50 protein-coding genes, 3 tRNA genes and 1 pseudogene (2 of these 54 cut by a window edge) are annotated in these 57,671 nt (G+C 38.1%); 19 read left to right on the forward strand and 35 right to left on the reverse strand.

The genetic code is table 11. The annotated features are described in order from the left end of the window. Both FHR28_RS13025 and FHR28_RS13030 read right to left on the reverse strand, forming a co-directional pair. Window positions 1–707, reverse strand: partial view of an RND transporter gene (locus tag FHR28_RS13025; protein ID WP_166782823.1) — the 5' portion only. The gene continues 22 nt to the left of window position 1, outside the view; only the first 707 of its 729 coding nucleotides appear in the window; it begins with the start codon at window positions 705–707; the stop codon falls past the left edge of the window. A gap of 248 nt (window positions 708–955) precedes the next feature. After that, entirely contained in the window at window positions 956–2,653 is a 1,698-nt protein-coding gene (locus FHR28_RS13030; RefSeq protein WP_166782824.1) for an NAD-dependent malic enzyme, read from the reverse strand. A 324-nt stretch (window positions 2,654–2,977) separates the two neighbouring features. On the opposite strand from FHR28_RS13030, the gene FHR28_RS13035 reads away from it, so the two are divergent. Next, window positions 2,978–3,574 carry a hypothetical protein gene (locus FHR28_RS13035; RefSeq protein WP_154129786.1) on the forward strand — a complete coding sequence of 199 codons (597 nt, stop codon included), beginning with the start codon at window positions 2,978–2,980 and terminating at the stop codon, window positions 3,572–3,574. A 5-nt stretch (window positions 3,575–3,579) separates the two neighbouring features. Here the strand turns inward: FHR28_RS13035 and FHR28_RS13040 are convergent, their stop codons facing one another. Together FHR28_RS13040 and FHR28_RS13045 are read right to left on the reverse strand one after the other, a co-directional pair. After that, complete coding sequence (locus tag FHR28_RS13040; RefSeq protein WP_004723447.1) at window positions 3,580–3,849, reverse strand: DUF2798 domain-containing protein; 270 nt, start codon at window positions 3,847–3,849, stop codon at window positions 3,580–3,582. Between the two features lie 58 nt (window positions 3,850–3,907). Next, window positions 3,908–4,327 carry a hypothetical protein gene (locus FHR28_RS13045; RefSeq protein WP_166782825.1) on the reverse strand — a complete coding sequence of 140 codons (420 nt, stop codon included), beginning with the start codon at window positions 4,325–4,327 and terminating at the stop codon, window positions 3,908–3,910. A 194-nt stretch (window positions 4,328–4,521) separates the two neighbouring features. Here FHR28_RS13045 and argS point away from each other — a divergent pair, with 194 nt between their 5' ends. From argS to FHR28_RS13080, 7 genes and pseudogenes are all read left to right on the forward strand, one after another. Then, entirely contained in the window at window positions 4,522–6,312 is a 1,791-nt protein-coding gene (gene argS / locus FHR28_RS13050; protein WP_004823680.1) for an arginine--tRNA ligase, read from the forward strand. 145 nt (window positions 6,313–6,457) lie between these two features. After that, window positions 6,458–7,051, forward strand: coding sequence for an SPOR domain-containing protein (locus FHR28_RS13055; RefSeq protein ID WP_004723450.1), 594 nt, complete (start codon window positions 6,458–6,460; stop codon window positions 7,049–7,051). Window positions 7,052–7,496: 445 nt separating this feature from the next. Then, window positions 7,497–8,216, forward strand: coding sequence for a two-component system response regulator CreB (gene creB / locus FHR28_RS13060; RefSeq protein ID WP_166782826.1), 720 nt, complete (start codon window positions 7,497–7,499; stop codon window positions 8,214–8,216). A gap of 3 nt (window positions 8,217–8,219) precedes the next feature. Further along, complete coding sequence (creC, locus tag FHR28_RS13065) at window positions 8,220–9,683, forward strand: two-component system sensor histidine kinase CreC (protein WP_105714217.1); 1,464 nt, start codon at window positions 8,220–8,222, stop codon at window positions 9,681–9,683. A 113-nt stretch (window positions 9,684–9,796) separates the two neighbouring features. Continuing rightward, the gene (creD, locus tag FHR28_RS13070; protein ID WP_151956328.1) at window positions 9,797–11,209 is read left to right on the forward strand and encodes a cell envelope integrity protein CreD; all 1,413 of its coding nucleotides are present in this window, start codon (window positions 9,797–9,799) and stop codon (window positions 11,207–11,209) included. 69 nt (window positions 11,210–11,278) lie between these two features. Further along, window positions 11,279–11,503 (forward strand): annotated as a pseudogene (locus FHR28_RS13075) (hypothetical protein). 59 nt (window positions 11,504–11,562) lie between these two features. Continuing rightward, window positions 11,563–11,919 carry a RidA family protein gene (locus FHR28_RS13080; RefSeq protein ID WP_056518324.1) on the forward strand — a complete coding sequence of 119 codons (357 nt, stop codon included), beginning with the start codon at window positions 11,563–11,565 and terminating at the stop codon, window positions 11,917–11,919. 58 nt (window positions 11,920–11,977) lie between these two features. On the opposite strand, the gene FHR28_RS13085 is transcribed toward FHR28_RS13080, so the two are convergent. The 4 genes from FHR28_RS13085 to FHR28_RS13100 form a co-directional block, all read right to left on the reverse strand. Then, complete coding sequence (locus FHR28_RS13085) at window positions 11,978–12,502, reverse strand: DUF2726 domain-containing protein (protein ID WP_166782827.1); 525 nt, start codon at window positions 12,500–12,502, stop codon at window positions 11,978–11,980. 431 nt (window positions 12,503–12,933) lie between these two features. Next, a complete protein-coding gene (locus FHR28_RS13090; RefSeq protein WP_166782828.1) occupies window positions 12,934–15,339 on the reverse strand; it encodes a YgiQ family radical SAM protein in 2,406 nt (801 codons plus the stop codon). Between the two features lie 266 nt (window positions 15,340–15,605). Continuing rightward, window positions 15,606–16,826, reverse strand: a complete 1,221-nt coding sequence (locus tag FHR28_RS13095; protein WP_166782829.1) for an MFS transporter — start codon at window positions 16,824–16,826, stop codon at window positions 15,606–15,608. 235 nt (window positions 16,827–17,061) lie between these two features. Continuing rightward, complete coding sequence (locus FHR28_RS13100) at window positions 17,062–17,715, reverse strand: response regulator (protein ID WP_004823671.1); 654 nt, start codon at window positions 17,713–17,715, stop codon at window positions 17,062–17,064. Window positions 17,716–18,093: 378 nt separating this feature from the next. On the opposite strand from FHR28_RS13100, the gene msuE reads away from it, so the two are divergent. From msuE to ampC, 3 genes are all read left to right on the forward strand, one after another. Continuing rightward, the gene (msuE, locus tag FHR28_RS13105; protein WP_004723461.1) at window positions 18,094–18,831 is read left to right on the forward strand and encodes an FMN reductase; all 738 of its coding nucleotides are present in this window, start codon (window positions 18,094–18,096) and stop codon (window positions 18,829–18,831) included. A 46-nt stretch (window positions 18,832–18,877) separates the two neighbouring features. Then, on the forward strand, window positions 18,878–19,996 hold the full coding sequence (gene sfnG, locus FHR28_RS13110) for a dimethylsulfone monooxygenase SfnG (protein ID WP_004723462.1): 1,119 nt from the start codon (window positions 18,878–18,880) through the stop codon (window positions 19,994–19,996). A gap of 348 nt (window positions 19,997–20,344) precedes the next feature. Continuing rightward, the gene (gene ampC, locus FHR28_RS13115; RefSeq protein ID WP_374759611.1) at window positions 20,345–21,469 is read left to right on the forward strand and encodes a class C beta-lactamase; all 1,125 of its coding nucleotides are present in this window, start codon (window positions 20,345–20,347) and stop codon (window positions 21,467–21,469) included. Window positions 21,470–21,686: 217 nt separating this feature from the next. Here ampC and FHR28_RS13120 read toward each other — a convergent pair whose 3' ends face one another. Together FHR28_RS13120 and acs are read right to left on the reverse strand one after the other, a co-directional pair. Beyond that, the gene (locus FHR28_RS13120; RefSeq protein ID WP_166782831.1) at window positions 21,687–22,871 is read right to left on the reverse strand and encodes an acyl-CoA dehydrogenase family protein; all 1,185 of its coding nucleotides are present in this window, start codon (window positions 22,869–22,871) and stop codon (window positions 21,687–21,689) included. Between the two features lie 168 nt (window positions 22,872–23,039). Next, on the reverse strand, window positions 23,040–24,983 hold the full coding sequence (acs, locus tag FHR28_RS13125) for an acetate--CoA ligase (RefSeq protein WP_166782832.1): 1,944 nt from the start codon (window positions 24,981–24,983) through the stop codon (window positions 23,040–23,042). 293 nt (window positions 24,984–25,276) lie between these two features. Here acs and FHR28_RS13130 point away from each other — a divergent pair, with 293 nt between their 5' ends. Beyond that, a complete protein-coding gene (locus FHR28_RS13130; RefSeq protein WP_166782833.1) occupies window positions 25,277–25,858 on the forward strand; it encodes a DUF805 domain-containing protein in 582 nt (193 codons plus the stop codon). Window positions 25,859–26,004: 146 nt separating this feature from the next. Further along, window positions 26,005–26,988 carry a mechanosensitive ion channel family protein gene (locus FHR28_RS13135; protein WP_373868811.1) on the forward strand — a complete coding sequence of 328 codons (984 nt, stop codon included), beginning with the start codon at window positions 26,005–26,007 and terminating at the stop codon, window positions 26,986–26,988. On the opposite strand, the gene FHR28_RS13140 is transcribed toward FHR28_RS13135, so the two are convergent. From FHR28_RS13140 to prfB, 5 genes are all read right to left on the reverse strand, one after another. Next, on the reverse strand, window positions 26,971–27,684 hold the full coding sequence (locus tag FHR28_RS13140) for a 16S rRNA (uracil(1498)-N(3))-methyltransferase (protein ID WP_105714209.1): 714 nt from the start codon (window positions 27,682–27,684) through the stop codon (window positions 26,971–26,973). The two genes, FHR28_RS13135 and FHR28_RS13140, sit on opposite strands and share 18 nt — an antisense overlap. A 60-nt stretch (window positions 27,685–27,744) precedes the next feature. Continuing rightward, window positions 27,745–29,025 (reverse strand): 3-deoxy-D-manno-octulosonic acid transferase, encoded by a 1,281-nt coding sequence (locus tag FHR28_RS13145; RefSeq protein ID WP_166782834.1) that lies wholly within the window; start codon window positions 29,023–29,025, stop codon window positions 27,745–27,747. A 349-nt stretch (window positions 29,026–29,374) separates the two neighbouring features. Beyond that, window positions 29,375–30,433: an alkene reductase gene (locus FHR28_RS13150; RefSeq protein ID WP_166782835.1), complete on the reverse strand. Its 1,059-nt coding sequence runs from the start codon at window positions 30,431–30,433 to the stop codon at window positions 29,375–29,377. A gap of 38 nt (window positions 30,434–30,471) precedes the next feature. Next, on the reverse strand, window positions 30,472–30,771 hold the full coding sequence (locus tag FHR28_RS13155; RefSeq protein ID WP_016539735.1) for an ArsR/SmtB family transcription factor: 300 nt from the start codon (window positions 30,769–30,771) through the stop codon (window positions 30,472–30,474). Between the two features lie 140 nt (window positions 30,772–30,911). Next, a protein-coding gene (gene prfB, locus FHR28_RS13160; RefSeq protein ID WP_096735380.1) for a peptide chain release factor 2 occupies window positions 30,912–32,007 on the reverse strand; the annotation gives its coding sequence in 2 pieces (ribosomal slippage) (window positions 30,912–31,934 and window positions 31,936–32,007; 1,095 coding nt in all). A gap of 485 nt (window positions 32,008–32,492) precedes the next feature. On the opposite strand from prfB, the gene FHR28_RS13165 reads away from it, so the two are divergent. Then, window positions 32,493–33,260, forward strand: a complete 768-nt coding sequence (locus tag FHR28_RS13165; RefSeq protein WP_004723476.1) for a putative porin — start codon at window positions 32,493–32,495, stop codon at window positions 33,258–33,260. Between the two features lie 146 nt (window positions 33,261–33,406). Here FHR28_RS13165 and FHR28_RS13170 read toward each other — a convergent pair whose 3' ends face one another. The 4 genes from FHR28_RS13170 to FHR28_RS13185 form a co-directional block, all read right to left on the reverse strand. Then, the gene (locus tag FHR28_RS13170; RefSeq protein WP_166783560.1) at window positions 33,407–34,327 is read right to left on the reverse strand and encodes a restriction endonuclease; all 921 of its coding nucleotides are present in this window, start codon (window positions 34,325–34,327) and stop codon (window positions 33,407–33,409) included. 224 nt (window positions 34,328–34,551) lie between these two features. After that, window positions 34,552–36,120 carry a glutamine-hydrolyzing GMP synthase gene (gene guaA / locus FHR28_RS13175; RefSeq protein ID WP_004823655.1) on the reverse strand — a complete coding sequence of 523 codons (1,569 nt, stop codon included), beginning with the start codon at window positions 36,118–36,120 and terminating at the stop codon, window positions 34,552–34,554. 120 nt (window positions 36,121–36,240) lie between these two features. Beyond that, window positions 36,241–36,867 carry a hypothetical protein gene (locus FHR28_RS13180; protein ID WP_166782836.1) on the reverse strand — a complete coding sequence of 209 codons (627 nt, stop codon included), beginning with the start codon at window positions 36,865–36,867 and terminating at the stop codon, window positions 36,241–36,243. A gap of 124 nt (window positions 36,868–36,991) precedes the next feature. Beyond that, window positions 36,992–37,408: a DoxX family protein gene (locus FHR28_RS13185; protein WP_056518302.1), complete on the reverse strand. Its 417-nt coding sequence runs from the start codon at window positions 37,406–37,408 to the stop codon at window positions 36,992–36,994. A gap of 196 nt (window positions 37,409–37,604) precedes the next feature. Here FHR28_RS13185 and FHR28_RS13190 point away from each other — a divergent pair, with 196 nt between their 5' ends. Further along, complete coding sequence (locus FHR28_RS13190) at window positions 37,605–38,255, forward strand: DedA family protein (protein WP_166782837.1); 651 nt, start codon at window positions 37,605–37,607, stop codon at window positions 38,253–38,255. A gap of 66 nt (window positions 38,256–38,321) precedes the next feature. On the opposite strand, the gene FHR28_RS13195 is transcribed toward FHR28_RS13190, so the two are convergent. The 4 genes from FHR28_RS13195 to FHR28_RS13210 form a co-directional block, all read right to left on the reverse strand. Beyond that, entirely contained in the window at window positions 38,322–38,735 is a 414-nt protein-coding gene (locus tag FHR28_RS13195) for a hypothetical protein (RefSeq protein ID WP_004723482.1), read from the reverse strand. Between the two features lie 13 nt (window positions 38,736–38,748). Next, the gene (locus tag FHR28_RS13200; protein ID WP_004723483.1) at window positions 38,749–39,585 is read right to left on the reverse strand and encodes a ParA family protein; all 837 of its coding nucleotides are present in this window, start codon (window positions 39,583–39,585) and stop codon (window positions 38,749–38,751) included. Window positions 39,586–39,670: 85 nt separating this feature from the next. Further along, on the reverse strand, window positions 39,671–40,063 hold the full coding sequence (locus FHR28_RS13205; protein WP_004723485.1) for a SirB2 family protein: 393 nt from the start codon (window positions 40,061–40,063) through the stop codon (window positions 39,671–39,673). A 17-nt stretch (window positions 40,064–40,080) separates the two neighbouring features. After that, window positions 40,081–40,389 carry a BolA family protein gene (locus FHR28_RS13210; protein ID WP_004723487.1) on the reverse strand — a complete coding sequence of 103 codons (309 nt, stop codon included), beginning with the start codon at window positions 40,387–40,389 and terminating at the stop codon, window positions 40,081–40,083. A gap of 217 nt (window positions 40,390–40,606) precedes the next feature. Here FHR28_RS13210 and FHR28_RS13215 point away from each other — a divergent pair. From FHR28_RS13215 to FHR28_RS13225, 3 genes are all read left to right on the forward strand, one after another. Next, window positions 40,607–40,679, forward strand: a tRNA-Gly gene (locus FHR28_RS13215). A 46-nt stretch (window positions 40,680–40,725) separates the two neighbouring features. Continuing rightward, window positions 40,726–40,801: transfer RNA gene (locus tag FHR28_RS13220), tRNA-Gly, on the forward strand. A 45-nt stretch (window positions 40,802–40,846) separates the two neighbouring features. Further along, a tRNA-Gly gene (locus tag FHR28_RS13225) sits at window positions 40,847–40,922 on the forward strand. A gap of 183 nt (window positions 40,923–41,105) precedes the next feature. On the opposite strand, the gene FHR28_RS13230 is transcribed toward FHR28_RS13225, so the two are convergent. The 3 genes from FHR28_RS13230 to FHR28_RS13240 are packed head-to-tail and all read right to left on the reverse strand — an operon-like array spanning window position 41,106 to window position 46,056. Continuing rightward, a complete protein-coding gene (locus FHR28_RS13230) occupies window positions 41,106–42,362 on the reverse strand; it encodes an HlyD family type I secretion periplasmic adaptor subunit (protein ID WP_171527364.1) in 1,257 nt (418 codons plus the stop codon). Further along, window positions 42,359–44,494, reverse strand: a complete 2,136-nt coding sequence (locus tag FHR28_RS13235) for a type I secretion system permease/ATPase (protein ID WP_166782838.1) — start codon at window positions 44,492–44,494, stop codon at window positions 42,359–42,361. Before FHR28_RS13235 ends, FHR28_RS13230 begins: the two co-directional genes overlap by 4 nt. Continuing rightward, window positions 44,491–46,056, reverse strand: coding sequence for a TolC family protein (locus tag FHR28_RS13240; protein ID WP_166782839.1), 1,566 nt, complete (start codon window positions 46,054–46,056; stop codon window positions 44,491–44,493). The genes FHR28_RS13235 and FHR28_RS13240 overlap by 4 nt, the downstream gene beginning before the upstream one ends. A 417-nt stretch (window positions 46,057–46,473) precedes the next feature. Between FHR28_RS13240 and FHR28_RS13245 the strand changes: the two genes are divergently transcribed. Then, on the forward strand, window positions 46,474–47,844 hold the full coding sequence (locus tag FHR28_RS13245; RefSeq protein ID WP_166782840.1) for a phosphomannomutase CpsG: 1,371 nt from the start codon (window positions 46,474–46,476) through the stop codon (window positions 47,842–47,844). A 54-nt stretch (window positions 47,845–47,898) separates the two neighbouring features. Here the strand turns inward: FHR28_RS13245 and galE are convergent, their stop codons facing one another. The 9 genes in view from galE to FHR28_RS13290 are tightly spaced (at most 17 nt apart) and all read right to left on the reverse strand, a layout consistent with a single transcriptional unit that may run on beyond the window. Next, on the reverse strand, window positions 47,899–48,918 hold the full coding sequence (gene galE / locus FHR28_RS13250) for a UDP-glucose 4-epimerase GalE (RefSeq protein WP_166782841.1): 1,020 nt from the start codon (window positions 48,916–48,918) through the stop codon (window positions 47,899–47,901). Window positions 48,919–48,935: 17 nt separating this feature from the next. After that, entirely contained in the window at window positions 48,936–50,597 is a 1,662-nt protein-coding gene (gene pgi / locus FHR28_RS13255; protein ID WP_166782842.1) for a glucose-6-phosphate isomerase, read from the reverse strand. Further along, a complete protein-coding gene (locus FHR28_RS13260) occupies window positions 50,594–51,853 on the reverse strand; it encodes a nucleotide sugar dehydrogenase (protein WP_166782843.1) in 1,260 nt (419 codons plus the stop codon). Before FHR28_RS13260 ends, pgi begins: the two co-directional genes overlap by 4 nt. Window positions 51,854–51,867: 14 nt before the next feature. Next, the gene (gene galU / locus FHR28_RS13265) at window positions 51,868–52,743 is read right to left on the reverse strand and encodes a UTP--glucose-1-phosphate uridylyltransferase GalU (RefSeq protein WP_166782844.1); all 876 of its coding nucleotides are present in this window, start codon (window positions 52,741–52,743) and stop codon (window positions 51,868–51,870) included. 17 nt (window positions 52,744–52,760) lie between these two features. Further along, complete coding sequence (locus tag FHR28_RS13270; RefSeq protein WP_166782845.1) at window positions 52,761–53,381, reverse strand: sugar transferase; 621 nt, start codon at window positions 53,379–53,381, stop codon at window positions 52,761–52,763. Then, the gene (locus tag FHR28_RS13275; RefSeq protein WP_166782846.1) at window positions 53,365–54,522 is read right to left on the reverse strand and encodes a glycosyltransferase family 4 protein; all 1,158 of its coding nucleotides are present in this window, start codon (window positions 54,520–54,522) and stop codon (window positions 53,365–53,367) included. The genes FHR28_RS13270 and FHR28_RS13275 overlap by 17 nt, the downstream gene beginning before the upstream one ends. Beyond that, complete coding sequence (locus FHR28_RS13280) at window positions 54,512–55,606, reverse strand: glycosyltransferase (RefSeq protein WP_166782847.1); 1,095 nt, start codon at window positions 55,604–55,606, stop codon at window positions 54,512–54,514. The genes FHR28_RS13275 and FHR28_RS13280 overlap by 11 nt, the downstream gene beginning before the upstream one ends. Beyond that, window positions 55,603–56,784, reverse strand: coding sequence for a hypothetical protein (locus FHR28_RS13285; protein WP_166782848.1), 1,182 nt, complete (start codon window positions 56,782–56,784; stop codon window positions 55,603–55,605). Before FHR28_RS13285 ends, FHR28_RS13280 begins: the two co-directional genes overlap by 4 nt. Then, window positions 56,785–57,671, reverse strand: the 3' portion of a protein-coding gene (locus FHR28_RS13290) for a glycosyltransferase family 4 protein (protein WP_228722088.1). It continues 190 nt past the right edge of the window; only the last 887 of its 1,077 coding nucleotides appear in the window; its start codon lies off the right edge, out of view; the stop codon is at window positions 56,785–56,787.

Consider the following 57,671-nt stretch of genomic DNA (forward strand, 5'->3'; position numbering starts at 1 on the left):
ATAAAACCTTCAGTGCAATCTAAAATAGAATTCTTCAAATTCTCACACTTTATCTTGTTGTTTTTTAATAACTTAAATTTAAAACTATTGCTCACTTGATGCCCTGATTTAAATCCTTTTGATGAAACACCCCAAATAGCAGGATTATTCTGTTCATATATAGACTCAATCGTATACAAATTTAAAGAATCATCTCTAATAATTCTTTTTATATAGTTTTGATCCAATAATTTATAATCATATTCACCATTAGTATTATTAGAGATGCTTGTATAATTTAGCCTTACTATTGCAACTTCTTTTGTTACCTTATTAAAAATATAAAATTTCTTTAAGACATAAAAATCACCTCTTAAGATATTTTCTGTATATTGTACAAAGCCTATAAAATTTCGATCAGAAAAATAAGGTGAAATAATATATCGATTTAGCCCTGATAGGTTATTTCCATCTAAACGATATAACTCATCACCTTTTTTCAAAATAATACTATACGATTTCTGACCTTTATCCCCCTCACTTGAAGTATTTTCTTCTGTTAAGATCGTATAGTCCTTATCTATCTTTATTGACTGCCCTAATATACTAATACTCTTATAATCTTGATAAAGGTGACGACTAGAGTCATCATAAAGAACGACACTATTTGCTAATAAAACAGTGGGTACTAATAATATTAATAGTAAAAATATTCTTCTTAAATACATAGTTTAATCACTTTAAATTTCTTAATTCCAAATTACATTCAACTTAGTATCTCAGTACTGAAGATTTTATTAAAAGTAAATAGTGAGAACCTTCTATCAACAATAATTTTCAAATCCTTATTAAGAGCATAGTAAAATCGCTCTGAATGTTATTTTTTAAAATTACATCAAAACTAAATTCGCTTGTACCATTTTATCTTAAATAAAAAAAGGGCGTATAGCCCTTTCTTTACAACATCCAAAAAACTCTAGAACGGAACGCGTTTATAGTCACGATATTCTGGTTTCCAGAAGTTCTGTTCAATACTTTCTAGCAATTGCTCATCACTGATCATCGGCGCTACACCATCTTGCATAGCAGCTTTGGCAACTTTAAATGCGATAATTTTAGATACTTGCTGCAATTCATTTAAATCAGGCAATAGGTCTGCGTGGATATCTTGCAACTTCGGTGAACAATCAGCCAAAGCTGAACTTGAAGCCATCAGCATATTGTCTGTAACACGGGTTGCTTGAACTGCTACCACACCCAAACCAATACCAGGGAAGATATAAGAGTTATTGCACTGTGAAATCTGATAAGTTTCACCATGATAATTCACAGGTGTAAATGGGCTGCCTGTCGCAATCAATGCTTTACCATCTGTCCATTGAATAATATCAGCAGGCACGGCTTCAACTCGTGAAGTCGGGTTGGATAAAGGCAATACAATCGGATATTCACAGTTTTCAGCCATCGTTTTAATGATTTCTTCTGTAAATAAACCCGGTTGACCCGATACCCCAATCAATACGGTTGGTTTGGCATTTTTCACAACATCAAGCAGTGAAATGATTTCCTCAGCATTGCCCCAATGTGCAACATCTTCAGGTTTCTGCGCAAGTTTACGTTGGAAATCTAATAAGTTTGGCTGATTTTCAGTGATTAAACCAAAACGATCCACCATAAATACTTTGGCACGCGCTTCAGCATCCGTCAGGCCTTCAGCAACCATCTGTGCAATAATTTGTTCTGCAATACCACAACCTGCTGAACCAGCCCCTAAGAAGGTAATTTTCTGGTCTTTGAGCTGTTTACCTGCGGCTCTACTCGCAGCAATTAAAGTACCGACACAAACTGCCGCTGTTCCTTGAATATCGTCATTAAAACAACAAATCTTATCACGGTATTTTTCAAGTAAAGGCATGGCATTTTTTTGCGCAAAATCTTCGAATTGAATCAATGCTTTTGGCCAACGACGTTTAACCGCTGCAATCACTTCATCGACAAATTCATAGTATTCATCCCCACTGACACGAGGTTGCGACCATCCCATATAAATCGGGTCATTCAATAATTGTTGATTATTGGTTCCCACATCTATGGTAATCGGCAATGTATAGGCTGGACTAATACCACCACATGCAGTGTAAAGAGACAGTTTTCCAATTGGAATGCCCATACCGCCAATACCTTGGTCGCCTAAACCAAGAATACGCTCACCATCTGTGATCACAATCACTTTGACATTTTTACGGTTTACGTTGTGAATGATTTCATCAATGTATTTACGGTCAGGATAGGAAAGAAATACTCCACGATGACGGCGATAAATATCGGAGAAACGCTGACATGCTTCACCCACTGTCGGTGTATAGATAATCGGCATCATCTCACTTAAGTGGTTTTCAATCAGGTGGTAAAAAAGCGTTTCATTGGTGTCTTGAATATTTCGTAAATAAATATGCTTATTGATCGCTTCACTGAAAGAACAGAACTGTTGATATGAACGTTGACTTTGTTCCTCAATACTTTCGATCACATGAGGAATTAAACCGTGTAAGTTAAATTGAGTTCGTTCTTCTTCTGTGAAGGCTGAACCTTTATTTAATAAAGGCAGCTCTAATAAGGCATTACCTGCATAATGAATATATAGAGGATATTTTTTCAGGGTTTCCGTTGGCATTTCCATTCTCATTGAAGCAGACTGCCTGCTTCTATCTTTTGCTAAGCTACGACTTTGGTCTGATACAAGCTTAAGCCTATTTTTGACTAAATGGGTATTTAGATACGTGATAATGATATTCAAAGTATTTTACAGAATGATAAATTATTCTCAGTTTTACTGATCAAATTCTGGTTTTTATCTAATTTCATATTTTGCCCTAAAATAATGAGCCATGATCACGCCATTAAAACTGCATATTTGTACGCAATTTTGACCAATCATTGATTTTTTTTCTGTTTAGATTTATTTTGTTTAAAATACGATGAAGCTAAACCAATAACAATGAACACAAAGATCTCTCTACTCCTTCTTAGCACAGTCATTGCATGTACTGGCTGCCAAACTGCAAAAAAAGTCTCTTCTGGTGTTTCTAAAACCACTGAAAAAGTCAAAAGCATGGTGGGCTTAGGCGAAGCCAAAGTTCCAGAAGTTGATCAGCAAGGTGTGGTTGATGTCAGTAAAGCCACCCTCGAAAAACTAGAACAAATGAAGATCAATATGCCCACTGGACAATGGGTCTATATTGAAAATGATCTTCAAGGTATTTACACCTTACAAAACAAATCCAGTGATGGAAACGTCCTATATTTGCGTTTGAATTGTAAGATTCCTTCGCAGAAGTCTGGTTTTGCGATTGAAGATAAAGATGGTAAAGAGCTGCTTAAAGCACATGATGCGCAAACCGGTCAGGTTCAATTCTTAATCGACAATAAAAACTATGGCAATCCATTTGACTTAGTCAATGCGAAAAAAATGCCGACATTTAAAACGGCACTGAGTAAAGCCAAAGTGATTAAAATCTTTAACAATTCCAAACTTTATACCTTTACAAATGGCCATGCTGAGTTACTCAGCAAGCCTGTCACATGTAAAGAGTAGATCCATTATTTAGGCATATCCACAAATACGGCGGTTAAACGTCGTACTAAGGGTAAAACAATCAAAACCACAGGATATGCCACAGCCCATGATACCATCCATGCAGCAAGCCATTTGACCCAAAATCCGTTAATCAAACCCACATTGATCAACATATTAATCAATGACACCATGCCACTCATTAAACAAGATAAGAACAACGGCATAATCCATGCTGCAAATTTTGCAGGGAGTTTTGGGATATTGCCAATAATTGTGGGAGGAGTATTTGACATATATCGCTCTAAATTTACCAACAGGACACATTTTATTCTTTTAATAGACCTGAAACAATTAATCCTTCCACATAACATCGGCCACATTTTGCCATTTGATTTGCTTGGACAAATTTAAAGGCTGATCATAGAGCTCAGATATCACATTGATTGCATCATCGAGTGAAATAATTGAATTTAAAGGGAGCCAGGTGTCATCACCAACATCAAATAACGCTAAGTTCAGATCTTCATTGCAAGACAGCCACGACTCGCCTTGTTGGGCAGTAGGGATATTTTTATCGTAACGCAAAATCAAGTGAGTCGTATCTATCCACCAAAACAATAAAATGATCTGACCTTGTTTTGGCATATCTAGCGCAAGATAACCTGAATTTGAATATTCCAAGTCTGTGGCCTGAATCTTCGCAAACAAGTGTATAACTTGCTCTTTTTCTATAATCTCATGATCGATTTGATCTAGAAAACTCACAAACATATTTTTTATCCTGTGATTAAAGCAGTGTAATCCGTCAAGTCCATTTGAAATCTAAACGCCAATACACAGTGAAATTGAGCATACCGACATTTTTCTTATCGAATAAGTTTTATTCTATACAAATGCATTCACCTAAAAGGCGCAAAATTTGCTATATTTAGCGTTTTTCTGCGACATTTATTTCTCTATAGATTATGAATACGGCCATACAAGCAGCTCTTGATCATGCAGTGCAATCCCTACAAGCTGAAGGGACTCTTCCATCTGACTGGAAAAACACGAGTGTTTTAACGCGAACTAAAGACCGAAGCCACGGTGATTTCGCATCAAACATTGCCATGATGGGCGCTAAAGTTGCTGGTATGAAACCACGTGATCTTGCAGAGAAAATTTTGGCAAATTTACCCGAAGTAGTCGATATTGCCAAAGCTGAAATTGCAGGTCCGGGTTTTATCAACTTCTTTTTAAATGCCGATCAACGCTTTACTGTGCTGGATCAAATCCAAGCCCAAAAAGAACAATTTGGTAAAACCCAAGCAAATGCAGCCAAGAAAATTCAGGTTGAATTCGTTTCTGCCAACCCAACCTCTAGCCTGCATGTAGGTCATGGTCGTGGTGCTGCATATGGTATGACTGTTGCAAACTTACTTGAAGCAACAGGTGCCAAAGTTGAACGTGAATATTATGTCAATGATGCTGGCCGTCAAATGGACATCCTCGCCACATCAACTTATTTACGTTATTTAGAATTAAGCGGCCAAACTTTAGTTTTCCCTAAAAATGCTTATCAAGGGGATTACGTTAAAGAAATCGCCCAAGGTATCATCGACAAACATGCTGATGCTTATGTACGTAGTGTGGCTGATGTTTACAAAGATGTTCCTGAAGATGTGCAATATGCTGAAGAGCTTGATGCCGATGGCAATAAAGTGGTTATTTCAGGCGATAAAGAAAAGCACATTGATGGCTTAATTCACAACTCACAAGCTTTAGTGGGTGAAGGTTATCGTGTATTCCATCAAGCAGCTTTACATGCCATTTTAGATGACATTAAAGATGACCTTGGTGAGTTTGGCGTAACGTTTAATCACTGGTTTAGTGAAGCATCTTTGGCTGAAAAAATTGATGAAGCCTTACAAACATTAGACCAACGTGGTTTTCTTTATGAAAAAGATGGCAACATTTGGTTTAAATCAACTGAATTTGGTGATGAAAAAGACCGTGTAGTCAAACGTCGTAATGGCCAAACCACGTACTTTGCCTCTGACATTGCCTATCATTTAAATAAATTACAACGTGGCTTTACTGACCTTGTTGATATTTGGGGTTCAGACCACCATGGCTATATTGCACGTGTTAAAGCTGCAATTGACGCGATGGGCTATGACTCATCTAAATTGACGGTACTTTTAGTGCAGTTCGTCAGCTTATGGCGTGGTGGTGAGATGGTACAAATGTCATCTCGTTCAGGTCAATTCGTGACATTACGCGATCTTCGTAAAGAAGTCGGCAATGATGCAGCACGTTTTTATTATGTAATGCGTAAATCTGAACAGCACATTGATTTCGATTTAGATTTAGCAGTATCTCAAAGCAAAGACAATGCTGTGTATTATATTCAATATGCACATGCTCGTATTTGCCGTATGTTAGAAAAAGCAGCAACAACAAACATTCAATTTGATACTGAAAATGCACGTCAATTTGCTGCAAAATTAGAACTTGATGCTGAAACTGAAATTTTAGCGAAACTCGCGGCTTATCCTGAAGTCCTTATTCGCGCTGCAAATAATTATGAACCACATCAAGTTGGTAATTATTTGAAAGAACTTGCTGCTTTATTCCATGGTTGGTACAACGAGAATAAAGTATTGGGTGATGATGCGGAATTAACTCAAGCCCGTTTATTGCTTTCAGCAAATATCAAACAAGTCTTACATAATGGTCTTGAATTATTGGGTGTATCTGCACCTGAAAGTATGTAAGTCAAGAATTGCTTTACATGTTCCCAAGACCAAGGTCTGGCTCAACGTAAGCATTGAAGTGTGTAATAAATCATTACTTTACATCGTGTTCAAGCAAAACTATGCTTGAACACGATCTAAGCAATACATAATAAGAGGGTTCCACGTGTTTGGAAAAACGCAACGCGGTGTTTCAGAAAGGCCAACCAAACCTAAGCAACCATTGATTCCTAAATGGTTAGGGATGCTTGTCGTCATTTTAATCGTGTTAAGTTTTGGTGTCGCACTGATGCTCTGGAAACCGTGGGCGCCCGTCCAACCCAAAAACGAAATCACGTCTGAGCATTATCAAGAAGATACCAACAAAGACTATCGTTTTTATGATCTGTTACCTCAACAACAGGTTACCCCTATTCCTGAACAAGCTGTTCCTGAAAGCAGAAATCAACAACAACCAGTAATTGTTGAAGCGCCTTCTCAATCTGAAAATGTGGATGTCGGTGTAAATGCTGAACGTACAACACCTGTTCAACCCGAATATATTCTACAAGTTCGTAGTTATGATGATCCTGATGCTGCTGATGCACGTCGTGCTGAAATTATCTTAAATGGTTTATCTGCCGATGTGGTTCAAAGCACAGAAGCTGGAAAAACTTGGTATCGTGTGATTTCAGGCCCTTATGAATCACAAAATGCAGCAGTGATTGCCCAACAAACCTTACAACATAGCGGTATTGACTCTATCGTGGTTAAACGCTGATCCAATTTTCAGGCATGGCCTGATTAATCAATCGTTAAAACAGGATGCTTTGGCATCCTGTTTTATTCTTCAAAATCGTTTTTTAACCTTATTTAGATATGCGGACAAATTGAATACTTTTTACTCAAAAGAAATATAATTCGATAAAATTTTACCCAAATTGATCAAAATTAGAGTAATCTATTTTCCGCAATACATTACCCATGTCGTTGCCGAGATATCAAAAGTCACCAATACTTTTGATTTGCTGTCCTGTGATTGGCGTGACGATCAAATCCGAAGATTACAGGGCGCTCAGAAATTCACATGGGTAAAAGCCCACACCAATAGGCATTCAGCCAATTTCAAACAATAAAACAGTTCATCTAAACTTCACTGAAAATTCATTCGCCTAAGTATTTCAATTTGAGTACACTCCTATTGAGATTATGAGTTTTTAAATGCAATGAATAATAAAAAACAGATTTTATGTGTAGAAGATGATGCTGCTATTCTTATGCCGTTACGTTACGCACTTGAACGAGAAGACTGGCAAGTCACTTGGGCCAATTCAGGCCTGCAAGCCATTGATTTTGTTCAACAGAAACCCTTTGATTTTATTATTTTAGATGTTGGATTACCTGATTTAAATGGTTTTGATGTCTGCAAAAAAATTCGTCTCTTTAATCACACACCCTTGCTATTTTTAACCGCACGAGATGATGAAATAGATCGTATTGTGGGTTTAGAAATTGGCGCAGATGACTACTGTACCAAGCCATTTAGTTCGCGTGAAATTGTGTCTCGGATTAAAGCCATTTGGCGCAGAATGGAGATACAAAATCAGTTACAGCACACCTCACAGCCAAACACACAGCTTTCTGCAACACCAGCTAAAGTCTGGCAATGCAATGATGAAGCTTTGCAAATCCATTACTTAGGCACAATACTGCAGCTGACTCGCTATGAATATCGCTTACTTAAATTATTGATTCAACGCCCTGAACAGGTGTTTAGCCGTCAACAATTGATGGATCATGTATGGGAACACCCTGAGCATAGTTTAGAAAGAACAGTCGATACCCATATCAAAAGTATTCGCAATAAACTCAAGCAGATCTCTCCTGAGCAAGACCCGATCGAAACCCATCGAGGCTTTGGCTATAGTTTAAAAAGGCAAGGCTAAACCATGTCCATTTTTATTCGTATTTGGTTCTTCTTTGGATTGATCATCTTGTTGGGTTTATGGTTTATGTCTTATACCTTCAATCAACAAGTAAAGCCCAATGTACGACAGGTCGTAGAAGATACTCTTGCGGAAAATGCCAATATTATCGCGATGTTAGTAGCTGAAGATGTCTATGAAAATAAAGTCAGTACCGTTCAGTTTGATGAAAAAATTCAAAAAGCGCTGAATCGAAAACTCAATGCCACGATCTGGAAACATAATAAAAATGAGATCAATCAACAAATCTATATTACCGACAACAAAGGTATCGTCATTTATGACTCACAAGGTATCGCTACAGGACAAGATTACTCACGATGGAATGATGTTTACCTGACCTTAAAGGGAAAATACGGCGTTCGCTCTACACGCAGCTATGAAAAGGACAGCAATAGCAGCACCATGTTTATTGCAGCGCCAATCTATTATCAAGTTGGTCAACAACAGCAATTGATTGGTGTTGTCAGTATCGGAAAACCCAATATTTCAGTACAGCCCTATATTCAGCGAGCTGAAAATCAGCTGATCCGTCAAGCCGCTTGGATTACATTACTCAGTCTGTTTCTCGCTAGTTTGGTGGCCTATTGGCTAAAACACAGCATTGACCGTGTCCGTAAATACGCACAGGCACTTGCCCCTGTCAATCAAACCCCCTATTTTCGCTCGGCAAAAGAACTCAATCAAGTTGCTCAAGCTGTTGAAAATATGCGAGAAAAACTCGAAGATCGTGCTTATGTAGAACACTATGTCAATACACTGACCCATGAACTCAAAAGTCCGCTTACCGCAATTCAAGCCAGTGCAGAACTACTCAAAGAAGATTTACCACTAAATGATCAACAACAATTTGCCACGCATATTCATGAACAAAGCCAGCGCTTACGTAGCCTGATTGATCGAATGCTCTTATTGACCCGTCTGGAAAAATCTAAACATCAAATTGAAATGCAAGATTTCAATTTATCTGAACTGATTCAACAGACTTTAGACCAGCATGCCAGTCAAATTCAAGCCAAAAAAATCCAGTGTTTACTGGATATTGAAGCCAATTGTATGCTTCGTGCAGATCGATTTTGGATTCAACAAACCCTTGCCAATATTTTAGATAATGCGCTGGATTTTTCCACAGATTCAGCAAAAATCCTGATTCGGCTTCATCGTCAAACACACCAGCAGATAGAATTACAGGTTTTTAATGAGGGCGAATGGATTCCAGATTATGCACTCACGCAAGTGTTTGATACTTATTTTTCCTTGCCTCGTCCGATTAGCCAACAACGCAGTTCTGGTATTGGACTGAGCATTGTTAAACAAGTCATTGAACAACACCATGGACAGATTCACATTGGCAATATTCAAGGAAATGAAATCACCATCTTACAACCCCACCAAAAGGGTGTATTGGTAAAAATTCAATTGCCTTAGCACGACCAAACTTCACTTAAAATTCATATAAAAAACCTATACGCCTCAAACAAAGCACATTGCTGTTTCGCACACTCAACACTGACAACAAACAACGGCGAAGGAAAACAGTGATGCGATCCAACTTTATTACATTCAAAATTATTGCAATCGCAATTTTAGTTGCCTTATTTGGGATAGGCTTACTCTTTATTACCAGTCTGGTCTCAGAACGACAAGATTATCAACGGGCATTTCTGAAAGAAATTGCACAAAACAATATTAGCCCTCAAACCGTGATTTCACCGTATATCCGTGTGCCCTACAATGAGCAAAAAAACTGCCTCGATGAAAAGAAGGTGGCCTATTTGTGTACTGAGGAACAATGGCTATATATCAGTGCTGACAGCACGCAATGGTCATCCAACTTTAATGTTTCTGACAACACTTATAAACGCACCATCTATCGAGCAATTAGCTACACCGCAAATCTCATGGCCAAAGGCGTATTCCAAAAACCAACACTTGAAAAGAAAGATTACCAATGGGAACGAGCTGAAATTATCTTCCCTGTACATGATCCTCGCGGCTTAGATACCCAACCGAACTTAAACATGCTCAATAAAAGTTATGCTTTTGAAATGAGTGCCCAAGGCAGTAACAGTTCTGGTTTTGACTTTATGTATGTTTCTGCAAAAAAGTATCCTGAATTAATCAATGCCATTCAAAATGGTTTCACTTTTGATTTAACCGCCAATATTACGGGTCTGGGAAAATTCACCCTGATCCCAACCAGTCGTAGTGTCACTTATCAGGCCAAAGGCAATTGGGCGGATACCAAATATTCAGGACAAAACTTACCCTTTGCAAAAACCAGTACACCGCAACAATTCACCGCACAATGGAAAAATATTGCTCTAGGTCATCAAAACATCAGTAAATTGATTGATTGCGACAACAATGAGTGTATTCGCCAGTTTAGTAATGGCTATTTTGCACAAGAGCCGGCTTATATGGGTGAACCTAGTCAAAGTATTGGTTTATCAACAGAATTCCTAGAATCAGTCAATGTCTATACACAAACAGATCGTGCGATTAAATACGGTATCGTGATTATCATCATCACCTTTGCTTGTTTCTTTCTCTTCGAAGTGCTTAAAAGCTTACGGATTCACCCCATTCAATATTCTTTGGTGGCGATGGCTCAAGTGGTGTTCTTTGTTTTACTGCTTTCGATCAGTGAATACTATGCCTTTGCATGGGCTTATTTCGTTGCTGGAATTGCCTGTGTCGGGCTAATGAGCTGGTACTTATACTATGTGATGAAAGGTTTTAAAGCCGCTGGCCTATTCAGCATCATCCTGAGTTCACTTTATGCCGTGATGTATATGCTATTGCAATCTTCAGGCAAAACCTTCCTGATCGGCTCTATCATTTCATTTGTTTTACTTGCTGTAGTGATGTTTATTACACGGCATATCGACTGGTATCAAATCAACAATAAGCCTGAGCAAAAACTCAAATCCTATACGCCTCCGCAAGCTTGATAACGGCACAGTGAATAGCTCAAAGCGATTCACTGGCTTAAAAATAGATTCTAAATAATAGGTATTTCAATGAATATTTCCATACCACAGGAGCAGCAACACTTTAAGCAGTTGCAACAACTTTGTCCTCTGCAATGTTCGATTGCATTTTGTTTAAATCAGTTACGTGACGCGTAGATTCAATTTTTAAATTTAGGCAATTTCATTATTTGCCCAGAATATAACTGTTTGATTATTTTTAAGTATAAAATCCTCATTCGTATAGATAGATTCACCAACAAGCAACAAAGTTAATTTGCAGATTGTAAATGATGACGTAAAATTTAAAACATAAACAAACTTTGAGAATGATCATGACTGTACAACGTTTGCACGTAGAAAAACGCTTTTCTGAAATCGCAATTTCGGGAAATTTAGTTCACTTGGCGGGTCAATTGGCTACGGATTTAAGTTTGGATATCAAAGGGCAAACTCAACAGACCTTAGATATCATTGATCGTTTTCTTGCAGATGCGGGCACAGATAAAAAGCACATTATGTCTGTGATGATTTTTTTAAAAGACATCGAAAATGATTATGCAGGAATGAACGAAATCTGGGATGCATGGTGTTCAGATATGCAAGCTCTGCCGAGAACTTGTGTAGAAGCAAAGCTTTATCGACCTGATGTTTTAGTTGAAATGACGGTTGTTGCGGTCAAACCAGAATAAGCTCAATACTAAATTTTGAATGAACTAAAAAATGCATGTTTAAACATGCATTTTTTGCTTAGCTATATGCGCGATTTGAGTACAGATCAAACTTCCCCAGTACATGTTCCTCCAACATTTGCGAATGGCTCATTTCTGAAAATTCTGTTAAAAAATCTTCTCGCAAATCCTGATACTCTGGAATCCCCATATAACGAATCACACGATAACCTGCCGACTGTAACAAGGCATCTTCATAGGTATTTTGATTCGAGCGCTTAATCGCATTGATATCATCTAAAGCAATCACAGCTAAAACTTTATAATCTTTGTCCAGCACCACAAAGTCTGCAAACATTTGCTGATACTTACGACGTGTATGTAAATATTTTGTCGTTAATAAGGCATCAAAAGATACATGAGCCAAGATATTGGCTTCAGGTAAAATTTCTTTTAAACGCGTAAACGTAATTTGTTCATGTGAGTTAAATACTGCTCTTCTTCGTAAAGCACTATCTGCTTGTTGCTTATTTTTCAATCCTCTATAAGCAGCGGCAATCACGACAGCAAGTAATATCAAACTCGCAACGATTATCATGTCCATTTTTCATTTCCTAATTCTTTATTATAATTTGGTCTACGACCAGTTCTTGTGTATCAAAGATACTATTTTTAATCAGTTCAATTTTGTAATATGCCAGACGCATTCTCATATTTGCTTTTTCAAAATAATCAAATAAATCACATTTTTAACTTATTTATTGAACTATTATTTGTTTTATTCACTTGGTATTTCAACCAAATGAATTGAATTGCATCTCATATATATCGCGTATTGAATGCGAATACAACTGAATTTAATGAATCTTGCGTACTATTGTAGGACAAGGATATTCGAGAATTGTGTGTTTTTAGTACACTAAAGTTTTCAACAGTTTACAAAGACTTATCCACAGTTGCGTATTTTTATTATTCAATTGCTGATTTAAGAAAGGATGTTTAGGCATCCTCTCTTATTACTATTTCAAACAGCACCTAAGCTCTACTTTTTGACTTAGACTTTGCTTTGCTATTTCCAGCAAATGGTTTTTTATCACCTGTTTCGCGCGGCGGTAAACCTGTATGTTGTGTCAATATTTGACCACGTTCAGGACGCTTTTTGGTATTGGAAGGACGCGATTGCGTTTTCGCCTGTGAATTACGGCTATCCCCAGTACGCTTTTGCGAATCACCGTCTACAGTCGAGTTTTTCTTACGCGCAGATTGGTATTGCCCTTCTGTTCCTTGCGGTTGATATGTTGGAATCAGATGATGCTTAGAGTTACCAATCAAATCTACCCGGCCCATTTCACGTAATGCATCACGTAGTAATGGCCAGTTGTTTGGATCATGGTAACGCAAGAAGGCTTTGTGTAAACGACGACGCTTTTCACCTTTTACAATATCCACACTTTCGGTATAACGAGCCACTTTGGCCAACGGGTTTTTCCCCGTGTGATACATCGTGGTCGCTGTCGCCATTGGTGATGGATAAAAGGTTTGCACCTGATCGGCACGGAAACCATTTTTCTTAAGCCAGATCGCAAGATTCATCATGTCATAATCAGTTGTTCCCGGATGTGCAGCAATAAAGTACGGGATTAAATACTGTTCTTTACCTGCTTCCTTACTAAAACGATCAAACATCTGTTTAAAGCGATCATAGGTCCCGATTCCCGGTTTCATCATCTTCGACAATGGACCTTTCTCGGTATGTTCTGGTGCAATTTTTAAATAACCGCCAACATGGTGTTGAACCAGTTCTTTGACATATTCAGGGTTCAATACCGCAAGGTCATAACGTAAGCCTGAACCAATCAGAATCTTTTTGATGCCTTTAAGCGAACGTGCTTTGCGATAAAGTTGAGTAAGTGGTGCATGGTCGGTATGTAAATTTTGACATACACCTGGATACACACAAGAAGGTTTACGACAGTTCTTTTCAATCTCAGGATCTTTACACTGCAAGCGATACATGTTTGCAGTTGGACCACCTAAATCTGAGATGATGCCTGTAAAACCTGGGGCTGTATCACGAATTTTTTCAACTTCACGTAAAATTGATTCTTCTGAACGGTTTTGAATAATACGACCTTCATGTTCGGTAATCGAACAGAATGTACAACCACCAAAACAACCACGCATGATATTTACAGAGAATTTGATCATATCAAATGCAGGGAAACGCGCTTCACCATAAGCTGGATGTGGTAGACGCGCATAAGGCAAGTCAAACACATAATCCATTTCTTCGGTGGTCAATGGAATCGGTGGTGCATTTAACCATACATCACGTTCACCATGCTTTTGTACCAATGCACGAGCATTCCCCGGATTGGTTTCAAGATGCAAGATGCGGTTGGTATGTGCATAAAGTACAGGATCCGTTGCCACTTCTTCAAAAGCAGGCAAACGAATCACAGCCAATTCACGCGGCGGTAATTTATGTTTAATTGCTTTAGATGTCGGCAGTAAACGTACAATCTGGGTATTCTCATCCAGTTGATCACCTTCACGAACAACAGGATTTGCCACCAATTCTTTTTGGAAATTTTGATATTGGGTTAAAGAATTTCCTTTGCCTTGTTCAATTTCGCAACCATCTAAATCTTCAGTCATCACATAAGGATTGATGATTGGATCAACACGGCCAATCGCATCGACATCATTCGATGCAATTTCAACAAACTTGGCTTTAGAAACACGATTAATTTTATTGACGATGAATGCCGTACCACGAACATCGGTGATTTCATGAATTTTTTCGCCTTTGGCAAGACGATGCATAACTTCAACAACAGACCGTTCACCATTGCCATACATCAATAAATCCGCTTTGGAATCCATCAGCACTGAACGACGAACTTTGTCTGACCAGTAATCATAATGTGCAATACGGCGTAATGATGCTTCGATACCGCCCAATAATACGGGTACATCAGGAAATGCTTCACGACAACGCTGACAATATACAGTTGCAGCACGGTCAGGACGTTTATTGGGTAGATTATCTGGTGAATATGCATCATCAGAACGGATTTTACGGTCAGCCGTATAGCGGTTGATCATAGAATCCATATTACCCGCGGTCACACCCCATGCAATATTCGGTTTACCGAGCACTTTAAATGCTTCAGCAGAAGTCCAATCTGGTTGTGCAATAATCCCGACACGGAAACCCTGTGCTTCAAGCGTTCGGCCAATAATTCCTGAACAGAACGATGGATGATCGATATAAGCGTCACCACATACTAGGATAAAGTCACAACTATCCCAACCGAGTTGATCCATCTCCTCACGTGACATTGGCAAAAATGGTGCTGGTTCAAAGCACGATGCCCAATATTTGTCATAATCAAACAACGCAGTAGGCGCTGTCTGAGCAGTATAAGCGGTCGACATGGTGAGTTTCTCGATTGGCAGTTGGCGATCGGGAGAGATCTAAAATGAAAGTTGATCATTTTACCATGAATTTTACTCATGTTGTTTGATTAAAAAGTAAACATTTCTTCTTATCTTCTATTTAGTCTGTTATTGATAGCTTTTTAAGATGTTAAAGATATTCGTCATCCGTTATAAAAGGAAAATTTACCTATCATGATGGATCGTTTAAAAGCGCAGCGAAATTGAATAGAAAAGCTTATTTAACGCTATTTAGATGCAGCAGCTCATACTTTTACCTGATCTTTATGAAGTGTTTGATTTAGTTTTAAAGCCACCAAGAGCCCAATACAAAGTACGCAAGTCATCGTAACTGTTAGGCCAAACCATCCATATTTTTCCCAGACTAAACCACTACTGCTGCCCAAGAAACTTGAACCAAGATAATAACAAAATAGATAAAGCGAAGAGCCGACTGCACGATATTGTAAGGATTGTACTGATACCCAACTGCTTGATGTGGAATGTGCGGCAAAAAATGAGAAAGTAAAAATCAATAGGCCAATCAAGATCCCCCATAATGATGGAATCAGCATCATCCATAACCCCAGAATCATGCTTGAGAACATCACAATCAGCACTTTACCTCGTCCAAATTGACGACTCCAACTGGCTGCACGAGGTGAACTATAAATGCCAGATAAATAGGCAATCGAGATTAAACCAATCCATGTTTGTGACAATTCAAAAGGTTTTTCTAACAGATGATAACTCATGTAATTAAACACGGTCACAAAGCATCCCATCAGAATAAAACCTTCGACAAACAATAGTCTCAGCTTTGGGTCAGAAAGATTTTTCTTAAAGGATTCGATAAAACGTGTGAATTGAATGGGATAAGATTTAAAGTGTTTAGAGGCAGGTAAGGCTATGTAAAATGTAATCGCGATCAATAAATTAAGTAGACCAATAATCATCGTCGCAGTTTGCCAAGAGATATAATCCAGCAATACCCCTGCAATCAAACGCCCGCCCATTCCCCCTATTGCTGTCCCTGAAATATACAGCCCCATGGCAAAGCCAACATCTTTTTGTGCAATTTCTTCACCGATATAGGTCATTGCTACAGAAGCAACACCACTAACAGCCAAGCCAATCATCATACGTGTTGCAAGGAATATTTCCCAATACGGTAAAAACGAACTCAGCAATAATAAGCTTGCGGTGGAAAATAAAGAAATGGCCATGATCTGCTTACGACCATAACGATCTGAAATCAGTCCTGCAAAAAGAAGCCCTAAGGCTAAGGCAATGGTGGAAAATGAAAGCGGGAAACTACTATGGGTTGGCGTAACATGAAAAAAACTTGCCAAAAACGGCATCATCGGCTGAACACAATACAACGATGAAAATACAGCAAAGCCAGCTAAAAACAATGAAAGTAAAATTGCGATAAAAGGCCGAGTGCCATACTCAATATAAGCTGTAGATTCAGGTGCTTCAGACATAATTATTCCTCATGTCCGTTCAGTATACGCCTATTTTTAACTCTTGATAAAAGCTAAAGTTTTATTACAGACTATGTCTTGATGATTCAAATAAGATATAAATCCTAAATATTTGATTTAAAAATAAAATTACATGAAAGAATGCAGAAATTAGAAAATAAAAAAGAGCATATTTTTAATACACTCTTCTCGTAATTTTTCAATATATTGAGGTTAAATTTAACCAGCAAAAATCTTAAACTTTTCGTTCTTCAATATTTAGTGCATTGATTGCGAGTACCGCTTGAGTACGGTTCTGTACACCTAATTTACGGAAAATTGCCGTCACATGCGCTTTAATGGTCGCTTCCGAAACATCAAGTTCATAAGCAATTTGCTTATTCAATAAACCTTCTGCAACCATCATCAATACACGGAACTGTTGTGGTGTTAACGATTGAATACGTTCAGCTAAAGCTGTTTCATCTGCAGCACGCGGGTCAAAATTCATATTCGCTGCGGGTAAGTTTGGTGGTAACCAAATATCACCATCAAGCACTTGGCGAATTGCTTCCCCAATATGGCTTGGATGCGCAGATTTAGGAATATAGCCCATTGCGCCATGTGCAATTGCACGTTGAATAATGGACGCATCTTCGTGAGCAGAAACCACAATAATAGGAAGTGCAGGATACTGTGCACGAACATGTACCAATGCAGAGAAACCCGATGCGCCTGGCAGATTTAAATCCAACAAGACGAGATCTGGTTCTGGACCATTTTCCAAACGCTCATAAAATTCATTAACAGCCGCAGTTTCACTAATTTGAGCCTGTGGCAAACTATAACGAACCGCCTGAATTAACGCATGGCGAAACAGTGGATGATCATCAACGATTAAAATATTCATAAGCGAAGCGAGAGATCTCTAGCGCAGTTATTTCATTCTAACCGCACTATTGCTATTTAGGATACGTAAATATTAACGAATTTTTGAATAATTTGTCGGCTTTAATTAAAATTCCCTACAATCTTTAGGTCATTTATCGAAATTAAGATTTAAATATCACTTTTAAATATAAAATAAACAGTTAAAAATGAATTACTTATTCATTTTAAGAATATTATTTAACTTCAAATACTTAAAAGACGAAATCGTGCATTATTCAAAGGCTTTCTGGTTTATCTTAAAAACAGATAACCAATCTGTTTTTCATTATTTTACACTGCTTCGTCAAATATAGATTAATGAATGGCATTCCGAGATTCAATTTATTAGGTTGCCAACATGTCTATTTATACTCAACAAAAACCATTAAATATTGTTGCTGTTTCAGGGGGATTAAATAACCCTTCAAAAACCGAAAGTTTAGTTCAAGCGATTTTAGATGAGCTGGGTCAGGCAACACCGATTCATGTTCATTTTATTAAATTCAGTGAAATAGGCCATTTGTTAGGGGGCGCAATTTATCGCAACCAACTGCCACAACGTGTTCAAGATGACTTAGCTGCCGTAGAAGCAGCAGATGCGCTCATCGTGGGAACACCTGTTTATCGTGCATCATTTACTGGTTTATTTAAACATTTCTTTGATTTTGTTGAACAAACAGCGCTAGTCGATGTTCCTGTATTGCTTGCTGCATCGGGTGGTAGTGACCGTCATGCTTTAGTTCTAGAGCATCAGTTACGTCCATTATTTAGCTTCTTTCAAGCGCAAACGCTGCCTATTGGTGTCTATGCAACAGATCGTGATTTTACGCCTGAGTACACCATTAAAAGTGAACACATCCAAGACCGTATCACTTTAGCTGTTGCACGTGCATTGCCAATTTTAGAATGGGCGCCTGCAAAAGGTCAGCGAGCAGAAGTGGTGAAAGCCAAAACGGAACAAGCCAATCAAAATTTAGGCATCAACAAACAGATTGAGCAAGATGATGTGCTTCCTTCCGCGGCGATACCAGACTTGGATGCGGCAGAGTCTCGTCTACATGCAAAATCCAAAACACCACAATCACAGGTTGCTTAAACGCAACCTTGTTATGAATAAATCATAAAAAATTGAGGGTTATGATATGTCACAGTTTTCATCGAATAATGGTCAAGCAATTCGATTTGCCTATTGGGTTCCCAATGTCAGTGGCGGCTTAGTGGTCAGTAATATTGAACAACGTACAGACTGGAGCTATGACTACAATGTCCGTTTGGCACAAGCTGCCGAAAAAAGTGGTTTTGAATATGCCCTCACCCAAATTCGTTTTACCGCAGGGTATGGCGCTGAAAATCAACATGAATCTGTGAGTTTTAGTCATGCACTTTTAGCCAAAACTGAAAAATTAAAAGTAATTGCAGCAATTCTTCCAGGACCTTGGAAACCGGTTTTAGCCGCAAAACAGTTGGCGACCATTGATTATCTGACCAATGGGCGTATTGCGATTAATGTCGTAAGTGGCTGGTTCCGTGGCGAGTTTGATGCCATTGGTGAGCCATGGCCTGAACATGATGAACGCTATGTTCGTTCTGAAGAATTTATTCGTACTTTAAAAGGTATTTGGACGACAGATAACTATAGTTTTGATGGTAAATATTATCAGTTTAAAGACTACACTTTAAAACCAAAACCTTTGCAAAAACCCCATATTGAAGTATTCCAAGGGGGAAGTTCACGTGCTGCACGTGACATGGCTTCACGTGTTTCAGATTGGTACTTTACCAATGGCAATACACCTGAGGAACTCAAAAAACAAATCGATGATATTCGTGAAAAAGCCAAGCTAAATAACCACTCAGTCAAAATCGGGGTCAATGCTTTTATCATTGCTCGTGACACTGAAGAAGAAGCAAAAGCGGTGTTGCAAGAGATTATTGACCAAGCCAATGTTGAAGCAGTCAATGCCTTTGGCGATGCAACCCGTGAAGCGGGCGCGGCATCTAAAGAAGGTGAAGGTAACTGGGCAAAATCAACATTTGAAGACTTGGTGCAATATAACGATGGCTTTAAAACCAATCTGATTGGTACACCGCAACAAATTGCTGAACGTATTGTTGCACTCAAAAATGTAGGCGTAGATCTGGTGTTATCTGGCTTTTTACATTTCATCGAAGAAGTTGAATATTTCGGTGAAAAGGTCTTGCCTTTGGTTCGTCAAATTGAAGAAGCGCAAAAAGATCAAATTACTGCAAAATCAGCTTAAGGCCTATCTCTTCATCGATGGTGCTGTGAAAACAACAATAAATAACTAAAACAGCTTTGCAGCTTTCCCTCTTGACTCGGCTTGAGGGATTTTTTTTTAGAATAAATAAAAAGCATTTATAAAAAATAGAATCGTATAAATCAGTACAATTATCCTTATATAAATTAGCCTACTTTTGTTTTATTGAATCATTGAGTGTATTTGTTCTATACATATACTCAACAACCGCAATCTTGGAAAATATTTCTTTCAACCTTAAAATACGCCCTTTTTGTAGCATAGATGGAAAAAGTGGGCATGGTATTTTTAAATAAAACAAAAACGATATTTTGCGTCCTTATCGGTAGTATGAGCTTGACGACTTATGTAAATGCCAACGAGATACCTGCAACGTCTATAAAGGTTGAAACTGCAATGAATACTGCATTTCAGCCATTAATGAAAACTTATGCAGTGCCCGGTATGGCAATAGGTGTTTTGTATAACGGGAAAAGTTATGAAAAATACTACGGCGTACAATCACTTGCGAATGCGAAAGCCGTAAATAAAAATACCCTTTTTGAACTAGGCTCAGTCAGTAAGATATTTACTGCAACAGCAGGTACTTATGCACAAAATTTAGGCAAAATTTCTCTTCAAGACCATCCTGGGAAATATATACCCGCATTAAAAAACTCAGACATTAATCAAGTCACACTCTTAGAATTGGCCACCTACACCAGTGGTAATCTTCCATTGCAATTTCCTGATCAAATAAAAACAGATGCGCAAACACTTAAATATTTTCAAGATTGGAAAGTCAAAAACCCGATTGGTCAATTTCGACAATATTCTAATCCAAGCATAGGGCTATTCGGTGAAGCGACCGCTAAAGCCATGAACATGCTTTTTAGCGCTTTATTAGAGCAAGTGATTTTCCCCAAGCTAGAACTCCAACATACTTATGTCCAAGTTCCTAAAGCACAACAAGGCAACTATGCCTTTGGTTATGATCAAAATAATCATCCGCTTCGGGTCACTGCTGGCGCTTTTGATGCGCAAGCCTATGGGGTGAAATCTAGCCTACCTGACATGCTACATTTTTTAAATTTAAACTTAAATCCAGATCAAGCCAAAGCAGCGATTAAACCTGCAATTCTAGCAACACATACCGGTTACTTTAAAATGGGTGGTATGACCCAAGCCCTTGGCTGGGAATCGTTCAGCTACCCAGCTACATTAAACACACTATTAGAAAGCAATTCTGATCGGGTTGTGATGCAATCTAACCCTGTTGAAAAAACCCTCGTGAAGACTGGTTCAAGAGTCTTTCATAAAACTGGCTCTACCAATGGTTTTGGGACATATGTGATTTATATTCCACAAGAGAACTTTGGCTTGGTGATGTTAATGAATAAAAAAATTCCCAATGCTGAGCGAATTAAGGCAGCGTATGAAGTGCTCAATAGCTTAAAGCAAAAATCCAATCCTTGATGCTGAAACACGTCAGATCGGGCTAGGCTTTAGATTTGTGCATTGTTAGATCATTCATGTTGTATCTATTGCAAGGCAACATAATTGTCGCTGTTGGTAGGGGGGTATAAGACCTACCCCTTATCCAACACAGATTTTTTTCAATCTAAGATAGGCAATACCAACTGCTAAAGCGCTAGGAATGAACGTCTATAAAATGTCAACGGTCAGCTTAGGTTCAAGAATAAAAACTTGGATCGGGCACTTTTCCAGTCAATACCCATTCCCCTACTTCCTGATACTTATAATCAATCGGATCATGCAAAGTCTGAGTACGGACATTTCGCCAAAAACGATCTAAATTTAATTTGGCTGTTGTCGCTCTGGCACCCATTACTTGAAAAATATTTTGCGTTATAAACAGCGAGCTATTGGTTGCAGCAATTTTTGCAGTCGCAATGGCAATTGAGACTTCACCACGTTGTTCTGCTGTTAATTGCTCACCAATATTCCAAGCCGTTTGCAATGCTGCAATGGCTTTATCGGCAAGTAAACGTACACTTTCAAGCTGTACATAAAACTCAGCAAAATGCTTCTGGGTAAATGGATCATTCACCGCATTTTCAGCCAAAGACGTTGACCATGCTTTCTGACTTTGTATGGTTTGTCTTGCAAGGTCAAAGGCACCTTCAGCAACGCCTAAAAACAGATGCACAAAAATCAATTGTGCGATCAAAGGTCGTAAACTGGAGTAAGGTGTACTTAATGGTCCTGGATTTAACAATAACTCATCTTTGTGAATTTTGACCTGTTCAAAATGACTGGTTCCACTGTCCGTTTGACGCTGCCCCATATTATTCCAATCGCCTAAAAAACTGACCCCTTCTCGACGTGTTGGGATCACAGCTATCAGTAATTTTCCAGCATCATTAAAGCCCGAACAAAGCAGTATGTCTGAATCTATTGATCCTGAGCAAAAGCTTTTATCACCATGAAAAATAAAGTCGTTCTCAGTGAGTTGTTGTACCTTCGTGCGCTGATCTAAAGGGTTTAAAGTATTGCCCCAAAACAAGTTATTGCGGGCGGTGTGTTCAAACCATGACGAATATTGTTCAGGCTGAGCAAATAACTGCACAGTGGCGATTAGTAAATGATGAAAGCCATATACATGTGCTAAGGAACTATCGACTTGTGCAATACTTTGAATGGTCTGGAAAATTGTTTTCCAGTTTGCTCCTTGCCCGCCATATTGTTGTGGAATAGACAGTCCCAATAAGCCACTTTGACGAATCAAATCCCGTTCCAGCTTCGGATTACCACCTGCTTTATCACGCTCAGCAGCAGTCTGCGCAAATTGTTCTGCCAATTGCTTTGCCGTTGCTAAAGCAGAAAGGTTTAACGCCTGTTGAGGTGCATTCATCATATTTACTCTTATTCCCAGTGCCTTGAGCTTATCAAATCAAGTAAGATTTCCTTATCTCAATGCCTGCATTACTTATTCTGTGGTTTGAAAATCAATAACAAAAAATACCGCTAGAATTTCTCTAACGGTATTCAACTTTTGGCTAGCAAAATCAAGAGACTTCAATCACTAAGAATTGGCCTTAACCTCTGTAATCAACTGATCTACCACACCGGGATCAGCCAAAGTAGAAGTATCGCCTAAACTATCTAACTCATTGGCAGCAATTTTTCTCAAAATGCGTCGCATGATTTTTCCAGAACGGGTTTTTGGTAAAGCAGGTGCCCAATAAATTGCATCAGGTGTTGCCACAGGTCCCAGCACTTTACGTACCCAACTGACCAATTCTTTACGTAATTCTTCAGTTTCAGCTTCACCGGCCTGCAAGGTCACATAAGCCGCTATGCCTTGCCCTTTAATCTCATGTGGCATACCAACAACAGCTGATTCAGCGACTTTTGCATGCGCAACTAAGGCACTTTCAATTTCAGCAGTGCCCAAACGGTGACCCGAAACATTCAGAACATCATCTACACGGCCTGTAATCCAGTAATAACCATCTTTATCACGGCGCGCACCATCACCAGTAAAATAACTGCCTGGATAGGTCGAGAAATATGCTTCAATAAATCGCTCAGGATCGCCCCAAATAGTCCGCATTTGCCCCGGCCAAGAATTCTTAATAATCAAATTGCCTTCTGCTTCACCTTCGAGTTCTTGACCCTCAGCATCAACCAATGCAGGTTGTACGCCAAACAATGGACGAGTTGCCGAACCCGGTTTAAGTGGGGTTGCACCCGGCAGTGGAGAAATTAAAATACCGCCTGTTTCAGTTTGCCACCATGTATCCACAATTGGACAACGGCTTTCACCCACAACGGTATAGTACCAATTCCATGCTTCTGGATTAATCGGCTCACCCACGGTACCCAATAGACGTAAACTGCTACGGTCACTTTCACGCACAAAAGCATCACCTTCACGCATCATGGCGCGGATCGCTGTTGGTGCAGTATAGAGAATGGTAATGTTATGCTTATCTACAATATGCCCTGTGCGTGCCCATGTTGGATATTGTGGGATACCTTCGGACATGACGGTGGTTGTACCATTGGATAATGGTCCATAAAGCACATAAGAATGCCCCGTAATCCAACCCACATCTGCGGTACACCAGAACACATCATCTTGTTTAATATCAAAAACTTCACGGAAAGTTGAATTGACATAAGTTAAATAACCACCCGTAGTATGTAACACTCCTTTAGGCTTTCCTGTTGATCCAGACGTATATAAAATAAATAAAGGATCTTCGGCATTCATCGGTTCTGGCGGACAGATATCTGTGACCGTCATAATTTCCATGTGATACCACAGGTCACGCCCCTCCTGCATTGTTATTGGATGGCCTGTTCTATGCACCACAATCATTTTTTCAACGGAAGTGGTTCCATCCAGCGCCAATGCTGCATCTACATTCTCTTTTAAAGGAATCGTTTTACCACCACGCATACCTTGGTCAGCGGTAATCACCAATTTAGCTTGACTGTCGTCTATCCGACTTGCCAATGAGTCTGGAGAGAATCCACCAAATACCACACAATGCACCGCCCCTATTCGGGTACAGGCCAACATGGCAATCGCAGCTTCAGGGATCATCGGCATATACAAAATAACTCGATCACCTTTCCCGATTCCATTTTTCTTTAAAACATTGGCAAAACGACACACTTCATCATGCAGTTCTTCAAAAGAAATGATTTTATGGCGAGATGGATGATCCCCCTCCCAAATAATTGCAGGTTTCAGTGGGTGTTCTTTTAAATGACGATCTAAACAGTTGGCACTAACATTCAGTTGCCCATCTGCAAACCATTCAATTTTAAAATTATCTTTGTCGTAGCTGGTATTTTTTACTTGAGTAAATGGCTTAATCCAGTCCAATTTCTTTGCAGCTTCTGCCCAAAACTCATCTGGATGGTCTACTGACTGTTGATAACGATCAAAGTATTCTTGTTCATTGGTCCTTGCTGTTTTAACAAATTGTTCTGGAACTGGATAGACTTCATTCATATTCTGCTTCCTTGATTTGCCACCTCATCACGAGATGTATGCCTACGTTCTTGATTTTATTTGCTGCATGTGTTCAGTATTACGATAGCGCATTTCGGTTAACAATTGTGCTTTGGTCGTAGACACGGGGGTCACTTTAACCATCGGAAAATCTTAAGTCATTTGCCAAAATATTCGAATTTTCAATATCTATGGAGTTTTTTTGATCTTATAATTTGTAGTCAGAAGTGCATATGGTTTTTTTCAGAAAAAAACATTTCCTTACCGAACTCATTCAGCTGGACGCGATCATCATGCAAATACAAGAATCGTCGACTTTTTTTTCAAAGCATCAAGTATCACCAGTAGATCATCCCCTTTCTACTCAAGGCCGCTTTAATCGTTTGAGTTATATTGCTTGGTTTGGATTTTTGCATCTCATTTTTACCGTTGCATTGCTTGCCCTCGGTCTAGTCTTTGGGATTTTGAATTTAAATTCGCTGCAATTCAGTCAACATGCGATAAATTCGATTTCAGGATTAGGACAGTTCACTTACCTCGCACTCAGCTGTCTTTATTTATATGGAATGATGGTTGTGATTATTCGCAGGCTGCATGATCGTAATAAATCTGGTTGGTTTATTCTGTTATTGCTGATTCCCATTGTGCAATTTTTGATGCTGCTGTATTTACTCTTTGCGCGTGGTTGTAATCGTGCCAATCGTTTTGGTCACCCACGCCCATCGACTTTTATTGAAAAATTAATGGCTTGGCTGATGCTAATAGGTTTTATTATCAGCTTAGTTAGCTCTATAAGTGTGGTGTCATTTATGATTGGTACTGGAGAAATTGAAAATCCAACAACAATCATTGAAAAAGGGACTAAATATTTTTAAGGATAATTAATGCTTAATTATGCACGAACATGAGTTAAATATTGATTCACAAATATTATTTTTATTTGTCCGTCATAAGAAAAACTGTAATCAAAGCTTAACTTCTTTGAAATTTCAGGCAAAATATGCCAATTATTTTATTGGACATGATTGTGGCTGAAGAAGCAAATGCATTGAGTACCGTTGCGCAAGACACGACTCAATTGATCCATTCTGCAGGCGAAAAAACTGCACAAACAGTGATTCAACATACTGAAAAATATAAAGACGCATACTCAACCATCGACAAGTTTGTTGATGGTTTTTGGGAGCGTATGCCATATTTATGTATTGCGCTGATCGTCATCACTATTTTCTGGTTGTTGTCTAAGCTTTTTAAATTCTTTGTCCGTAGAACACTCGAAAACCGTACCTATACGCGCCAAAATTTAGTTCTGGTACTGAATCGTGTCGGCAGTACCGCAATTATTTTTTTTGGTTTCTTAATTGCCATGGTTATCGCAATTCCAGGCTTTACTCCTGCTCAACTGATGAGTGCTTTGGGGATTGGTTCGGTCGCGATTGGTTTTGCATTTAAAGATATTTTCCAAAACCTACTTTCTGGAATTTTGATTCTTTTGGGTGAACCATTCAAGATTGGTGATGACATCATTGTCAACAATATGGAAGGTACTGTCGAAGATATTCAAATTCGTGCAACTTTTTTACGTTCCCCTGACGGGCGACGTATCGTGATTCCAAACGCAACCGTGTATACCAGCGCCGTGACGGTAAATACCGCTTACCAACGCCGTCGTTGTGAGTTTGTGGTTGGGATTGGTTATGAAGATGATGTACAGAAAGCCAAAGACATTATTCTTAAATTGCTTGATAAAGATCAACGTATTTTAAGCCAGCCGGGCTTTACTGTGAATGTTTCTGCTTTGGCGGATTTCTCTGTCAATTTAACCGTTCGTTGGTGGGTAGATACCACGCAAGTGGTTACTGCGGCTTCGATCAGTGAAATTCAAGAACGTGTGCTTGAAGCCTTTGCGGATAATAATATTTCGATTCCTTATCCTGTTCAGGAAGTCAAAGTCTACCGCGGTGATCCATCAGCGGATGACATCGAATCAGCTCGTGCTAAATAAGCGCCCCAATACATAAGGGATCGCGGTTTCAGTACGCAAAATACGGTTGCCTAAGCTCACTGCTTGGCAGCCGTTTTTTATCAGTAAATCTACCTCATAAGGTATAAAACCACCTTCAGGTCCAATGATCACAGTACATGAATGATCGATAGCAAATGGCATTTTCTGTTCAGTATACGGATGCGCCACATAAGCAGGATTTTGTGGCGTAATGAAGCTAGGTAAGACATCTTCAACAAAAGGCTTAAAGCGTTTGTATAGCTCAATTTGGGGCGCGATGGTATCTCCCGCCTGCTCTAATCCCAAGGTGATGTAATGATCAATTTGCTGTAAAAAGGGGCTTTGCCAATAACTTTTATCAACCCGATAACTATGAATCAAAATTAATTTTTCTACCCCCAGTGTCACCGCATCCATAATTAAGCGGCGTAACACTTTGGGGCGTGGTAATGCCACAATTAAAGTTACGGGCAATTTTGCTGGAACAGGCTCTTCTTGAATCGGTCGAAGTAAAATCGTATGTTCTGAAATATCAACAATTTCAGTTAAATAACGACTGGCACCCTCAACGCCAACCTTAAGCGTATCTCCAACTTTGGCAGCAAGATGCGTGTGCAAATGTTCAACTTGCCTTTTTGAACTGATTGTCCAAGTTTCAGCTTGTGTTTGACGAGGATCAAGAAGGACGATGTTCATAAAAAATTCTGGTTCGTTTCACTTTTAGCTGATGGTGTTTATTCATCAACAATGTATAAATTATAAATACTGATCAATCACTGCAATATGTTTGTATAAAGAACCCTGATTACGCTTTAAAACATCAATCGCATGCTGGCTTAATTGCTGGGCAAAAGCTTGATCTTCCAAACAGCGCACCAATAACTGAACCACCTCATCAACAGTTTGCCCCACTTTTAAGGCATCTGCCTGTAAGAACTCATCCACAATGGCTTGAAAATTAAAATAATGCGGTCCAATCACGGTGGGTACATCTAAAACCATAGCTTCTAAAATATTATGTCCACCACCGGGTTCATTTAACGACCCACCAACAAAACATGCCTGACTCAATGCATACCACAGCCACATTTCACCCATACTGTCTGCCAAATAGACTTGGGTATTCGACTCGATTGCTTGCTCTAAGCTACGACGCTGTGTTGTTAAATTTAAACTTTGTGCAGCAGCAAAAACCTCATCAAAACGTTCAGGATGGCGCGGGACAACGATTAACAACCAATCTGGATATTGTTCTAAATAGGTTTTAAATGCGAGAAATAATTTTTCTTCTTCAGGTGCGTGTGTACTGGCGATGGTGATGATTTTTCGATTTGCTAAATTCCAGTCCTGCTGCAACTGTTGTGCTTTATGGATAAATTGTTCAGGTGCAGAAATATCAAATTTAATACTTCCAAGTACTTGTATTTTATTTTGTGGTATACCTAGATCAATAAAGCGTTGCTGCGTTGCAACATCTTGCGCCAATAACTGATCTAATTTCTGTAGCATTGGACGGGTTAGGCTTGGAACTTTGGCATAGCCTTTGGCAGATTTTTCTGAAAGCCGTGCATTCACTAAAATACAAGGCACTTTAAACTGTTGAGCTTGGTCAATAAGATTTGGCCATAGTTCAGTTTCAACCAAAATCAGTAATTTGGGTTGGTATTTCTGATAAAAATCAGCAACTAAATAGCGCTGATCAGCAGGCAAATATACCGCTTGAAATAATGCTTGATAAGGTGCTTTTAAGAATAACGATTTGGCACGTGCTTGGCCTGTTTTTGTCGTATTGGTGACTAAAACAGCATGACCTGCTTTTAAATAATGTTCGATTAAAGGCTGAGCAGCATTGGTTTCTCCGACTGAAACACAATGAAACCAAATGGCATGCTGATTCTTTACATCTTGAAAGGGGCCAAAGCGCTCAAGACATTCTTGTTGGTATTCTGCGCTATCTTTCGCACGTTTTTTGATACGCCATTGATACAAAGGCTTAACGATTTTAAGTGCTGTGTTATACCAAAAAGGAGTAGCCAAACAGAATGTCTCAATATAGATGAATGGGCAAATATAACAGAGCCATATTCAGTTGTTAATGAATAATATTTAACGATTTGTTGTCAGCAAGGTAGTCGACCGCATGCTAGAGCAAATCTGATCCATCAACCAGCAACAACGCTAGCAAAACTTGGCTTTACAGGGATGAAAAAACGCTTATTGGTAAAAGGTAGTGTTGTACGCCTTAACCAATGGCGATATCCATGCCATGTACAATAGATATGCCTTGTAAGAGTCAACGATACAAAAAGAAAACTGGTTAAATTTATCTGAGTTGTGGATGTGAATGGGTATTCCATTCACATCCAGAGAAAATACAGTCTTTGTTTTATCCCAAAGCAGGATAATCAATATAGCCTTCCGCAGTTTGTGAACCAATCATATTTTCAAACACCAATTCATTTAAAGGTGCGTCTTGAATCAAACGTTCATACAAATCAGGATTGGCAATATAAGCTTTACCGAAAGACACCGCATCTGCTTGACCTGATGCCAAGAGTTTGATGGCATCTTCACGACTTAAACGCATATTAGCAATATATGGCACACCGTTTGAACGTCGCTTCATATATTCGCTGATACTGTCATCGGCTAAATATTCACGTGTAAAGAAGAACGCAATTTTACGTTTACCTAATTGTTCCAAGACATAACCAAAGGTTTCACGTGGATCAGCATCCCCCATATCATGCTCATCACCGCGAGGCGCTAAATGTATGCCCACTCGGCCTGCACCCCATACTTCAATTAAAGCATCCATCACTTCAAGTAAAAGACGTGCGCGGTTTTCAACAGAACCACCATATTCATCTTCACGGTGATTGGTTGAACTTTGTAAGAACTGATCAATCAGGTAGCCGTTGGCAGCATGTAATTCAACGCCATCAAAACCAGCCGTCTTGGCTTTAATTGCAGCTTGTTTAAACTGTTCGGTGATGGTATGAATTTCAGAGATTTCCAAAGGTCGTGGCACGACATAATCACGTTTTGGACGTAATAAGCTGACTTGTCCTGCTTGTTGTATTGCACTTGCAGATACAGGCGTTTCCCCATCGAGTAAATCTGGATGTGAGACACGTCCCACATGCCATAACTGCGCCACAATCAAACCACCTTGGTCATGAACCGCTTGGGTTACAGACTTCCAGCCCTCAACTTGCGCATCGGTAAATAGCCCTGGTGTATTTAAATAACCATTGGCTTGTTCTGAAATCACTGTTGCTTCAGAAATGATTAAACCTGCACTGGCACGCTGTGCATAGTGCTCAGCCATGATTGCCGTGGGTACCCGATCAGCGGTAGCACGGCTACGGGTTAAAGGCGCCATCACGACACGATTTTTTAAATGTAAATCGCCAAGTACAAGGGGAGAGTTAAGTTCAGCCATATTTGCCTCATCACTCGCTTTCTGATTGAAATCAGGCGTTAAAGCGAGTTTTGTAGATAATCAATATATTGCTGAATTAAAGCTTCATTACGCGAGAAATATGACCATTGACCATATTTCTCGGCCTGAATTAATCCTGACTGTTGCAAAACAGACAAATGATTTGACATCGTAGATTGAGAGACCTTACCGAGCTTCTCGATATTCCCTGCACACACACCACGACCAAAGCCACCGCACTGCTCTTCCGACAAATATTGTTGTGGCTTCTTAAGCCATTCCAAAATCTGTCGGCGAGTCGGATTCGCTAATGCTTTAGAAATTAAATCAATATCCATCTTAGACACATTCAATTCAGAGCAAAGCTCCATTCAGCATCTTTGCATCCAATATATCGCATTTTTTCGATTTTAATATCGATTTTTTTAGATATATTGCAAAAATACAGATAAAGCTTTGCTTTTGTTAAAAATTTAAATTAAAGACCTTGTTTTAAGCTGGCTTCAATAAATTTATCTAGATCGCCATCCAATACTGCACCCGTGTTCGAGTTCTCAACACCAGTACGCAAATCTTTAATACGAGAGTCATCCAGTACATATGAACGAATCTGACTGCCCCAGCCAATATCCGATTTTGAATCTTCAAGTGCTTGAGCAGCTTCATTACGTTTACTCATTTCCAATTCGTACAATTTTGCACGTAATTGTTTCCAAGCATGATCACGGTTTGCATGTTGTGAACGCTGGTTCTGACATGCCACCACAATCCCAGTTGGTGCGTGAGTCAAACGTACTGCTGAGTCAGTTTTGTTAATATGCTGGCCGCCTGCACCAGATGCACGATATGTATCTGTACGCACGTCAGCAGGATTAATATCAATTTCAATATTATCGTCCACTTCAGGTGATACAAATACTGCCGAGAATGAGGTATGACGGCGATTACCTGAGTCAAATGGTGACTTACGCACTAAACGGTGTACGCCAGATTCGGTACGTAACCAACCATAAGCATACTCGCCTTCAACACGGATTGTTGCAGATTTAATCCCTGCAACATCACCATCTGATTCTTCCATCAATTCTGCTTTAAAGCCATGACGTTCGATCCAACGCATATACATACGTAACAGCATTGAAGCCCAATCTTGTGCTTCAGTACCGCCTGAACCAGCTTGAATTTCCACATAACATGGATTTGGGTCCATTGGATTACTAAACATACGACGGAATTCAAGTTTTGCTAACTCTTCTTCCGCTGCAGTCAATTCCGACTGAACATCTGCCAATAAGCTTTCATCATCTGCTTCAACAGCAAGATCAAGCATGGCTTGTGCATCATCAAGCTGTGTCGCCAAGCCTTCTAAAACGTTGATCACGTTTTCAAGCTCGCCTTTTTCTTTTGCCATCGCCTGAGCACGGCTTTGATCATTCCAGATCGCTGGATCTTCTAACTCGCGGAGAACCTCTTCTAAACGCTCTTTCTTTAGATCGTAGTCAAAGATACCCCCGTAGTGTTAGACCACGGTCATTTAAGTCTTTTAGCTGAACTAGATAAGGATTAATTTCCACGAGTTTTAATCTCACATTTGACGTCTTTTAATTCGCACGCATTCTACCACAGAGTGGAAAAAGTTGAGATATGGCATTTTATAGATCAATCTACAGCTCAAAAATGCTGTAACAAGAGAAGTAAGATGAATTACTTTTTTGCAATCAGAAAGATCGTCTTATCGTAGTCAAAGCTTGTGTTTATAAATTCTACACTTGATCATTTGCTTAAGAGTATTTTAATTTCTGAAAGCTTTTTTATTACAAATTATGTCCAACCCTTACTCAAAGCGTACCAATATCCACACTATCTACACAATTTTAATAAAACAACACATAAGTTTTATACATTTATTTTCAATAACTTAAATTAAAATTGTTACATAAACTCACTAATATTACATTCCGGTTACCATAGCATGGTTGACGATTTTTATATTTGCCCTAGACTCAAAATTGTAACTAAACATGTATAAATCAATCAATTCTTCATAGGGGCGAATTCCATGAAAAAATTAGCAATCGCATCTGCAATCTTTTCCGTAGCCGCTTTAACTGGCACTGCACATGCTTACCAAGCCGAAGTTGGTGGTTCATATACATATAATGATCCAGATAATTTTGATGCAACTCATAGCTTTGGTGTAGATGGTACTTATTATTTCAAACCAGTACAAACTCGTAATTCACCACTTAATGAGGCTGCATTCTTAGATCGCGCAAGTAATGTAAAAGCCAATGTAAATTATGCCAAAAATGATGGTGTAAAAGACAGCCAATATGGTGCGGGTCTTGAATACTATGTACCTAACTCAGACTTCTATGTAAGTGGTCGTGTAGGTCGTGATGAACTTGAAGTTGATAACACCAACATCGACAATAAAGTAACGACTTATGGCGCTGAAGTCGGTTATTTACCAGCTCCTGGTTTATTACTTGCACTTGGTGTAACGGGTTATGATGTTAAAAATGGTGATGATGGCGCAGACCCAACTGTACGTGCTAAATATGTAACCAAAGTAGGTCAATATGACGCTAACTTTGAAGCTTTTGGTGCATTCGGGGACTTGGATGAGTACAAAGTACGTGGTGACTTGTATTTAGATAAGACTTTAAGTGTAGGTGCTGACTACTACAACAATGATTTAACTGATCGTGATGAATGGGGTATTTCTGCGAAGAAATTCTTTAATCAAAACGTTAGCTTAGAAGGTCGTGTAGGTTTTGGTGATGACTACAACACTTACGGTGTTCGTGCTGGATACCGTTTCTAAGTTTAAATCCAATTAGCAATCGCTCTTTTGGAGCAACAAAAGCCAGTCAATTGACTGGCTTTTTTATATCTGTATACATCATTAAGTAAATACGTTTTATTAAATTTGTAGTAAATGTCAGAATATTAAAATTCTTTTAAACACTTCTAAAAATTGTCTTCATCAAACCGATCTTGATCTATCTTATAAATATTAAAGCTTCTTTCAACCTGAACACCTAAACCAAATTCAATCATTAAAGAAGTCAATTTATCTCCATCAATTAAAACAATTCCCGATTTCTTTGCAGATTCAACAGCCTCCTTACTAAAATTTGAGGTTGTAATAAACACCCCTTTTTTAGCGACTTGATCTGCTAAAGCGCCTTTAAATTGTTGAATATCTGGTCGTCCAACAGTGTTTTTCCAACGTTTGGCTTGAATATAAATTTTATCTAGACCTAAACGATCTTCACTAATAATTCCATCAATCCCGCCGTCACTTGTTTTACCAATGGCTTGGGCCGCATCTTGATGTGAGCCGCCATAGCCCATAGCAACCAGTAAATCGACAACTAATCTTTCAAAAAAATATGGATTTTTTGTCTGAATCAAATTCAATAAATCATCTTTTAAATTGGTAAGTAGCATTTCATTAATTCTTTGTAATGATTCCTCAGGTGTTTCAATATCATCATTTTCTTCAATACAAATAATCTTTTCTTTATTCTGCCTTATTTTTGTTGGAACCTTGAACTCACGAAAACTTTCATAACGCATTAAAAAATTATTATCTATTTTATCTAATATATTTAAATCTAATTTTTTCGCTTCTTCAGATAATTCACACATCCCCCAATCAGGCTGATTAACTAAGCCTGCTTTAACCAAATATGTTTTGGCCCATCCCACACGATCATAAAAAACTGTTCTTTTCCCACTCGGAATCATTTGATTTAATTCATCTGTAGTCAAATTTGATTGTTCTGCCAACAATTTACCAACTTGACTAATTTGGATCGCTTGCCCTTGCGTATTGAGGAGTTTCAATAGTGGTAGCATTAATTCCTGATGATTAGGCAAAGACATTCTATTTCTCTTAATATTTTTTGCTTTAAATAATTCAAGTATAAAAGAAAAAGAGCGCCTAAGCGCTCTTTTTAAAAGGAAATCTGGATAGAAATCCCTAACTGCCGCGGGCACGGCCCTTGGCGTAAAATCAGCAAAATGCGTTGCATTTTGAAACCCTGCTGCCGCGGGCATAGCCCTTGGCGTAATTCAGGCAAGAAGCTTCGCTTCTTGAAATCCCTGAATTACTCCCATTCAATTGTTGCTGGTGGTTTAGAAGAAACGTCATACACCACACGAGAAACATCTTTAATTTCATTCATGATACGTGTCGAGATTTTATCCACCAACTCATATGGAAGATGAGCAAAACGAGCTGTCATAAAGTCAACTGTTTCCACGGCACGAAGTGCAATGACCCATGCGTAGCGACGACCATCACCCACGACACCCACTGATTTTACCGGTTGGAATACTGCAAATGCTTGTGCAGTTTTGTCATACCAACCACTTGCACGAAGCTCTTGCATAAAGATGTCATCAGCAAGACGAAGAATATCAGCATATTCTTTTTTCACTTCACCCAAGATACGCACGCCCAAACCTGGACCTGGGAATGGATGACGATAAAGCATTTCATGTGGTAAACCTAAAGTTGTACCTAAACGACGTACTTCATCTTTAAATAGGTCACGAATTGGCTCAACCAATTCAAATGCTAAATCTTCTGGTAAACCACCCACATTATGGTGTGATTTAATAACATGCGCTTTACCATTTTTAGTTGCTGCAGACTCAATCACGTCAGGGTAAATCGTACCTTGCGCAAGGAAGTTTACGCCATCAAGCTTACGCGCTTCTTCAGCAAAAACTTCGATGAATTCACGACCAATGATTTTACGTTTTTTCTCAGGATCAACTTCGCCTGCAAGTGCAGATAAGAAACGTTCTTCTGCATCAGCACGAATCACACGGATCCCCATGTTTTTCGCAAACATGTCCATCACTTGCTCACCTTCGTTTAAACGAAGTAAGCCATTGTCTACAAATACACAGGTCAGTTGGTCACCGATTGCTTTATGCAACAATGCTGCAACTACAGATGAGTCAACACCACCTGAAAGACCTAAAAGAACTTTTTGATCACCAATTTGTTCACGTAATTGTTCAACACGTAAATCAATAATGTTTTCAGAATTCCAAAGATTACGACAACCACAAATGCTGTGAACGAAGTTAGACAGTAACTCTGCGCCTTTGGCAGTATGTGTCACTTCTGGGTGGAATTGCACCCCGTAGAAACGACGCGTTTCATCACTCACTGCAGCAAATGGGCAGCTTGGTGTGCTTGCAGTCACTTTAAAGCCTGCTGGAATCGCAGAAACTTTGTCACCGTGGCTCATCCAAACATTGAGTTTGTCATCACCATCATTTAAATCACCAAGCAATTGATCACGTACTAAAACGTCAACTGCTGCATAACCAAATTCATGTACAGTACCTGGCTCTACTTTACCGCCAAGTTGTTCTGACATGGTTTGCAGACCATAGCAGATCCCCAATACAGGTACACCCAAGTTGAACACAACTTCTGGCGCACGTGGACTACCTTCCTCATGCACACTTTCAGGACCACCAGACAAGATGATACCGTTCGGATTAAACGCGCGAATGTCTTCTTCAGACATATCAAAAGCATACATTTCAGAATATACACCAGCTTCACGTACACGGCGTGCAATAAGCTGGCTATATTGAGAACCGAAATCCAAGATAAGGATACGATCTTCAGTAATTTGAGTATTGGTAGTCATGAGTCAACAACTATGCAGGCAAACGAATATAAGCGCCATATTCTATCATTTTTATAAGCCGTACGCACTCCATTCAATCAAGTTCCTTAGCTTTGTAAAAAATCATTTTAAATAATCAGCTTATAGGTTCATTTTGGCTTTAATGATGCTAATCAGTTCATTGGGGGTCATACAACGATTAAAAAAATCTTCTAAAGAACCTTCATCGGTCACTTCTGTAAAAAATACCTCATGATCTGTGCCAAATAATGTTGGATTTTCAGGGTCTGGATCAGACAAGCAGATATAGTATCGATCAGGGAAGCTATAACGATAAAACAACTGTAGAAAATCAGGTTTTGGATTTTGGGTCAGCTGAATCACTGCTTTGAGATCAATATCATCCTCTAAAAAATCACGGTTCCATTCATCAAAATCTGTTGTACCTGCTTGATATGGAGTAAAGCGCACAGCTTGCCAAAAGGTTTGTCCGCGCCCTTCTTCTGTTAACTGATAATACTCTTGAATCAACTGATTAAAAAATCCATCTGGATTTAGATCTAGCTCGGCTTGATGTTGATCAATATAGTCACCCAAACCATAAATTGGTTCTTGATCATCGGCTGCCGCCCAAGGTGTATCCTGAGGCCGTTCATATAAAACAGTATTAAAGGAGATAGCGCACAGGTCATCAACCCATGACACACCTTTAACTTGATCAATATTACCGCCCAGTGCTTTTATTCTGTCTAGAATTTCTTTTTTCATTGTTAAAACTGAATTGAATATTTTTAGATAGCATAAACCAATTGATCCATTTGAATAGTGCTAAATGAACACACACAAAAGCCAGATACAGATCTGGCTTTTCAAAACTTTATTTATCTTTAAATTATTTTTCTATTACATGATCAAGACTCAATTTCCCAGCACCATGCAACATCAAGAAAAACAAACCACCTGCCATTGCGAAGTTTTTCATAAAGTTAATTGCATCTGCTTCACCACCATGAAATAGGAATGCAGTAATCAAACTAAATACGCCCAAACCAAATGCTGCAAAGCGTGCCTGAAAACCAAATAGCAATGCCAGACCACCACCGAACTCAACCAGAATGGTTAAAGGTAACATGGCACCTGGTACACCCATTGATTCCATATAACCGACAGTTGCGCTGTAAGCCGTGATTTTGCCCCAACCAGCAACAAGAAAGATATATGCCATAAGAATACGCGCAATCAATGCTATGCTCGCATTGGCGGTGGGTTGATTCACAATATTTTTAACAACAACATTTGGATTAAACATGGTGTGACCTAATTTGTATTTCGTTCTGAAGATGTATACATATTAATCACTAAACATTTCAAGTTAAATACTTAAAAACTAAACTCATCGTTGCAAATTAAGAACAATAATAAGTTTTAAAAAATTACTTTTTAATACTGACTTTCATAACTCACACTGCTAGGATTTGTGCACCAATTCGCATAGTTTCTGCCTTATGGATCTGATTGACTTTATTTTGCACGTAGACGAACACCTGTTTGAATTTATTAGAAATTATGGTATCTGGGTGTATGGAATTTTATTCCTGATTATTTTTGTTGAAACAGGTCTCGTGGTAATGCCATTCCTGCCTGGGGATAGCTTACTTTTTGCTGCCGGTGCTTTAGCTGCTTCGACGGGTGCAATGGATCCTGTGGTTTTAATCACTCTGCTATTTATTGCGGCAGTGCTCGGTGATACCCTCAATTATCATATTGGGAAATATGTCGGACCGCGTGTTTTTGAAATTGATTCTAAATTTATCAACAAACAACACTTGCTGAAAACATCACAGTTTTTTGAAAAGCATGGTGGAAAAACCATTATTTTTGCCCGTTTTATCCCTTTTGCCCGCACTTTTGCACCCTTTGTCGCGGGTGCAGGAAGCATGAATTATAAATATTTCTTAACCTATAATGCAGTCGGTGCAATTTGCTGGGTTGGCTCGTTTATTACCTTGGGTTATTTATTCGGGAATATGCCCATTGTGAAAGATAATTTCACCCATTTGGTTTTCGGTATCATTATTCTCAGCGTGTTACCTGGTGTGATTGGTTATATACGTCATAAATTTTTTAATAAAAATAAAATGCCAAACCGTCAATAAACAGCATATTTAAAAATGATAAAAAAGCCGATTTCTAAAATCGGCTTTTTTATGGGGTAAAATCCGTTATTTTTTAACTTCCTGACGTTTAGGGACGTAAGGGCAGTTCTTAAATTGAGCCGCCTGAGACAGGGCATCTTGCTCACCATACAGTCGGGAAAGCTCAGTATTTTTGGTATTTGAAGATTGCCCTAAGTTTACAGAAATACTTGGACCAATCCCCCAACCCCAGCCACCGCTGCCCCAACCACCACCAACACCTAGTCCAACACCTACGCCTGTACGTTTCGCAGGTTGTACACCATTATTAATGTATTGCTGAATACGATTAAATTCTGTCGTCAATTGCAAACAGTTCATCGCCTGATACTGCGTAGGCGATACATAAGTGGGTTTAACCGTCGTCGTACAAGCAGATACGACAAGCGCCATTAAGGCAACGACTGATAATTTAACAGAAGTCATTTTCAATGATTTCATCACGATCTCGAAATTATTTTTTATCAATCTCATTGAACAATGATTGATAGGCTTGAGTCAATTTATGATCTGTAGCCAAATGAATTAATGGCAGATTTTTATGATGCGATTCTTTCATTAATACAGAAGGTGGCAACATATTTTCTAAAACTGGTAAACCTTCATCTTTAAGCTGTTGTACCACTTCACGCGGTAATTTTGCCTGAGCTTGATATTGATTGACCACAATACCTTCGATTTCAAGTCGATCATTATGATCATCTTGAGTTTCAATGACATTTTGAATAAGCGTCTGTAATGCGCGTTTTGAAAACACATCACAATCAAACGGAATCAGAACACGATCCGCTGAGATCAGTGCCGATAAGGTAAAAAAGTTAAATGCTGGCGGTGTATCAATATAAATACGCTCATATTGACTGGTTAAGGTCTGAATCGCATCACGTAACTTATAAATTTTATGTTTTGATTCTAACGCATGTTCTAACTCGCCTAAGCTCGGGCTGGCGGGTAATACATCCAAATCTTTAAAAGGTGAACGATGAATATATTGCTCAAAACCTTTATTTTTTGTTTTTAAAAGGCTACCAATGGCATTGCCAATCAATCCTTTTTGTTGATGATTTCCAAGTACGTCATTAAAAAAGTTTTCAATATTCGGCTCTAATGCAGTTTTTTCAGCAGAATAGGTGGCGTCATCACCCAAAAGATATTGGCTAGAGTTTGCTTGAGGATCTAAATCAATCACCAATGTTTTAAAACCTTGATACGCACTAATCGCAGCAAGATTCACCGTAATACTTGATTTTCCTACACCGCCTTTTTGGTTAAATACCACACGAGTTAGCATACAAGTTCCCTAAGCTATCATTATTTTTAAACTTGTATCTAGTTTAACCTAGACGCTATACAAGTGTGAAATTCATGTCTAACAATCAACTAAAAACTGGTTTAAGCACCACCAAAACTAAAGTTGCAAGCAAAGCAATTCCGCCAATCACTAAACCTGCTCTGCGTTGTGTTAAAAGAACGGTATCATCCTTTTTATAGGCTTTTATTTGTGAGGAAAGGAAAACCATAAACAAAATAATTTTCGCATAGAACCAAGGCTGCACTTTAAACTCATTCATAATCAATAAAGTTAGCCCTGTAAATATAACCACCGTGAGGGAAAGATGTTGCAAGGCAACAAAAGCTACCCGCCCTTTAGGATTCGGTTGCTGGTTGTGTGTTCCAATAAATAATGTTGAAGCGCGTAAAACAAAAACCAGAATTAATAACCCAACACTGGTCATATGAATGATTTTAATCAGTAAATGTGTATCCATTTTAATTACTCTGCACTTTATACTTTAGGTGCATGAGCGCAGTCTGGACTTGCTGGGGCTTGACCTTGCCACTCACTTGGAAGATAAGCATGGATCGCTAAGGCATGAATTTTTCCAGGGCTGAGTAAGGCTTTGGCTTCTGCGTACACTTTTTGGTGGCGTTGTACCAAACGTAACCCTGCAAATTGTTCACTGACAATGATCACTTTAAAATGCGACTCTTTTCCAGGAAAATACCCGCCATGACCAGCAGACTCATTGATCACTTCTAAATGTGATGGCTCAAGTTGATTTAAACTTTCAATCAATTGTTGTTCTAAACTCATGCTGATTCCTTAGAGATCGATCAATGGGTGAATGACATAGTATAGCGGATTCTTTGAGCATCGCTGTGTGTTCAGCAAAGCTTTTGCTGTTCGATTTGATTTTTTTAAATTAAATTTTGAAGTTTTTTCATAAAAATGTCTTTATTTTATGCAATTAGTGTTTTCCTTTGCAGAAAAATCTTGACCCTACCATCTGTTGATGTATTATACACCGCATGCGGGAATAGCTCAGTTGGTAGAGCATAACCTTGCCAAGGTTGGGGTCGGGAGTTCGAGTCTCCTTTCCCGCTCAAATTTTTTTATTCAGTTTTTTATTTAAAAAATTGGACAGACTCCGCGGGAATAGCTCAGTTGGTAGAGCATAACCTTGCCAAGGTTGGGGTCGGGAGTTCGAGTCTCCTTTCCCGCTCCAAAATTTTTTTATTCAGTTTTTTATTTAAAAAATTGGACAGACTCCGCGGGAATAGCTCAGTTGGTAGAGCATAACCTTGCCAAGGTTGGGGTCGGGAGTTCGAGTCTCCTTTCCCGCTCCAAATTTAAAAAGCCCTGATCGAAAGATTGGGGCTTTTTTTGCATTATTGGTTTATAAATCATCAGCATATACTTTTACACACTAGAGACAATATTCACTCAATCAGCATGTTGATCACAAAACTATAAAAACACAAAAAAACCAATCCGAAGATTGGTTTTAAAATAATCACCACACGATACAATTATCGCTCTCTTAACGCTTCTTTGGCTTTATTAAACGGTTTCAATAAGTATTCAATAATTGTTTTTTGACCAGTACGAATATCTACCGTTGCCACCATACCTGGCGTTATTGAGAAAGATTTCCCTGCCTTATTGGTCAATTTATCTTTATCGGTCCGAATATAGACTCGATAGTAAAACTGATCTTGTTTAACTTCATCGCGGATGGTATCAGGAGAAATCACCGTTACTTTCCCTTCTAAGCCACCATAAATTGAATAATCATATGCCGTGATTTTTACCAATGCAGGTTGACCCGGATGAATAAAGGCAATATCTCGCGGCGAAATACGCGCTTCAATCAATAATTGCTCATCAATCGGTACAATCGTCATCAATTTACCATTTTGTGGAATAACCCCACCAATGGTTGTCACCGCAATTTCTTTTACCACACCACGTACAGGTGCTTTAAAAGTAGAGCGTTTCACCGAATCATTACGACCAGCAACAACTTGCTGTAATGATTGAATATCGGCATTGGCTCGTGCCAATTCTTCACGTGACTTTACATAATAGTCATTCCGCTTGTCGTTAATTTGATTTTCAAAATTATTGATATCTCGTTTTAAACGTAGGACTTCAACCTCAGAAGCAGCACCTTTCGCCACCAAAGGTTGTGTCATTTGCAATTCATTTTGAACCAAAGACAATGCGTGCTTTAAACCAGTAATCGACTCATCCAAATTTGCGCGACGCGAAGTATATAATGCACTTTCCTCTCTCACCAAAGCAGGAACGGCCAAAACCTGTTTTGGAAACTTGATTGCGGTACCATTCACCTCAGCCTCTAAACGTGCTGCTGTAGCCAATGTCGCAAGTAATTTCATTTGGCTTTCACCGACTTGGGACTCAAATCGAGTAGGGTCTATTTGCGCAAGCGTCTGCCCCTTTTGGATAATATCTCCCTCTTTAACATCCAAGCTGGTCAACACACCACCATCTAAAGATTGAATCGTCTGTTCTTTGGATGAAGGAACAACTTTACCTGTCCCTGTAGAAACTTCTTCCAATTTGAATACACAGGCCCAAATCAAGAAAGCCAGCAGACCGATGGCAACAATCCAAATAATAAATGTAGATTTGGGTAACGGTGGTTCTGAAAACTTTAACGCAGAGGGATTGGTTGGCCACTGTAAAATATTGGATGCATGATCAACTTGAGCAGGTTCAGTCTCTTGTACTGTGATATTTTGATCATTCTTTTCTTGGCTCATGTTGAAGCCCCTCCTGCATTTGCTTGCTGTGCAGGATTTAGAATGGCATCACGCGGCCCATCTTTGATAATCTTCCCTTCATGCACAACGATAATACGATCAACAAGTTGCAAAACAGCAGGACGATGCGTCGCCACCACTAAGGTTCGATGACCTAGCCATTCTTTTAAATGCTGTATCAATACTTTTTCAGAAACATCATCAATCGAAGCAGTCGGTTCATCCAACAACACAATATTTGGATTTCGGAGCAATAATCGTGTGAGTAACAATGCTTGTTTCTGACCACCAGAAAATCCTACACCCCCTTCAAGAATAAGATGATCTAGACCTTCCTTTTTTTGTTCCACAATTTCTAAAGCATTGGTGACTTGTAATGCACGGATAATTTCATCATTACTTGCCAATGGTGCACCCAAAGTTAAATTTTCACGGATCGTCCCAAAAAACAAATGTGCATTTTGATTCAGCAATGCCATATCACGACGAATATCATCGGGATCAAGCAAAGATTGATCGACACCATCCAAACTGATCTTGCCTTGTACTGGCAATTGCATTCCTGAAAGTAGCTGTAATAAGCTAGATTTCCCTGCACCATTACGTCCAAGAATTGCAACTTTTTCACCTGCATGGATTTTTAACTGCGGAATGACTAAAGTTGGCCGTGGATCATCTTCAGTATATTTAAATACCACACCTTTAAAATCATAATCACCGGAGAGGACTTTACGCTGAATCAATTGTGCCCGATCAGGACGGTCTACCGGCTTTTGCATCAGCTCATCTAAACCATTTTTAGCCACTTTGGCTTGCTGCCAACGACCGAGTACACCTGTAACTTGTGAAATCGGTGCAAGCATACGTGAAGATAAAATCGAACATGCCACTAAAGCCCCCGTGGTCATATCGCCTTTCATCACTGCAAAACAACCCACTAAAACCACAATTGCATAAGTCAGTCCTTGAATTTTTTGTGTCCAAGCATTTAACCATCCCACAATTTTACGTTGCCGCATACTGACATCAGCAGACACTTCATTCATGTGATTCCATTGATTTTGAAATCTGGCTTCAGCACGTAATAACTTAATATCCTCAATACCTTGAACTGCTTCGACCAAAATCGCGTTGCGAATCGCAGACTCTCGCATCCCTTCAGTGGCCAATTGAGCCAACTTTTTCTGCACCAAAAAGCCAGGAATAATCATCAATGGCACAACCAGTAACATCACCCAAAAGATGTTGCCCCCAATAATCCAGAAGATCGCTAAAAACAGGAAGAAAAACGGTAAGTCTGCAATTGCACTGATCGTTGTTGAGGTCACCAATTCACGAACGCCTTCAAGTTCACGAATCTGTGAGATAAAAGAGCCTGTTGAACGTGCGCGATCTTTATTACGGATACGCAGTGCATGACCAAAGACACGGTCTGAAATCTTGAGATCTGCGCGTTTACCAATAATGTCTGACAAATAAACCCGTGCGATGCGCAACACAAACTCAAAAACAGCTGCAATCAACACTCCACCCGCGAGCACCCACAAGGTTGGAATAGATTGAGAAGGCACCACTCGGTCATAGACTTGCATAGAGAAAATAATGGTCGCCAATGCCAGAATATTGGCAATCATTGAAGCAACCATGATGTCGGTATAACGTTTCCAATCTTTTAAAACGATGTCCCAGAACCAGCTTTTTTCATAAGGTTTAATATATTCATCGACACGAGCATCGGGAATCGATGTCTCTGGTCGAAAAATATAAACGCGACTGGCATTGGCTTGAAGTTCATGCAAATTAAAAGTTTGTGAAAGACCTTGATCACCACTTAACTGTAAGCTTGCATTGCCCTCATTGTCGACTTTCTCGATAACCGCAACTTGACCATTGTTAAATTCAACAACAACGGGCAATCGCCATGGATTCAGTACATCCGTGCTAAAGTCTGCTTTGCGAACATTCAAACCCACTTGACGGGTAATAATGGACAACATGTCGTCAATATTTGTGTATTTATTCCAATCCAGTTGCAGACGAATTTGTTCTTCAGCAGGTTGCATTCGATAATGCTGCGCAACCGTAATGATCGCTTGTAACCAGGGTTGATAATTTAATGTTTTTGTATTCATGGTTGAACTTCAAACCCCTGAATTTGAATGTTATTTAAATGATAAGCATTTCTACTTTTACCGGTTACCTTGATATACACCGCGATCGTGTCATAGATATCAAAGCGTGCCGCTTCCCTTTCTATTCTTGAACTTTGATAGGATTGTTCTGAACTTAATAAATCTAAGATCGAACGCTTGCCTAATTTATATTGTTCTTCATACAGCTCACGGGTTTTTGCTGTTGAGCGCTCCCGATCCAATAGAACCCAAATTTGCTTATCTGTGTTTTCAATACTTTCTCGTGCAATTTGTGTTTGATCCATAATGTCTAGGTAAGTTGCATTTAACTTTGCTCGTGCAGCTTGTTCAGCAAAATTTGCAGCCTTGACTTGAGATCCCAGTGCACCACCTTGATAAAAATTACTGGACATCTGCACGCCAACAGAACCATCGGTATCATTTTCTAAACCAGTATTTGGATTTTGACCATTCAATGCTTTACTGACTGATCCCACCAATGAAATCGTTGGATAAGCACTCAATTGGGTTTGTTTTTTCTGACTCTGCGCAACATCAATCTCTGCTTTTGCTGCGATCATTGTAGGAATGGTATTCATTTCAGGGTCATCATAAAGACCTGATTGTTTTACAAACTCATCAGGAATATTAAAATCCATTTGACTCACATCAAAACCCAATAATGTGCGTAATTTTTGTTCTTGTTGTTTTAAAAAGTTTTGCTGAGTGATTAAGTAGGAACGTGCGTATTCAACATAACTTTGTGCTTGTACTGGATCGGCATTGCTACTGATTCCTGCGTCTGCTCTTAAGCGTGCAATCTCATGTAAACGACTGACCCCATTAAATTGATCTTGCGCTATTTTGATAATATTGCGATAGCGCAGTAAGGATAAAATATCTCGCGCTGTTTGGGTCGATATATCATCAATACTGATTAATACATTGGCTTGTTCAACTGCCAATTTATTTTGTTGCGTGGTGACACTGGATTTTACTTTACCAAAGTCATAAAGCAGTTGGTTGGCTTCAACTGAATACAACTGGCGACCTTTATCATTGGAGGTAAAATCACCTGTATTCATACCCGCTTTTAACTGTGGGTAATATTGCGCTTTTGCCACATCAATATTGGCATTTTGTCCTGCCAGTGTTGAAATCGTTTGAGCAATATTGGGGTTTCTTTTTACTGCAATCTGAATCGCATCTTCAAGACTTAAAATTTTTGCTTGGCTTGAATACGCATGGGTTGTTTGTGTTTTCGCTTGTTCTAAATATAAATTATTAAGTGATGCCTTTTGTCCAGTATATGGCCTTACAACAGGGAGTTGATTCTGATTGTCTATATGTGCATCAGGTTGATATTTAAAATCGGTCAAATCCTTGAGCTGGACGGTTCTAAATAACTGATCATCCTTGGGTTTTATAAACCCGGTCACACCTTCTTTGATATTTTTTAAGTAGCTTGTTTCTTGTGTATAACCATTGTTCTGCAATAGAACCAATAAACTCACAGCACTCAAACTTTTTAACAATATAGTGGGCTTTTTTGCTATTAACATTCGCGAATGGCACCTAGAAAAGCTTTTAATTATCGGTATTGAATTATTTTGAATTATTTCCCTACCTCATTTCTATTCTACACATTATAAAACCTAATCAAATGCTTATTTTTACTTTTTAAAGTTAAATTTCTTTAATAAAATATTTTAAATTCAAATACTAACAATGAAAAAATGTGACTACTATCACATGAATTATAAAATTCCACATAGATCATCTCAAAAGCTGTAAATCCACAATGTGCAAATTATCATTGATGATCCAGTACATTATTAAAAAATAAGCTTGATGCAAGAGAAACGTATTCAATTGTGTACTTCAAATTAAATTTACATCTTCCAATATAATTTCTTATACACTTTAAGGTTAAAATGATGTTTCACTACCAGCCAACCTTCAACAATATAAAGATGAACATGAATAAACTGACTTGTTTTAAAGCCTATGATATTCGAGGCAAACTTGGCACAGAGCTAAATGAAGAAATCGCTTATAAAGTAGGCCGTGCTTATGGTCAAATCTATCAACCCAAAACTGTTGTCATTGGTTGTGATGTCCGTTTAACCAGCGAAGCGTTAAAACAAGCAACGATTCGTGGTTTAAATGATGCTGGGGTAGATGTTCTTGATCTTGGCATGACGGGAACAGAAGAAGTTTACTTTGCTGCTTTTCATCTCGATGTTCAGGGTGGTATTGAAATCACAGCAAGCCATAACCCGATGGATTACAATGGTATGAAATTGGTTCGTGAAAATGCTCGACCAATCAGTGCAGATACGGGACTAAAAGATATCCAATCGTTGGCTGAATCTGAACAGTTCATTGAAGTTGAGAAAAAGGGTACAACTCAAAAATATAATATCCTCCCTGAATTTATTGAACACCTACTCACCTATATTGACCCGAGCAAAATCCGCCCGCTTAAACTGGTGATGAATGCGGGCAATGGCGCAGCAGGTCATGTTGTTGATGCAATTGAAGAAAAATTCAAAGCGCTCAATATCCCAGTAGAGTTTATTAAAATCCATAATCATCCAGATGGTACTTTCCCAAATGGTATTCCTAATCCAATCTTGGTGGAAAATCGAGATAGCACCCGCAATGCAGTTTTAATACACCATGCGGATATGGGAATTGCGTGGGATGGTGACTTTGACCGTTGTTTCTTATTTGACGAAAAAGGTCAATTTATTGAAGGCTATTATATAGTCGGATTATTAGCTCAAGCCTTCTTGTTAAAACAAGCCGGTGAAAAAATCGTACATGATCCTCGCTTAGTCTGGAATACACTGGATATCATTGAGCAGTATCAAGGGATTGCTGTTCAATCTAAATCTGGACATGCTTTTATTAAAGATGTGATGCGCGAACACAATGCAGCTTATGGCGGAGAGATGAGTGCACATCACTATTTCCGTGATTTTGCTTACTGTGACAGCGGGATGATCCCTTGGTTATTGGCGATTTTAGTGGTATCAGAAACTCAACAATCGTTATCCAGTCTAGTCGAAGGGATGATTGAACGTTTCCCGTGCAGTGGTGAAATCAACTTTAAAGTTGAAAATACGCAGAAAACCATTCAAAAAATCTTTGATCATTTTGCTGATTTAAACCCTGCAATTGATCAAACAGACGGTGTTAGTCTTGATTTTGGTGCATGGCGTTTAAATGTTCGTGCATCCAATACGGAACCCTTATTACGCTTAAATATTGAAAGCCGTACAGATAAAAATCCAAAACCAATGCAAGACTATGTAGATGAGTTAACTCAGTTGATTCAGGGTTAGTTTTAAATGGCGATAAAAAATAGGCGCTTAATGCGCCTATTTTTACAGTTAAATTTATGCTTGATAGCCTGTTGGATTTTGCTTTTGCCAATTCCAACTGTCTGCCAACATATCTTCCAAAGTATATTTTGGCGTCCAACCTAATTCTTTAATTGCACGTACATTATTTGCAAATGAGGTTGCTACATCTCCCGAACGACGCGGTGCAACTTCATATGCAACAGAAACCCCATTTACCTGTTCGAAAGTGTTCTTCACTTCAAGTACAGATGAACCATTTCCTGTACCAATGTTCCAAGCACGGCAACCTTGAGCAGCTAAACGGTTGTTTAAAGCACATAAATGCGCATTGGCTAAATCAACCACATGGATATAGTCACGTACCCCTGTACCATCTACAGTGTCGTAATCATCACCATAAATCGAAAGTTTTTCACGACGCCCAACAGCAACTTGAGTGACATAAGGCATTAAATTATTTGGAATACCTTGTGGGTCTTCACCAATACGACCACTCTTATGTGCACCAACAGGATTAAAATAACGCAAGAGTGCAATCGACCAGCGCTCATCCGCAATTGATAGCTTTTCCAATAATTGCTCAACGATTAACTTGGTATAACCATAGTTATTTGACGGTATACCTGTCGGCATATTTTCATCTAAAGGAGAAATATTCGCTTCATCATATACAGTTGCAGACGAGCTAAAAACTAAATTAAAAACACCTGCTCTTTGCATCGCTTGAGCCAACTGTACAGATCCCGCAATATTATGATCAAAGTAAGTCAGTGGAATTTGTTGGCTTTCCCCCACTGCTTTTAAACCTGCAAAATGAATCACAGCATCGATTTTATTGTTTGAAAAAACTTGATCTAAATCATTTTGATAACGAATATCACCTTGAACAAATTTCAGTGTTTTCCCAGTCAGCTCTTGGACACGCTTTAATGATTCTTCTGAGCTATTTGATAGATTATCTAGAACAACAACTTCATGCCCAGCCTCAAGTAGCTCCACACAAGTATGCGATCCGATATAACCTGCACCACCTGTTACTAAAATATTTGCCATAAATTTTTCCAGTATATCTACTCTTTACCTAGCAAGATCTTAATTAAACCTTGTGTTGAAGCATCCAGTTGAGACACGTCTTTTTCTTTACCATTGAGGATAGGGAGCAATTGATTGGCAATTTCTTTGCCTTTTTCAACGCCCCATTGATCAAATGGATTGATATTCCAAATGACAGATTGTACAAACACTTTATGTTCATACAATGCAATCAGCATCCCTAAACTATAAGGGCTTAGTTCTTGTAACAACAATGTCGAACTTGGTTGGTTACCTTCATACTGTTTATATACGGGTAGGCCTGATAATTCATTGGCATTTAATGCTGTGTTACCAAAAGCCAATAATCGCGACTGTGCCAAGCAATTGGATAAAGCCAAATGATGTTGCTCAATTAAGGATTCTGCACTTTCGGCATAAGTAAATTGATTCGAATTATAACGCTGCACTGGCGCAATAAAATCACAACTGACGGCATGGGTTCCTTGATGCAAGAGCTGATAAAAAGCATGTTGCGCATTTGGACCCACTTCGCCCCAGACGATTGGACAGGTGTTTAAATCAACTTTTTCATTATTTCTTTGAATCGACTTTCCATTCGATTCCATCTCAAGTTGCTGTAAATAAGAAGCAAAATATTTTAGGCGACCATCATAAGGCAATACCGCATGGGTCTGAATATTTAAAAAATTATTATTCCAGACTCCAAGTAACCCCATCAATACAGGAATATTTTGTTCAAATGACGCTTTTTGGAAATGCTGATCAATCGCATAAGCGCCTGCGAGCAATTGTTTAAACCCATCAACACCAATCTGCAATGCAATCGGTAAGCCAATACATGACCACAACGAGTAACGACCACCGACCCAATCCCAAAGTAAGAACTGGTTTTCTGGTGCGATTCCCCATTCTGTCATTTTCTCAGGTTTGGTTGAAACCCCAATAAAATGATGTTGGATCACACTGTTTTGCGTACCCAAATCTTTTTCTAACCACTGACGAACTGTTTGAGCATTGGATAAAGTATCAATGGTTCCAAAAGACTTGGACGAAATAATAAATAAGGTGGTTTCAGGGCGTAATTGATGTAGTAAATCAGAAAGCTGACTACCATCCATAGTGGAAACGAAATGTACTTTTAATGGTTTAGCAGTACTGACTTTATAGTCTGATAATGCATGACTCACCATCAATGGTCCCAAGTCAGAACCACCCACACCGATATTGACCACATCTTGAATCACTTCACCTGTCGAACCACGGCATTGTCCTGCATGGACTTTATCGACAAGCTGATACATGCGATCTAATTGTTGATGTACCAATTCAGCCAGTTCAGGATAATCTTGATCATGTTTCGGTAAGCGCAGTGCCCAATGCATTGCTGCTCGGTCTTCCGTATAATTGATCGATTCTTCGGTAAATAAACGTTTGATCCATTGCGTTAATTGTTTTGAATCTGCAAATTTAAACAAGGCATCACATGCATTTTGGTCAATGCGATGTTTACTATAATCAAAACTCAGTTGATTAAAATGCACTGAGAACTTGTCAAAACGCTGTGGATCTTGTTCAAATAAATCAGTTAAACGCCATTGCTGTTGTTCTGTAGCAAGATTTTGCAATCGTGCTAAATGCTGCTCTCTTTGGTCATTGTCTAATATAGAATTTGTCATACTCGCCCTACACCCTGATAAGCAAAACCTTGTGCTTTGACGAAATCTGGATCTAACATATTACGACCATCGAGAATCAAAGGATGGGCCATTTTCTGTAAAAGTTGTGAATAATCAGGACTCCAATATTGCTTCCAAGCCGTCAATAAACACAATGCATGTGCATTTTCTACTGCTTGGTATTGATCATGACATAAAATCAAATCAGCGCGTTCACCATAGAAATTGGCTACCCGCTCTAAAGCTTGTGGATCATGCAACTGAACAATCGCGCCTTGTGCCCAAAGTGCTGCAAGCATGGCATGAATCGGTGAATTCTCAATACTCGAGGTATTTTCTTTAAAAGAAGCACCCCAAATCGCCACAACTTTACCTGTTAACTGCCCTTGATAGTAATTCCAGAGTTTTCTAAATAAAATTTCTTTTTGTTGTTCATTGATATTCCAAACCTGATCCAGCAATTGGCTTTTGATCCCTGAACCTGCCACTGTACCGGTTAAGGTTAAAATATCATGGGAGAAATTTTCCCCACCAAAACCGACGCCTGCAGATAAATATGATGCGCCAATTCGACTATCAGATGCTAATCCCTGTTTAACATTATGAATATCAATATTTAATTTTTCAGCGACTTGCGCCATATCATTCATATAACTGATGCGTGTTGCCAACATACCTGAAATACTCAGCTTGGTAAATTCAGCATCTAAAAATGGCATAAACAAATATTGATGTTTTAACTGAAAAAAAGGTCTTAATAATTCTTTGATAATCTGTTGTGTCGCAGGTTGATCTACACCAACAATCACCTGCTTTAGATCGATAAAACTTTGAATCGCATTGCCTTCTTGAATGGTGTCTGGCAAATATGCCCAATGATCAGCCACTAAAATTTGTTTTAGTTCTTCAGTACCTTGTAAACCGAATGTAGAACCATTGATCATCAGTCTTGGATGAATAATAGGAGAACGCTTTAATTCTTCAGCCAAGTGTTTGGCTTGATCAAATTCAGAAGGATTAAAACTAAATAAAAACACTTCACTTTGCAATTGAAGCTGTTTTAACCCAACCAATTGAATTGAATTGTTGTTAATCTGTTTTTGAATGAGTTGATTTAGATCTTCATCTTGATAGTGTACTGAGGATTGATGATCAGTGCCTACTTGGGGACACCAATAGACATGGTGCCCATATTCAGCAAACAAGCCAGCGAGTACGCCAGCTTGGAGTGTTGTGCCAAATACACAAATATTCATATCAGATCCAATTATTATAAATTCAATTCTTTAATAAGCTGTTTAAATTCTTCACCCAACTTAGGATGCTCCACAGCATAGTGTAATACTGCTTTTAAATAACCAATTTTACTACCACAGTCGAAAGTTTGACCTTTCATACGATACGCTTCGACATTTTCCAATTTTTGTAAAGCTGCGATTGCATCCGTCAATTGGATTTCATTACCCGCACCTTTAGGTGTCTGTTCTAATAACTGCATAATCTTAGCAGGCAGTACATAACGACCCACCACTGATAAATTTGAAGGTGCACTACCAACTGCAGGCTTTTCGATAATCCCTTTCATCACGATACTTTCACCCTCAACAGGTGAAGATGCAACATCTACAATACCATATTGATCCACAAGATCATCAGGAACAGCCTCTACCATAATTTGCGATGCTTTAGACGTATTAAAACGATGAATCATTCGCGCTAAATCATTTTCTGTACTATCTTCTTTCACCAAAACATCTGGCAATAACACAGCAAAGTCATCATTTCCAATCACAGATTTCGCACATAAAACAGCATGGCCCAAACCCAATGGTTGAGGTTGACGGACACTAACCACACTGACATGTTTAGGTAAAATTTCAGTAATTTCTTTAAGTAAATCAATTTTTTTCTTATTTTCTAAGGTTGTTTCCAGTTCAAAATTACGATCAAAATAATTTTCTATGGATGCTTTTGAAGAATGTGTCACTAAAATGATTTGTTCAATTCCAGCAGCCACAGCTTCTTTGACAACATACTCAATTGCAGGACGGTCAACAACTGTGACCATTTCTTTAGGAATTGATTTACTTGCAGGTAGAAAGCGAGTACCTAACCCAGCAACAGGAAGAATGGCTTTTTTGATCATGATTTACTTTAACACTATTAATGATTGGTCGATTTGGTATCAGTTGTATCTGAACCTGAAAAACGGCTTGCTCCAACAGCTTGATCTGGCGAATCTATGCCTTCTTTTTTAAACATAACTTCAACTGTTTTAAACATAATTTTAAAGTCGAGAAGCGTTGATTGTTTTTCAACATACTGTACATCTAAATCAAACTTTTCTTCCCAAGAAAGATTATTACGTCCGCTCACTTGGGCAAGACCGGTCATCCCTGGTTTAACATTATGACGACGCAATTGATGGGAAGTATAATGTTCCACAAACTCAGAAAGCTGGGGCCGTGGCCCAACGATACTCATATCGCCTTTAAGAACATTAAGTAACTGTGGCATTTCATCTAAACTTGTTGAACGCAGCTTTTTCCCAAAAGGCGTAATACGCTGATCATCAGGTAAGGGTTGACCATCTTTATCAAAAGCATTTTTCATAGAACGAAACTTCATCATTCTAAAGTGTTTACAATCTTTTCCAGGGCGCTCTTGATAGAAAAAAATAGGAGAGCCTAAGTTCTTACGTACTTTATATGCCACAATTAGAAAAATTGGCGACAGTAATAAAAGTGCTATTGACGCAATAATGATATCAACAAGTCTTTTCATTTAGATCTTTTAAACCCATGATCTCTATAAGTTTGGAATTCACTTTTTCAGCATCAAATTTTTCTTGAGCTATTTGATAGCTCTTCAACCCCATTATATTCACTTGCTCAGGGTTCTCTATAAAGTAACACATTTTTTCTGCTAAAGCTTCTGGATTCCACTTAGGGACAAGAAAACCATTTATACCATCTATAACAGTTTCACGACAACCAGGAACATCTGTCGTAATCACAGGTCGTCCTATCGCCATCGCTTCTTGTGTACTACGTGGTACTCCTTCTCTATATGATGGCAGAACAAAGACACTTGTATCTGTTATCCAATCTTTTATATTTGTAACATATCCTGGATACTCAAACAGTTTTTCTTCAACCAATTGATTAAGTTGCTCCTGCTTTAATGCACCCATATTTTGATGATCAATTTCACCCAAAACCGTAAAATGAGCATCAGGATATTTAGATTTTACAATTCTTATTGCTTGAATAAATTCAAAGACACCCTTCTCTTTTAATAATCGCCCAATAAACAAAAATTTAACAGGAGATATTTCTGCTTTTGAATATGGATAATCCATCAAATTCAAACCAATTCCACCTAAGATATAAACTTCAGGTACTTTTAGATCATACTTTTCCATTAAATCATATTGATCATCTGGATTTAAAAAAATCATTTTATCTAGACACGGAAACGCCATTTTATAGAGTAATACTTGAATATTACGAATCAATTTCGTTTTTATTGTCTGCCCTTCTGGTTGCTCTGTAAAGGTATAACCTAAACCTTCAAGCATTCCTATGTTTATCGGAACTTTGGCTGCTCTTGCAGCCATGCTCCCATAAATAACTGGTTTTGCGAAATAAGATAAGACAACATCTGGTTGAATATCTCTTAGTATTTTTTTAAGTTGTAAGAAAGACTGAATATCTGCAAAAGGATTTAAACCACCTCTACTCAGTTGATATCTTAAAGGTATAGCACCTAGTGCTTTAATTTTTTCTAGGCATTCTTCTGTAGATTCTGAAGTTAAAGCAAAAACGATATGTCCTTGTTGAACCAACTGAAGAATTAAATCTGCGCGAAAACCATAAAAACTTGAACCAGTCGTTCCAATTAATGCAATTTTTTTAAAATTCATACAATTTCAGCCATTTCTCTACAGAATTTATTAAAGAAAACTGATCTTCAATTCGTTTACGTGCTATTTTATTATTATTTATCACTTCACTTTCATTTAACATTAGAACATCGTTAAAAGCATCGGCAAGAGCAGAACTATTTTGAATAGGAATTAACATCCCTGTTTCACCCATTATTTCTGCACTACCGCCACAATCTGTTGCAATAACATATGTTTCACATGCCATTGCTTCTATTATTACAGTAGGTAAACCTTCATATTTTGATGAAAGAACAAAAAAATCAGACATATTTAACAATGCTGGGATATCATCTCTTCGACCAAGCAATATAACATTAGATTGTAAATTCAAAGTATTAATTAACGCCTCAGTTTCTCCCCTAAGCTCACCATCTCCAGCAATGACTAATTTAGGTTGTTTTTCTCTAAAAGTGGCAGTCTCTTTAAATATGGAAAATGCTCTTAATAAATTTGGATAATCTTTAGCTTCATGAAAACGGCCAACTGACAGAAATAATGGTGTAGATTCCAAAACTTCAATTTCGTTTTTTAGCCAGTTATCTTTATTATTTTTTTCAAATTTACTGAGGTCTATACCATTATATACCGTCATGATTCCATTTTCAGGCACTGCTCCTAATTTTTCAAAACTATGAGAAGCATTTTTACTTACATTTGTTGTTATATCAGCGAGATTATGGGTGTATTTGTAAGCTAACATCCTAAACCTCCCCCCCTCATTATTACTATGAGCAGAGCAGATTAAACGTGGAACTGATAAAAATTTCCTAGAAATTCGAGCAAAAATATTGGCATGAACCATATGTGCATGAACGACATCAGGCTTAAAATCTAAAATTAATTTTTTATAATTTTTATATGCGAATTTAGCCTTTGTTAAATTTTCCAAACCTAAATATATAAGTTCAATTTCAGTATTTTTTGGACGAACAACTACACTACCTTTTAAATAAGCTATTTTTACACAATGACCACGTTGTGACATTTGATCGGCTAAGTCGGTTACTATTTTTTCCGCACCGCCCCCCCCCAAACCAGTTATTATAAATAATATCTTCATTTAACCGCACTCTTTTTTTGATTTAAAATAAAAACCACTATTAGCAAAACACCAAAAAAACCAGGGTTATTAAAAATAAACACACCTTTAAAATGTAAAAAACAACTAATTAAAATTAATAATAATGAAAAACTTTTCTTTAACACCTTATCAAAAATTGATAATAAAGCAATTAACAAAATTGATAAATAAAGCAACCCTCCAAATAAAATATTGCGAATAAAACCCGAATCTGAACCACCATAATAATTACTTGAATTACCATACCTAGCATCTCCAAAAAGTAGCGTAAATTGATTTTCAGGCAACCTTAAAACATCTTTAAATTGAGTAACAGACTCAGATTCTCCTACACTCTTATTAGCAAACATTTCATTAAACCAAACTTTGACTGCTTCAAAGGCAGGCACAAAGTTTAATACAATCAAAAATAATACAAAAAATAAAATTGAGAAAATAAGAACTTTAAATTTTCTTTTAAATATTAAAAAGTACAAAACTGCAATTAAATAACATATTAAGGCTACACGACCAGCAAAAATTCCAGCTATTGCTATAACACCTAAATATAAGTAATATAGATTTTCTCTCTTTTCAAGACAATACATAAGCAGGTAGGAAAAAGCTAAACCATATAAAGAAGAAATCCCAAAATATGAAGATCCTGCTAAAAAAGCATCTCTGTATTCATTTCCTCCAATTAATGCATTTTCAATATCATCACCATATTTGAATGGATATATTAAAAACTTCAAATTTGGGAAGGTTCCAAAAAACAAGCAAATCAACGAAGCTATTAAGAAAACAAAAAATAAATTTTTAGATAAATTAGACCTTCCAAAAATTGATAAATAAAATAAACTAGCTAATAAAATCGAAGTTGTCTTAAGAGTTGTCAAAAGATAACTTATATCATCCAAGTCCGAAAACAAAAATCTTATTAAAATATATGTAAAAAAAATAAAATATATTATTAAAAACTTATTAAAAAAAACTAAAATATCATGTATATTTTGAGTATATTTCTTATGGTTTATAATTAAAAAAAAACAACACACTGAAAGTACGATAAAAGAGCTACCCAAACTTCCAACTATTTTCAAGTCAAAAATCAACAAAAAGAGAAAAAAAGTGGATATAAAATTAAAGAATATATCTTTCTTTAAAAGAAAACTCATTTAAATTATTTCCTTCCATTTAACAATTAACTGATTAGCCTTGTATTTTTCTGATAAAATCAAAGATGATTTCACTTTATTTTGATAAGACTCTGTATCCATTTTTATTAAATTAGATAGTGCTTTAGCCAATAATTCTTTATTTCCATTATCAACCAAAAAACCATTTCCACCATCTACAATTAAATCACTTGGCCCACAATCACAATTAAAGCTCACTATTGGTAGAGAGAAAGACATAGCTTCTAGAATAACCATCCCAAACCCCTCATACCTTGAACTCAAACAAAATATTGACGCAGTATTATAAAAGCTAACAACATCTTTTGTGGTTGGAAAAAATTTAACATTATCTTCTAAATTTAGCTCTTTAGCTAAAGTCTTCAATTTAAATTCATCTTCTCCACTCCCAACAACATGTAACATCCAATTTGAATGTACTTTTGAAACATCATGCCATGCGTTAAGAAGAATATCGAATCCCTTTTGATTCGTGAGACGTCCCATAGCTAAAACTGTTCTGTATTCTTGACTTGGTTTATTTATAATATTTTCATACGGTGTAGGATTAGCTATTGGTTGTATATTTGCATTAATACATGTTAGACCTTGCTCCCATAACTCTTTGTCACGTTTCGTCAATGTAATCACATAATCACAATATTTTGCAGCCCATCTACGCCCAATATCGCGATACTTAACTCCAAGGTTTACATTAAAATTGAAGTGTTCCCAACAAATATGCTTAATTTTTAAACCAAATAATGCTGGTACAGTAAATACACATGAAATACTATCAACTACAATTAAAGTATCAATTTTATTTTTCTGAACATATTTTCTAATTTTATAACAACAACTTATAAAATTTTTTTTCATTGAAACTT

This window comes from Acinetobacter sp. BIGb0196 (genome assembly GCF_011759595.1).
Lineage (GTDB): Bacteria > Pseudomonadota > Gammaproteobacteria > Pseudomonadales > Moraxellaceae > Acinetobacter > Acinetobacter guillouiae.

Excerpts from the sequence above, each read along its gene's own strand:
- FHR28_RS13030 (WP_166782824.1), bottom strand. The coding sequence starts at position 2,653 with ATGCCAACGGAAACCCTGAAAAAATATCCTCTATATATTCATTATGCA.
- FHR28_RS13035 (WP_154129786.1), top strand. The coding sequence starts at position 2,978 with ATGAACACAAAGATCTCTCTACTCCTTCTTAGCACAGTCATTGCATGT.
- FHR28_RS13040 (WP_004723447.1), bottom strand. The coding sequence starts at position 3,849 with ATGTCAAATACTCCTCCCACAATTATTGGCAATATCCCAAAACTCCCT.
- FHR28_RS13045 (WP_166782825.1), bottom strand. The coding sequence starts at position 4,327 with ATGTTTGTGAGTTTTCTAGATCAAATCGATCATGAGATTATAGAAAAA.
- argS (WP_004823680.1), top strand. The coding sequence starts at position 4,522 with ATGAATACGGCCATACAAGCAGCTCTTGATCATGCAGTGCAATCCCTA.
- creB (WP_166782826.1), top strand. The coding sequence starts at position 7,497 with ATGAATAATAAAAAACAGATTTTATGTGTAGAAGATGATGCTGCTATT.
- creC (WP_105714217.1), top strand. The coding sequence starts at position 8,220 with ATGTCCATTTTTATTCGTATTTGGTTCTTCTTTGGATTGATCATCTTG.
- creD (WP_151956328.1), top strand. The coding sequence starts at position 9,797 with ATGCGATCCAACTTTATTACATTCAAAATTATTGCAATCGCAATTTTA.
- FHR28_RS13080 (WP_056518324.1), top strand. The coding sequence starts at position 11,563 with ATGACTGTACAACGTTTGCACGTAGAAAAACGCTTTTCTGAAATCGCA.
- FHR28_RS13085 (WP_166782827.1), bottom strand. The coding sequence starts at position 12,502 with ATGGACATGATAATCGTTGCGAGTTTGATATTACTTGCTGTCGTGATT.
- FHR28_RS13090 (WP_166782828.1), bottom strand. The coding sequence starts at position 15,339 with ATGTCGACCGCTTATACTGCTCAGACAGCGCCTACTGCGTTGTTTGAT.
- FHR28_RS13095 (WP_166782829.1), bottom strand. The coding sequence starts at position 16,826 with ATGTCTGAAGCACCTGAATCTACAGCTTATATTGAGTATGGCACTCGG.
- FHR28_RS13100 (WP_004823671.1), bottom strand. The coding sequence starts at position 17,715 with ATGAATATTTTAATCGTTGATGATCATCCACTGTTTCGCCATGCGTTA.
- msuE (WP_004723461.1), top strand. The coding sequence starts at position 18,094 with ATGTCTATTTATACTCAACAAAAACCATTAAATATTGTTGCTGTTTCA.
- sfnG (WP_004723462.1), top strand. The coding sequence starts at position 18,878 with ATGTCACAGTTTTCATCGAATAATGGTCAAGCAATTCGATTTGCCTAT.
- ampC (WP_374759611.1), top strand. The coding sequence starts at position 20,345 with ATGAGCTTGACGACTTATGTAAATGCCAACGAGATACCTGCAACGTCT.
- FHR28_RS13120 (WP_166782831.1), bottom strand. The coding sequence starts at position 22,871 with ATGATGAATGCACCTCAACAGGCGTTAAACCTTTCTGCTTTAGCAACG.
- acs (WP_166782832.1), bottom strand. The coding sequence starts at position 24,983 with ATGAATGAAGTCTATCCAGTTCCAGAACAATTTGTTAAAACAGCAAGG.
- FHR28_RS13130 (WP_166782833.1), top strand. The coding sequence starts at position 25,277 with ATGCAAATACAAGAATCGTCGACTTTTTTTTCAAAGCATCAAGTATCA.
- FHR28_RS13135 (WP_373868811.1), top strand. The coding sequence starts at position 26,005 with ATGATTGTGGCTGAAGAAGCAAATGCATTGAGTACCGTTGCGCAAGAC.
- FHR28_RS13140 (WP_105714209.1), bottom strand. The coding sequence starts at position 27,684 with ATGAACATCGTCCTTCTTGATCCTCGTCAAACACAAGCTGAAACTTGG.
- FHR28_RS13150 (WP_166782835.1), bottom strand. The coding sequence starts at position 30,433 with ATGGCTGAACTTAACTCTCCCCTTGTACTTGGCGATTTACATTTAAAA.
- FHR28_RS13155 (WP_016539735.1), bottom strand. The coding sequence starts at position 30,771 with ATGGATATTGATTTAATTTCTAAAGCATTAGCGAATCCGACTCGCCGA.
- FHR28_RS13165 (WP_004723476.1), top strand. The coding sequence starts at position 32,493 with ATGAAAAAATTAGCAATCGCATCTGCAATCTTTTCCGTAGCCGCTTTA.
- FHR28_RS13170 (WP_166783560.1), bottom strand. The coding sequence starts at position 34,327 with ATGTCTTTGCCTAATCATCAGGAATTAATGCTACCACTATTGAAACTC.
- guaA (WP_004823655.1), bottom strand. The coding sequence starts at position 36,120 with ATGACTACCAATACTCAAATTACTGAAGATCGTATCCTTATCTTGGAT.
- FHR28_RS13180 (WP_166782836.1), bottom strand. The coding sequence starts at position 36,867 with ATGAAAAAAGAAATTCTAGACAGAATAAAAGCACTGGGCGGTAATATT.
- FHR28_RS13185 (WP_056518302.1), bottom strand. The coding sequence starts at position 37,408 with ATGTTTAATCCAAATGTTGTTGTTAAAAATATTGTGAATCAACCCACC.
- FHR28_RS13190 (WP_166782837.1), top strand. The coding sequence starts at position 37,605 with ATGGATCTGATTGACTTTATTTTGCACGTAGACGAACACCTGTTTGAA.
- FHR28_RS13195 (WP_004723482.1), bottom strand. The coding sequence starts at position 38,735 with ATGAAATCATTGAAAATGACTTCTGTTAAATTATCAGTCGTTGCCTTA.
- FHR28_RS13200 (WP_004723483.1), bottom strand. The coding sequence starts at position 39,585 with ATGCTAACTCGTGTGGTATTTAACCAAAAAGGCGGTGTAGGAAAATCA.
- FHR28_RS13205 (WP_004723485.1), bottom strand. The coding sequence starts at position 40,063 with ATGGATACACATTTACTGATTAAAATCATTCATATGACCAGTGTTGGG.
- FHR28_RS13210 (WP_004723487.1), bottom strand. The coding sequence starts at position 40,389 with ATGAGTTTAGAACAACAATTGATTGAAAGTTTAAATCAACTTGAGCCA.
- FHR28_RS13230 (WP_171527364.1), bottom strand. The coding sequence starts at position 42,362 with ATGAGCCAAGAAAAGAATGATCAAAATATCACAGTACAAGAGACTGAA.
- FHR28_RS13235 (WP_166782838.1), bottom strand. The coding sequence starts at position 44,494 with ATGAATACAAAAACATTAAATTATCAACCCTGGTTACAAGCGATCATT.
- FHR28_RS13240 (WP_166782839.1), bottom strand. The coding sequence starts at position 46,056 with ATGTTAATAGCAAAAAAGCCCACTATATTGTTAAAAAGTTTGAGTGCT.
- FHR28_RS13245 (WP_166782840.1), top strand. The coding sequence starts at position 46,474 with ATGAATAAACTGACTTGTTTTAAAGCCTATGATATTCGAGGCAAACTT.
- galE (WP_166782841.1), bottom strand. The coding sequence starts at position 48,918 with ATGGCAAATATTTTAGTAACAGGTGGTGCAGGTTATATCGGATCGCAT.
- pgi (WP_166782842.1), bottom strand. The coding sequence starts at position 50,597 with ATGACAAATTCTATATTAGACAATGACCAAAGAGAGCAGCATTTAGCA.
- FHR28_RS13260 (WP_166782843.1), bottom strand. The coding sequence starts at position 51,853 with ATGAATATTTGTGTATTTGGCACAACACTCCAAGCTGGCGTACTCGCT.
- galU (WP_166782844.1), bottom strand. The coding sequence starts at position 52,743 with ATGATCAAAAAAGCCATTCTTCCTGTTGCTGGGTTAGGTACTCGCTTT.
- FHR28_RS13270 (WP_166782845.1), bottom strand. The coding sequence starts at position 53,381 with ATGAAAAGACTTGTTGATATCATTATTGCGTCAATAGCACTTTTATTA.
- FHR28_RS13275 (WP_166782846.1), bottom strand. The coding sequence starts at position 54,522 with ATGAATTTTAAAAAAATTGCATTAATTGGAACGACTGGTTCAAGTTTT.
- FHR28_RS13280 (WP_166782847.1), bottom strand. The coding sequence starts at position 55,606 with ATGAAGATATTATTTATAATAACTGGTTTGGGGGGGGGCGGTGCGGAA.
- FHR28_RS13285 (WP_166782848.1), bottom strand. The coding sequence starts at position 56,784 with ATGAGTTTTCTTTTAAAGAAAGATATATTCTTTAATTTTATATCCACT.